Origin of the sequence: Luteirhabdus pelagi (assembly GCF_016827595.1) — a bacterium.
Classification (GTDB): Bacteria; Bacteroidota; Bacteroidia; order Flavobacteriales; family Flavobacteriaceae; genus Luteirhabdus; species Luteirhabdus pelagi.
In genome coordinates this window covers 299,634-345,671 of sequence record NZ_JAECMS010000005.1, presented here as the reverse complement: position 1 = coordinate 345,671, position 46,038 = coordinate 299,634, and the positions used below count along the sequence as shown (strand labels likewise).

The following is a 46,038-nucleotide window of genomic DNA, read 5'->3' as shown; positions in this document are numbered from 1 at the left end:
TTGAAATTAATATTCCAATTATTAAAATTCCAGATAAAATCTTGATTCCGTATTTCATTTTTCAGCTTGTTGCCAACTAGTTATATCAGTATAAATATATGGGTTTATCCGCTATTTGAATATAAGAAGCGGAATTATCAATATACTTTATCAGTTTTTGATATAATATATGTGCAATTCCCACCGAATAATATTTATATTTGAAGAAATAGATTTGGAAGTTACCTATTCGGTTACCCCTAATTTAAAATTAAATATAAATAATTATATATCAGAAAGTTATAAATTGTTTCAAAGTACTGTCATCCCGACCATAAAAGCTGAACAAAATTTGTTCAGCTTTTTTATTTCCGCAAGGCTGGAACTTGTTCCTTTGCCGTAGCGGAAATAAAAAAAGAAAAACCGGAGGTTTCAGCTTTTATGAGCAACGTTCCCCCATTCAGGATCACCGGAGGTAATCCTGCTTGCCATGGTAGCAAGGCTGGAACTTGTTCCCTTGCCGTAGCGGGAATAAAAAAGTAGAGACCAGAGGTTTCAGCTTTTATGAGCAACGTTCCCCCCTCTCAGGATCACCGGAGGTAATCCTGTCTTGCTAACTGATTAAGAGTCTTGATTTATTTGCTAAAAGGTATTTCGCAGGATTTTCTAAATACATTGTGAGGGAAATACTACTAAAACCTTCCTTAATACTTCACAAATTTTTTAGAGAATACTTCAATTTTGTTTTCATCAAAGAGGGAAAGAACATATAGGCCATTGCTTAATACAGTGGCGTCGATTTCAGATGAAATCCTATTCTTTACTACGACAATTCGTCCTAGCATATCGCGTACGGTAATCCGTGAAATCAGGTTTCTATTTATACCAGAAAGAAATAGGGTTTCGGAAACGGGATTCGGGAATATTTTGATTTCGGATACTTCTTGATAGGGTAGCGATAATAGTTCACAATTTTCATCAACCCCATTATTGATGGTTTGAATAGGGCAGGCTGCAGCCAGATGCTCTGTAAACGATGCAGCACCATAAATAATACCTTGGTTGGAAAGGTTGGCTACTTCGGTAACCTCATTCATTTCAAAATTGTATTCATACACAAGTCCAGTGTCAGTAATGCCATAAAGGATATTTTCATTGCAAGAGGAAAACAAGTTTATAAATGAAAAAACGTTGAAGGGCGAACAACCGATTGATATAATGTTTTCGCCATCGTATGCCTTCACAAAATTATTGGGATATACTAATTGACCCTTGAGAAAGGAATAATCGCCAAATGTTGCAAAGCCCTCGTATTCAACTTGGGTAAGTATCCCTTCAGAGATGTCATAGGTTAATAATTCACCTGTAGTGCGTTTAGCGGTATATAAAACATCGTTTTCATCGCATACCAAGCCAGAATATGTATTTAAACCAAACAAAGGAGGGGGAAGCGTTGTTAACTCCGTTAGTGTCTCGGTTTCCAAATCAACTTCATTTAAGGTCGCATTAGCACTGGAATCGGAATCGATTACCGCATATAATGCGCCAGAAGGCGATAGCGCAATATCCAATACAATGCCATCGGTTGGGATCGTAAATAATGTCGTGCTATTGAAATCGCTATCGATAGATTTCAAAACATTATCCGAAGTTACAATCAAAAATTCCTGTTGTCCGTAACCCACAAACGCTAAAATGAAGCATAGAAATAGTAAGAAACCTTTTTTCATCGGTAATTTTTTATAAATATAATGGCTATACGACTATTTTAAAATTCTTTTTAGTGATGTAACGATTTGAAAATTAGTAATTAATATAAGTGTGATAATGTTTTGTAGCGAACTATGCAGCTATTCAAACGCGCAGAGATTTCATGGTATTAAATTCTAGCGCTTCGGCATGGATTTTGTCCATTCTTTACTATTGAAATGTGAAGCGATACATTTTAAAAGAATAGTAAATAATAGTATCTTCGCCTCACCCCAAAAGTGCCCCTTTGAAACGAGAGATTACATTTTTGCTGATCCAATTTTTCCTTTTCGCCATCTTTTTTATTGATATTGAAGGAAACTATCTTCCTATTCCCAATTGGCTATATTTTGGATTACTTGCATTTATTCTTATTGGGTTTATGATTTTGTTTTTTGGAGTGGTGAATCTTTTAGGCGAATCGAAGAAAGCCAATGTTATGAACGGCAATCGCTATGTCTATCACGGCATTTATAAATATATCCGTCATCCAATCTATGCGGGAATCCTCGTGGCAATGTTTGGATATGCAATTATGGAGGTTTCCATCCTCAAATTATGCGTCACCCTTATCATGGCTACCGTATTCTATTTCAAATCTGAACAAGAAGAGCGTTGGATGATCCGAAAGTATTCCGCATATCGAAAATATCGCAGGACTACCGGTCGCTTTTTTCCTAAGTTTCATTCATAGTATACGTTGATTTTTGCATTGGCTTTGTTAATAAGTCAGTCCCTTCCTTTCCCTTAAAAGTTACTACATTTACAAATTCAAAAACCGAAGAAATTATATCATGGCAGAACAAGTAGAGCGTATAAAATGTTTGATTATTGGTTCAGGGCCTGCGGGATATACAGCAGCGATTTATGCTTCCCGCGCCGACTTGAAACCAGTTATGTATACAGGTATGGAACCTGGAGGACAGTTAACCACCACTACTGAAGTAGATAACTTTCCTGGGTATCCAGACGGAATAGATGGTCCGAAAATGATGATGGACCTTCAAAAGCAAGCCGAACGCTTTGGTACGGAAGTTCGTATGGGAATGGTAACAGAGGTAGACTTCAGTGATGAGGTAGGTGGAATCCATAAAATTACGGTCGATAATGAGAAACAAATAGAGGCCGAAACCGTCATTATTTCAACCGGAGCTACCGCAAAATATCTTGGGTTGCCAAGTGAACAACGGTTGCGTGGCGGCGGGGTTTCTGCTTGTGCAGTATGCGACGGCTTTTTTTACAAAGGACAGGATGTGGCAATCGTTGGTGGCGGCGATACTGCTGCGGAAGAAGCCACCTATCTTGCCAATATTTGTAATAAAGTAACCATGTTGGTTCGTAAAGACTATATGAAAGCTTCCAAAGCGATGCAGCATCGTGTTACCAATACCAAAAATATTGATTTGCGCTACAATACTGAAGTAGAAGAGGTGTTGGGCGAGCAAGTTGTGGAAGGCCTTAGAATGGTGAATAACGAAACGGGTGAAAAAGAGGATATCGAAATAACGGGATTATTTATCGCCATCGGACATAAACCCAATACCGATATTTTCAAAGGACAATTGGATATGGACGACACCGGATATGTGGTCACAAAAGGAAAGACTACCAAAACAAATAAGCCGGGTGTTTTTGCAAGTGGTGACGTTCAAGATAAAGTATATCGTCAGGCAGTTACAGCTGCCGGTACAGGCTGTATGGCGGCCTTGGATGCGGAGCGCTATTTGCAGACAATTGAAGCTGAAGTAACAGTATAGCCTATTTTAGGAGGAATTAAAAAAAAAGCCGCTTTAGTAAGCGGCTTTTATTGTTTCTGGAATCTTATATTCTCGTAAACGTCAAAAAGTCTGTTTCATCGTTTCCATCCTCATCTTCATCAAAAAGCTCAATGGTGTTATCATTGGCCATTTGAATGTGCCAGTCATCCGTTAGCTCATCAAACGGATTATCTTGTGAGAATTGAAGGATTAGTTCTTCATCGTCATCAACGCCATCATCATCGTTGGAATCGTTGCTGGATCCTTCATATGACCAAGTTCCTGTTTCCGAAAATACATCTGTAGTGGCAATGACATTTCCCTCGGCATCAAAATCGAATTCGAACCCTAAAAAATTCTCTGTTTTATCCTCACCGTCATCAAAAAAATAAGTGACTTGCCATGTATCCTGAGGTAGGGTCTGTACAATATCTGCAAATTGGTTTTCTTCATCTTGGTTCGTATCTCCATCATCATCGCTGCTACACGAGATAAATAATAATGTCGCTAAAAGTAAACTTTGTATCTTCATAATAATTTTTTCAAAATTAGTTTGAAAAGAAGATAGCAAAACGGAGTAGGAGGCTATACCAAAGTTATGTTATTTCACTTTTTTTTAATAGTCCATTCAAAAGCAAAAGATGAAACGATAACTCCCGACTCATCGGTGCCATCGGCTTGAAGCCAAATTGTATTGCCTTCTCCCGTTTGTAGTGCTGTTTCGATCGCCTGTGCTACTTTAGTTCCTTCCTCGCATTGAAAAGTAATACGCCCTTTGGCTTTTTTATGAAATTCAGCCTTGTTCTGGGCAACCAACATCGAAATAGGGGCCTCGGTTTCCTGAATAGCCTGCATCACCAAAGCACCGGTTGCGAGTTCCGCCGCCATACCCTGCACTGCCCAGAACATAGATTTAAAAGGATTTTGATTGATCCACCGCAATCGAACAGCGGTTGTACATTTTTCCTTTGAGATATATTTAACCCGAACGCCCGTTACCCAAGCTGAAGGAAGTTTGAACAATAAAAATGTGTTGATTTTACCTGGAGTGAGTGGCATAGGGAATGGTATTTACCACAAAATTACAGTATTTCCATCACATCCTTGAGTCTTAATAAAATGTTAAATTTTAGTACTATGTTTTGCATAATACCTTTTTTTAGATATATATTTGTATAGGAGATTATTAAGTTATGGAAACAACGCTATCAAAAAACGAACGAAACGTTGGTGCAGCAATGCATCTTACAACCTTTCTAAAGTACTTTTTTCCCTTTGGAAATTTTATCGGTCCATTAGTATTGTGGACGCTCCATCGGGAACATGCCTTTACCGACAATCACGGAAAAGAGGCGTTGAATTTTCAATTAAGTATTTTGGTGTATGCATTGGGAATAGGACTAATCTGCCTGCCCTTTGCGTTCATCTTTGCGGTCGACTTCATTTCCCTTGTGGAAAGTTTAGAGCACCAAGTAACCGTGGGGATAAGTGATATTCGAAACCTGTCAGGTTATATTTTGTTGGCAGGATGTGTAGGCCTATTGCTTTTCGGCCTATTTATTTTTGAACTCTTTGCCGTTATCAATGCTACCCTGCATGCTTCACAAGGAAAACAGTATCATTATCCGCTTAGTATCCCTTTTTTAAAAACCACTTCTGAAGCCAATTCAGAACAAAATCAATCAAAAAATGAACACCATCATTAATCTAGTTATGACCGCCGCAGTTTGCTTCCTTGGGTGTGAAGTCCAAAGTGAATGGACCGAAGCCCAGGCGCAACAGGCGACGTGCATAATGCAACACGATAGTACCATCATCGCTGTTGAAAAATCAAACGAACTATTATTAGAAACGCCCTCAGATGAAAATTGAAAACACAAAAGCGCAGATGCGCAAAGGAGTGCTGGAATATTGCATCCTCTCTATTTTGAAGGATGGCGAGGCGTATACCTCCGATATTTTGGACACCCTGAAGGAAGCAAAAATGCTTGTCGTGGAAGGGACCATTTATCCGTTGCTAACACGTCTTAAAAATGCTGGACTCTTGGCCTATCGATGGGAAGAATCAAGCAGTGGTCCGCCACGCAAGTATTACAGCCTTACGGAAACAGGAAAACTGTTTCTTGACGAACTAAACACGACATGGGATGAACTTCACCGTGCTGTGAACAAAGTAACCGCTTCAACCGAAAAACAATGAAAAAGACAGTAAATATAAACTTAGCCGGCACCTTTTTCCATATCGACGAAGATGCCTACGCCAAACTATCACGATATCTCGACGCGATACGTAAATCGCTTACCGATCCAAAAGGAAGCGATGAAATCATGCGCGATATCGAAGCTCGAATCGCCGAATTGTTCAACGAAAAAATCCAATCGCAATCGCAGGTAATCTCTATTAAGGAACTCGATGAGGTGATCGCAGTGATGGGTCAGCCAGAAGACTATATGGTCGACGAGGAGATGTTCGAGGATGAACCTGTTAAAGAACAACGCGCCCGACGACAAAGCGGTCACAAGCAATTGTTCCGTGATATCGACAACAAATTTATTGCGGGAGTATCCTCAGGACTGTCACATTATCTTGGGATTGATGCCATTTGGGTACGGTTGCTATGGATTTTACTGACATTCCTTTCCTCCGGATTTTTCATAATCATCTACATTCTATTTTGGATTTTGGTTCCGGCGGCGGTTACCACTTCCGATAAGTTGAAGATGACCGGCGAACCTGTCAATATCTCTAACATAGAGCGCAAGTTCAAGGAAGGGTACGATTCGGTTGCCGATTCGGTGAAGAATGCCGACTACGATAAATATGGAAATAAAATCAAAAAAGGTACTGCGGGTTTTTTTGAGACCCTTGGGAAAGTAATACTTGCGATTCTGACCATTTTCGTCAAGTTCCTGGGGGTGCTGTTAATCCTAACGTCACTTTCAGTGCTTATCGGTCTTATCATTAGTTTATTCACCTTAGGAACCGTAGGGCTCTGGGGAACAGGAGAAATAATGGATTATATTTCCTTAGCCGATATTAGTGGAGCGCCAATCTGGTTGGTTTCGCTGGTAGTGTTCTTCGCTGTCGGAATACCGTTCTTCGCCTTGTTTATCTTAGGGTTGAAGTTGTTGATCAACAACCTCAAATCCTTAGGGCGCACCGTAAAGATTTCATTGGTTATCGTTTGGGTGTTATCCTTAATCGGACTTGGAATTCTTGGAATTCAACAAGCTACACAGCGAGCCTACGAAGGAGAAGTGATTTCAGAAAATACCTTTGCCATCGATGCGAATGATACGGTTTATCTAAGTATGCGCGCCGATCATCGATATGAATATGAAGTGTACCGACAAGGAAATCTTCAAATAGAATATGATGAAAACGATGAGAAGGTTATCTATAGTAACGATGTCCGACTTATCGTGAAATCAACACGAGACAGCGTTGCCAAGATCCGAATCATGAAGGAAGCGGAAGGTGAAGGCCGTCTGGCTGCTGAAAAATATGCTGAAGCTATTAACTATAGCTATAGTCTGGAGAATAATACGTTATACTTGGATGGCTTTTTCACTACCGATACGAAGAATAAGTTTAGGGATCAAGAAGTAACCGTAACGGTGTTCCTACCAGAAGGAAGTGTGTTGGTAGCCGATAAGAATACACGATCGTTCCACAGCAATTATAGCAATATGGGTGATATTTTAGATTATGGGAAAGAAGGACATTACCTCCGAATAATAGAAGGGGACGTCCAATGTCTCGATTGCCCTGTGGAGACCTATAATGATGATGAAAATGAAGTTGATAAAAATAGCTACGAAGACGATGTCATGAATACTTCACCCGATGCGAATACCAATGTAATTGACGCCGAAGGAAACTTACATGAAGGTGGTTCCGATCCTAATTGGGAAAATGAGGTGTATGAAGATTTTCAGCCTTCTTCAGCAGAAATACAGGAGCAAACTCAAGATACTATCAATCAAAATCAATAAACTATGAAAACACTACAGCTATTATTTTTAGGACTGTCGACCGTACTGCTTAGCAGTTGCGAGTTCGATCTTCGATTGGGACAGACCAATGGGAACGGAAACGTAGTAACCGAGGAACGTTCGGTAGATGCCGACTTCAACATTATACGAGGAAGTGCCGGTTTAGATGTTTTTGTGAAGCAGGGCGATGCGGTTTCAATCACAGTTGAAGCCGATGAAAACCTTCATGATCTCATCGAGACGGAAGTCATTAACGGAACCTTAAAAATAGGAACGACCGAAAACATCGGACGTGCTAAGGCAAAGAAGATATATGTAACCTTTACCGAGCTATCTGGCTTGGAAGCCTCGAGTGGCGCTGATGTTATCGCGGAATCCGTTCTAAAGGCCGAGACCGTCACGTTGGATGCGAGTAGTGGAGCCGATCTTGAAGCAGAAGTCTTCACCAAACGTCTCATCGCTGAAACCAGCAGTGGTGCCGATCTTAAGGTTTGGGGACAGGCAAGCAACCTGGAAGCTAGTGCTTCTAGCGGTAGCGACCTAGACGCCGAAGCCTTAGAGGTAATCAGTTGTATTGCCGATGCTTCCAGTGGAGCCGATATTAAAGTAAATGTGCGCGATCGTTTGGAGGCGGATACGAGCAGTGGCGGCGATGTACATTATCGAGGTAATCCGAAACAGATTTCAAAAAATGACAGTCATTCCGGTGGCGTTCATAAAATGTAGCAACTCCCACTTTCAATAGAGTGAAGCCCGTAGTCAATTCAGCTACGGGTTTCTTCATTTCAGTCAGAATGTCTTGCAGCTAATCTGAAATCCCACTATTTTCGTTACCAAATCGTATTTTTATGGAGGTTCTAATTATTGAAGATGAAAAACCATCGGCACGACGCCTAAAACGAATGTTGGAAAAGCAAGGGGTTACTGTAATTCATACCTTACACAGTGTAGCAGAGTCGGTGGAATGGTTTCAAAATAACGTACATCCAAAACTGATTTTTTTGGATATTCAACTAAGTGATGGCTTGTCGTTTGAAATCTTCGACGCCGTATCCATAAAAAGCTCTATCATCTTTACCACTGCATACGACGAATATGCGTTACAAGCCTTCAAATTGAACAGTATCGACTATTTGTTGAAGCCTATCGATGAAGAGGAACTCGTTCAGGCGGTAAACAAGTACCGAGAATTGCAACCTTCGGTAAAGGAACTTCAAATGAGCTTTGATGATATCAGAAAGATGTTGACCAACCCGGTGGAACGCGAATATAAAAAACGCTTCACCACGAAAATCGGTCAGCACCTAAAAATGATAGCTGTCGATGAAATTGAATGTTTCTATTCTGAAAACAAAGGAACGTATGCCTTCACCGAAGAGGGACGCAACTATTTACTCGATACCACCCTAGAACAATTGGAAGATGAACTTTCACCTGAAAAATTCTTCCGTATTAATAGAAAGTTTATCATTTGCATTGACGCTATTGCCGATATTATTTCCTACACCAATTCACGATTGCAGTTAAAACTGAAAAACTACGATGAAGATGAGGTAATCGTAGCCCGGGAACGTGTAAAGGATTTTAAACTTTGGTTGGAATAGCCGTATATAAAATACTTCCTACAATTCTTGCATAGTAGCAGCACGAACCCCATCTTTGCCACCGTATTGAAAACGGATATGACAAAAGTGGTATTTATTACGGGAGCGTCTTCGGGCATTGGGAAAGCCATAGGCGATTATCTTTCCGAAAAAGGCTATTCGGTATACGGTACCAGTCGTAATCCTTCAAAATATCTCAACAGCAGCTTTCCGCTTATCGCCATGGAAGTAACTGATAAGGAAAGTATCGAGCGCGCCGTTTCCGAAGTACTTCAAAAGGAGAAAACCCTGGACATCGTTATCAATAACGCTGGCGTTGGAATTACAGGTCCGATTGAAGAAACACCTCACGATGAAATCGACTATGCCTTTTCAGTAAATTATAAAGGACCACTTCACGTTATTAATGCCTGTCTTCCGCAGATGCGAAAACAGCACAGCGGAAAGATTATCAATATTACATCCATCGCAGGATATATGGGCTTGCCGTACCGAGGGATTTATTCTGCTACCAAGGCAGCTCTGGAAGTCACTATCGAAGCCATGCGAATGGAAGTCTTACAGTTTGGTATTGAAATGGTGAATGTGGCTCCTGGCGATTTTGCAACCAATATTGCTGCTGGACGTTATCATACGCCAGTTCGAGACGATTCGCCTTATCGCGATCAGTATGGAAAAACTCTTGAATTGATGAATAAGGATGTGGATAGCGGTGAAGATCCTGTTCAAATGGCGAAAGTAATTTATGCTATCATTACTTCTTCAAAACCTCGGGTTCATTATAAAGTTGGCTCTTTCCTTCAAAAATTCTCTATCGCGCTTAAAAGAGTATTGCCCGATCGCATGTACGAGCGTATGTTGATGAACCACTATAAGTTGAAATAAATTTTATGCTTTCGGTTTCGAAAAGGAAGTGAACTTGTGTACTTTTGTGGCCAATAACCTCCTAAACTAATTTGCATGAAATTTTTCATCGATACCGCTAATTTGGATCAAATTCGTGAAGCGCAGGATCTGGGTGTCCTAGACGGCGTTACTACCAACCCTTCATTAATGGCCAAAGAGGGCATCACGGGTCGCGATAATATATTAAAACACTACGTAGATATCTGTAATATCGTGGAAGGCGATGTTTCTGCTGAAGTAATCGCTACCGATTTCGATGGTATCGTAAAGGAGGGAGAGCAATTAGCAGAACTTCATGACCAAATCGTGGTAAAAGTGCCAATGATCAAAGAAGGAATAAAGGCTATAAAATATTTCAGCGATAAGGACATTAGAACGAATTGTACGTTGGTATTTTCTGCAGGTCAAGCGTTGTTAGCTGCCAAGGCGGGTGCAACCTATGTTTCGCCTTTTATCGGTCGATTGGACGATATTTCAACAGATGGCCTAAACCTGATTGCTGAAATCCGATTGATTTATGATAACTACGGTTTCGAGACGGAAATTCTTGCGGCTTCTGTTCGTCACACCATGCATGTTTTGGAATGCGCTAAGATTGGTGCCGATGTGATGACAGGACCGTTGTCTTCAATTGAAGGATTGTTGAACCATCCATTAACCGATATTGGATTGGAAAAATTCTTGGCCGATTATAAAAAAGGAAATTAAGCTAGTTCCTTCAACAATAATAAAAAATAAAAGGCCTTTTACAGAAATGTGAAAGGCTTTATTGATTTAGGTAGCCTAGTAGTTGTTCTTCCATTTGTGGTTCAAAAACGGAAGAGTTGCTTTCCAGAATGATATTTTCGCTATCCACTAAAAATGCCTTGTTTAAGGAATTCAGGACCAATTCCTTTTCAGCGGTGTCTAAATCTTCTAATTGAAATTCATGGGCTGGATTAAAATCTAAGTTAGAAGTCATATCCCGCCATTTCCTAAAATGTGTATCGGTATTGATGCCCATATAATCATATTCCGGAAACTTAGAGCGCAATTCGGCCACTTTCGCATGGATATTTCTATTGTGTTGCATGGAGTACATCGACCAAAAGTATAGCACTGTGGGACGACGAATAATTTCGTGTAGGTTTTTTACGATGTTATCGGTCGTAACCAATTGCACGTTAGGAATGGTATGCCCAGGTGTAATATTTATGGCTGCAGAAGCCAACTCTTCGATCTCCGTGATATGATTTGGATGTGAAGAAAGGTCTTTGAATAGTGTAACCATCTTCCGCTCATTTTCTTCACTTCTAGCCTGTACCAAATATTGTCGTACGGAACTGAGAAGTAAGCGATTCTTCAATGAATCATTTTTTATCATGCTGTCGATCAGTACAAGTTTTGTTTTGTTAAAATCGTAATCTCTCGTATCGATGTCGTTATCCTGTAATTTTTCGAACGCTAGATTTGCAAAATGACTACCAAGGAAGCGATAATAAGGATAGTAATACTCCGCGATATTATTGTTATAATTAATGCAATCACGAAACTCGAAGAATCCTTTTGGATATTCCGATTTTTTCAGCCTTCTTTTATTGGCCGCTATGTAGTGTTCCTTTCTACTGAAATGGTCGTAGGCAATATTTAGTTTCGCAATTTTTTTGAAGCCTTCGGACGGCTCATATTTCCTAAGAAATTCTTTGTAGCGTTGTTCACGAACAGCGCGCATCGAGTCAATTTTACTTTCAAAATTGGAAGGGGAAAGGTGGTAAAACTGTTTAAGGTTATTGTTCTCCGTTTCATTTTGAAGAAAGAACTCAATCAACAAATTGTTCTTTTCCGCGCCTCTACCCGAAAATGAAAGCGATTCGTCGAATTCCAATGTATTAAGGCGTACCATGATACTATCACCCGGTTCTAAATAGAAAACCTGGTATTCATTATGTCGAAAGGAGTAGAGTCCTTCTTCAGGATTTTCGAACTGATATAGAAAGGTGTTATCGTTTTTCAATGGAATGGTATCCATAGGAATGCGATCCTGGGAAATAATGATATAATCTCCTTCGGGATTGACTATTTCACCCCCAATCCAGGTCTGTTGCGCATCATCTTTATCCGAAAAAGCACAGGAGGCGGAAAGAATGCCGGCTATGAAAAGGAGTAATAATCTATTCAAAAAAATGCGTTTGGGATTGTAGCAAATGTAACTGTAGCAAGGGCTGCGAGTTGTTAATTCGAAGTTAAAACTTTATAAAAACTTAAATCTTTCCGCAATCGCTTATATTTAGCTACTTTTGCGCAAAATTTTAAAATTACGAAATGCTTTCAGTTTCAAACCTATCGGTACAATTTGGAAAACGGGTGTTGTTCGATGAAGTGAATACCCAATTCGTGCAAGGCAACTGCTACGGAATAATCGGTGCCAATGGTGCCGGGAAATCTACATTTCTAAAAATTCTAGCGGGAAAACAGGAGCCTACATCCGGTCATGTTCATCTCGAGCCAGAAAAAAGAATGTCCGTACTTGAGCAGAACCACAACGCATATGATGATTTTCCCGTGTTGGAAACTGTAATGCGGGGGAATAAGGAGCTTTTCGATGTGAAAACACAAATCGATAAGCTGTATGAGGATTATACCGATGAGAACGCAGAGAAAATCGGCGAACTTCAAGTTATTTTTGAAGAGATGAATGGCTGGAATGCAGAAAGCGATGCTGCTGCCATGCTCTCCAACTTGGGTATAGACGAAAGCCTTCACTATAGTACCATGGCCGATCTTGATGGTAAGCAAAAGGTACGGGTATTGTTGGCCCAGGCGCTTTTTGGAAGTCCGGATGTATTGATCATGGATGAGCCAACCAACGATTTGGACTATGAAACCATCAATTGGCTTGAAAACTTTTTGGCGAATTACGACAATTGCGTCATCGTAGTATCGCACGACCGTCACTTTTTGGATGCCGTGTGTACACACATTAGCGATATCGACTTCGGTAAGATTACCCACTACAGCGGAAACTATACGTTCTGGTACGAAAGTAGTCAGTTGGCCGCGCGACAACGTGCCCAACAAAACAAAAAAGCGGAGGAAAAGCGAAAGGAACTTCAGGAGTTTATCCAGCGATTTAGCGCAAACGTGGCAAAATCGAAACAGGCTACTTCCCGTAAGAAGATGTTGGAAAAACTGAATGTCGAAAACATCAAGCCTTCTAGCCGTCGTTACCCAGCTATCATTTTTGAGCGCGAACGTGAAGCGGGCGATCAAATTCTAAATGTCGAAAACCTTTCTGCTTCCCTAGATGGTGAAACACTTTTTAGCAATGTGAACATCAATTTGGCGAAAGGCGACAAGGTTGTTTTGTTTTCACGCGATTCAAGAGCAACTACTGCATTCTATGAAATTGTGAATGGAAACGCAAAACCCGATACAGGCGAATATCAATGGGGTGTAACAACGCTTCAGAGTTATTTGCCGTTGGACAATAGCGAATTCTTTAAGAATGATATGACATTGGTCGATTGGCTTCGCCAATATGCCAAGACAGAAGAAGAACGAGAAGAAGTCTATATCCGTGGTTTTCTTGGGAAGATGTTGTTTAGTGGTGAAGAGGCGTTGAAGAAATCGAACGTGCTTTCAGGAGGTGAAAAAGTGCGCTGTATGCTCAGTCGGATGATGATGCAACGTGCGAATGTGGTGATGTTGGACGAACCTACCAACCACTTGGACCTAGAATCGATTACAGCGTTCAACAACTCACTTAAAAACTTCAAAGGAACAGTATTGCTAACCACACACGACCATGCCTTTGCACAAACGGTTGGAAATCGAATCATCGAATTAACGCCGAAAGGAGCGATCGATCGCTATCTAAACTTCGACGACTACATGAACGATAAAAGCATTCGCGAGCAACGCGACCAAATGTATGAGGTAGAAGCGTAGTCTTAACAATATAAAAAATTAAAGCCCTCGTAGTGAGGGCTTTTTTTATGATGAAAAAGCGTGTTTAGGCTTCGTCTATTTCGTTTAAAAACTCATCGATTGTTGGTTGTGCTTTTTTCATTTGGTCTTTTCTGATGAAGAGACGCACCTGACCGGGAACCCCAATGGCAAATCCTGCGCGGATGCCACTTTCATGGTCATCTTTTTCGATAGGGCTAATCCCGATATCGTTTAATCGGCTAACCAAAGCTTTTGCTACCATGGCAGGACCTGTAAAGATGCGTACCGATTCTTCTGAAGGATTACTCATATAAATTTTGTTTAGGCGTTATAATATTTGCTGTTCCAGATAGCACCGTTAAAGTTTTTACCTTTTGCAAAACCGATAAAAAGTACAATGCCACCCACAGCCTTAAACATAAATAAAAACATCAGAAAATATTCCTGAAGCGTTACGTTACCATGTGTAAATAACTGCATAGGAGTGATAGCGGTGAAGGCAATACTGATAAAGAGAATTGCAATCACCAGGTTTTCAAAGCTACGGTATGGCCACATGAGCAATTTTCGAAAGGGGTGAAGGTCATTTCCCCATTTATGGATAAGATAGAAATAGTCGTTTCCCATCGGGGTAAAGAGCAGTGGATCATCAGCATTTTCAAGTTTCATGCGCTTGGCGGGTGCCACGATTTTAAATTCGTTCAAACTGGTATCGTGTTCCTTTTCCATCCTAGCGATTTTAGTAATCGCTTCTTCGGGATAGGTGCCTTTAAAAAAGGAACTATCTAAAAATCGTAAGCGATAGATATAGCACAAGCGTTCGATATCCTTTATATGAAAAATCCGGTCACTTTCCAATAAATCAAAATTCAAGGGAGTACCTGGGCCATTGGAATCTTCCGAAAGATCTTTCTTGATACGTTCGCGCTGTTCGTTTTGATCTTTAAAAATAGCATGGACCTCTTGAAGAATATCCGAATCGGTAACACGCCGGTTTCGGATATGGGCAAGTCTATCTTTTAAATTCGTTTTAGGAAGCATAGCATGTTTTTTCATAAAAATAATTGATAAAAAGAAGCATTACAAGAATTTAACATCCATCGCGTTCAATATAGTGGGGGCTATTTCGTTTCTAAGGTACAAACCCGTACATTTACCTATTCTGAAATATAGCAAAATGAAGTATCTACTATTAGCTTTTCTTTCCCTGGCATGTTTACAGACCGGTTTTGGTCAAAAATATACGAATACGAATGGGGCAGAAGTTACGACCGAATACAAGGAAGCAACCTTTTCTTCAAAGAAATCATTGACTGAGAATTTAGAGAATGTCCAATCGTTTTCATTTTTCATGCAAGTATTGGCGCAACCTTCGGTAACGGACTTGCTATCTAATGAAGAAATGGTCACGGTTTTTGTACCAACGAATGCCGCTTTTGCTTCTTTTTCAGAAGAAGAAAAAGAAGCCTTGTTGAAGGATACACAGAAACTTCAGGAATTGGTAAAGCAACACACCATACCTGGACGAGTTGATGCTTATTCAATCACATATCAAATGGAAAAAACTGGAGGAGCCGTTCAACTGAAAACGCTTTCCAATGAAACGCTGAATGTTCGCCAAGATGGAGACAACCTTATTATTTCCACTAAGGATAAAGGTTCAGCCAGGGTCCTGGATACTGATTTCTATCATAAGAATGGTTTTTTTCATATTGTTGATGGGACGTTATTTCCTTCTGACAGCGATAAATAGCCGCTCTATTTCTCGTTAAATAAAACTTAAAGTAACCGAATTTTCAAACCGACTGCGGTCTGCTTTCGTTTATGTTAGTGTAACCAAAACATACACTATTATGAAACGAATGAACTTTATTGCCACACTTTCTCTGACCTTTATGTTGTTTGCTGGAATAGCAAACACGCATGCTCAGGATAGCATGAAGAAGAAAGAAAAAACAGTGATGGTAGGAGGCGCTGCCATGTATCCAAGTAAGAATATTGTTGAAAACGCCGTAAACTCTAAAGACCACACTACTTTGGTCGCCGCTGTGAAAGCAGCCGATTTGGTAACTACTTTACAATCCAAAGGGCCTTTTACTGTTTTTGCACCAACAAATGCCGCTTTCGATAAGCTTCCTGATGGAACGGTTGCAACATTGTTGAAACCTGAAAACAAGGAAAAATTACAAACCATCCTAAAGTACCATGTGGTAGCAGGCGATTTCTCTGCAGCCGACCTTATGGAAAAAATTAAAATGGGGAAGGGTTCTGTAGAATTGAATATGGTGAATGGTGGAACGTTAACTGCGATGTTGAAAGGAAAAAATATCATCCTTAAAGATGAGAATGGAAATACATCGATGGTGACCATCGCAAATGTAAATCAATCGAATGGTGTCATCCACGTTGTTGATAGCGTATTGCTGCCAAACTAAACGATGCTAAATTAGAATAGAAAACGGGACATTTCGTCCCGTTTTTTTTTATCTCAAACTGGCTTCAAATTCTTTTTCGAATTGCTGTTGAAGCTTGTTCATAATCTTATCGATCTGCTTGTCGGTCAGCGTCTTTTTATCGTCTCTTAAGGTGAAACGCAACGCGTACGACTTCTTTCCTTTAGGTAATCCTTTTCCGGTATACACGTCAAACAACTGCACTGCCCGTAAAAGTTTTTTCTCGGTTTGCTCGGCTGTTTTCTGAAGGTCTCCAAAGCGAACATCATCATTTAATAACAGTGCCAAGTCGCGCGTAACTTCCGGATATTTAGGAATGGGTTGTAGTTGAAATGTGTCTGGCGAAAGAATGCTTAATACAGCATCCCAGTCGAAATCGGCATAGAGTGTTTCCTCTTCAACATCGAACTTTTTGGCAAGCTTCTTTTTTACAACGCCCATTTCAACCAAGGCTGTTTTTTTAGAGGAAAGCACGATTCCTTCGGAAAAGATATCATTCTTGGTTTCTTTTTCCGAAACTTCATCAATGCCGAGTTTTTCCAATATAGATGAAACGATTCCCTTTATATAAAAGAAATTCGTCTTCACCTCGGGCACATTCCATGATTCTTCCGTTTTCTGACCGCTAATCGCAATGCTTAAATGTTTTTTCTCTTCTCTACTGCCTGGAAAATTGTGATAGGTTTTGCCAAATTCGAAAAGCTTCACATTATCAATTCTACGGTTTTTATTATACGCAACAGCCTCTAATACACCGAACAACATACTCTGACGTAAGGCAGCCAATTCGTTGCTCAACGGATTCAACATGGTTACCGTATACGACTCGTTTATTTTTTCAGAAACCTCAGAATACTTCGGATTCGTAAGTGAATTCGCCATCATTTCATGAAAGCCCAGCGCTGTTAACTGATTGGCCGCCGCATTCTGAACCTTATAATCCTCAATGGGTTGGTTAACCGCAATCGAGGCGTTCAGCTTTTCCGTAAATGCAATATTGTTGTAGCCGTACACCCTAAGAATTTCCTCTATCACATCGGCCTCACGTGTAACATCGTTTCGATAGGCAGGAATGGTCATCCCGATGCCGCTTTCGGTAACGCTATTGATCTTTATTTCAAGGGAAGTAAGAATTTCCTTGATGGTTTCTGGCGCAAGTTCTTCACCGATCAGTCGCGTCGCATTGCTGAAGTTTAAATACACTTGATGATCTTCCACCTTTTTCGGATAGAAATCGTCCATATCACTGGCTACCTGTCCGCCCGCAATTTCTTCAATCAAAATAGCAGTACGAAGTAAGGCGTAATCGCAGGCGTTCGGATCGATACCTCTTTCAAATCGGAAGGAAGCATCAGTATTCAGACCGTGACGTTTAGCTGTTTTTCGAACACTAACCGGATCGAAATAGGCACTTTCCAAGAAAATACTCTTTGTTTTTTCGTTTACACCACTATCGATACCTCCGAAAACTCCGGCAATACACATTGGCTTATCCGCATCGCAAATCATAAGGTCCTCTTCGTGTAATTCGCGTTCAATCCCATCTAGGGTGGTAAACTTGGTACCCGAAGACAATGTCTTCACCCTAATTTTATTGTCGGTTATGGCATCTGCGTCGAAGGCATGTAATGGTTGACCCAATTCGTGACAAACATAATTAGTGGCGTCTACCACATTATTGGTAGGTGTAATTCCGATAGCCTTCAATCGATTTTGCAACCAATCGGGAGACGGTTTCACTGAAAGGCCTGTCATCGTTAGCCCACAATAGCGAGGCGCCCGTTTCGGATCTTCCACCTGAACATCCATACGAAGTGTTCGACTGTCTACGTGAAAACTACTGGTGGAAGGCGTAATAAGTTCTACCGAAATATCCTGCTGTAGCAAACCAGCTTTCAAGTCGCGTGCAACACCCCAATGGCTCATAGCGTCGGCGCGGTTTGGAGTAAGGCCTATTTCAAAAACATGGTCTTCTTCCACTTCAAAAATTTCGGAAAGCGGCGTACCAGGTGTCAGCTTTTCTTCCAGTACCATAATGCCATCGTGACTTTCACCCAAGCCCAATTCATCTTCGGCACAGATCATCCCATGACTACTTTCGCCTCGAATTTTACCTTTTTTAATGGTCCAAGGTTCGCCTTTATCATCATACAAGGTTGTGCCAATAGTTGCGACGGGTACTTTCTGTCCCTGCGCAACGTTGGGAGCACCACAAACAATCTGAACTGGAGCACCGTTTCCAAGATCAACCTTGGTTAACTTCAGTCGATCGGCATTTGGGTGTGGAAAACATTCCAATACTTCACCCACCACGATGCCTTTTAGTCCACCAGGAACGGAAACAAAAGACTCGATGCCTTCAACTTCCAGTCCGAGATCGGTTAAAAGCTCGGCGGTTTCTTCCGGTGATTTCTTCAGTTTTACAAATTGTTGCAACCAATTGTACGATATCTTCATTCCAAAAAATTCTTAACAGAACGCAAAGATAGTATTTATGCCATTTTTTGTGGTTATTTTTGAGTATTTCCCGTGCCTTTTAAACTGTATTTATGAGACATTTCATCGCGATACTATTATTGCTGCTTCTTTTTTCCTGCGGAAAGGATACCGAAGTCATTAAAGCCGGTCCGTGGCGAGCCACCTTGTTGTTGGATGATGAAAAGGAAATTCCATTTTTATTGGAGTTGAATTCGGATACTACTATGACTTTTATCAATGCTGAAGAACGTATCGACATTACAGATGTGAAGCTAAAAAACGACTCTATCATCATTCAGCATCCCGTTTTTGAAGGCGTCATCAAGGGAACATTTACCAAGGACTCCATAGGAGGCGTGTTTCTTCAACCGAACCGAAATCGCTCCATTCCCATAACCATGCAATTTGGTAGAAAACCTCGGTTTCACATCGATGAGGCGCCTTCCACTATAGTAACGGGTACTTGGGAAACTGTTTTTAGTCCTAACAATCCCTCTGAAAAATATTTGGCAAAAGGCGTGTTTAAGCAAAGGGGGAATCGCGTTACGGGAACCTTTCAAACCACTACTGGCGATTATCGTTATTTGGACGGGATTATTGAAAACGATTCGCTAAAACTTTCAACCTTCGATGGCGCGCACGCCTTTTTATTTGAAGGACAGGTGAAGGAAAATGATAGTGTGATAGAAGGGATGTTCTACAGCGGGAATCATTGGAAGGAACGTTTTGAAGCAAAGCGAAACGAAGCCTACGAACTTCCGGAAGCAGATACTCTTGTAGCCCTAAAGAAAGAATACGATAGCATTCATTTTGCATTTCCAACGTTGAAAGGCGACACGCTGCGATTTGATGACCCTTATTTTAAGGATAAGGTTACACTCGTTCAGTTAATGGGCAGTTGGTGCCCAAATTGCTTGGATGAAACCAGATATTTAGTGGATTTTTACGATACCCAAGATGAGGATAAACTTGCCATTGTGGCATTGGCTTTCGAGTATGCACCCACTGAAGAAAAAGCAATCGCTTCTCTTGAGAAATTGAAAAAGGCTGTAGGCATTCCATATCCGATATTGTTGGCACAGGTGGGAAGCGACAGCAAGCAACGAGCACATGAAAAACTTCCTATGCTTACCGATGTGAAATCGTATCCCACCCTTATTTTTGTCGATAAGCAGGGAAAGGTTCGAAAGATTCATTCCGGCTTCAACGGTCCAGCAACTGGCGAAAAATACCAAGCGTTTCAAAAAGAATTCGAAGCGAATGTAGAGGCGCTGTTATCTGAATAAAGCTACTTACATTTCACCTCCAAAAAAGATGGTATTCATCAATAATTTGTTGGTGCCGTACCAAAACGCCCTGAAATTGGTGTTATCGGTAAAGTAAATAACGCGACCACGACCTTTTCTGCCAATTCGTACCGCAGCGGTATTTTTCAATTCCTCTAGATTGGCATCATCTATATAACCACTCATTAAAGGAGAATCGGTATACAAAATCGGGTTGTCAAAGCTGTTGGGTTCTGGTTTTAGGAACAAGGTTGAATTTCTGAATACGGGCAAGGTTTCACTTGTATACCCAAAAGCAATTGGATGGGTTCTATCCAGCTTGGTCTCAAAAATAGCGCCGCCAATTCCCTTAGCACCATAATAATCCTGGCGCTGTTCGAAGGAAATGTTTTGTGCAGTATCCTTTCGAGTTTTGAAATCGAGGGAGGCCAACTTCAATTTATCCATCCAACGTCCCGAATTCTTATATCCAATCAAGGTTCCGCCATCTTCAACCCAACGGGACAATTTTTCACCCATCATCGTATCGAAGGTACTTCCGTAACTATTAGGAACGATAATATCGGTATAGCGACTTAAATCGGTTCTGCCTAGATTTCGAGTATCGAGCTTCGTGATGGGAATGTTATAGCGGGTATCGAATAAATGCCAGATTTCACCTGCATCATAGGAAGAAACACCATCACCCACCAATACCGCAACCTTAGGTGCTGAAAGGGCTGCAAAATTTCGACTTCCCAAATTGATGCCTTCCGAAAGTCCCGTAGAAACTCCTACGATCGGTTGATGCGAGCTTTTGCTGAGATCGCTTACAAAACGATGCAATTCCTGAGGCGACATTGACTGTCCCACCACCGGAATAAGGATGGTACCATAATCGTATTCCTTGTTTTCCAAGCTGAATTGCTTCAAAGCCACTTTCGCTCGGATACCTTTTTCCAATACTGCATGTAGTGCTTTTGGAGCGTAATAATCGGACCATGGCATGAGATAGGCATAGTTGGAGCGACTGGGAGGTGTGGGAATCGGATTTTTTAAGTCCGTTACTTCCGAGCCTTTAGAACTGCCAGCAACATTCTCGGCATAGGGAAGGTTGAAGGCTAAGGGTAATTTCCATGCACTTACATCGTAAAACAGACTGTCCTGAAATTCGGTTCGCTTTTCGAACATGGCTTCAATCAAGCGATATTGGCGTTGGTCTTTGGGAACTACATAAGCGTTTCCTTTAGTGAAGGTTTTTCCATTGAGCGTAATATCCTTTTCAAGGGAATAAAGTTTTATTTTATGTCGATTCAGGATTTCAGCTAAATGAAACGTTTTTGAAGGATCCTTTTCATCCCCAAAAACAATAGCCGGTTTTCCATTGGCTTCACTACGAGCCTCGTTGAAGAATTTTTGTTGATACGAAAGCAATTCCTGTCGCATCTTTTGTGCTGCTTCCAAGGTTGAAAAAGCAGCAGTAAGTTGATTTCTTATGGTGAAGGGAAATGTTAGCAGCCCATTTTCACTTTCCTGAACATGGCCGCGAGAAGAAGCTTGTTCAAACAGAATTCCGATACCACCATTGATGTCGGGAAAAGTAGAGCCTTTTCCATAGTAAAAATCATCGAAGCTTTCTTTGGTATAGTACAAACTCCCAATTTCATCGAATGCCTTTGCGTGAAAGTTCCCAATATCGGCCGTTAAATCTTGGTTCTGCTGAGGTGTTAGCGGATGGGTTCGCGACGGAATACCGGGTTGAAAGAAAAAGGAAGCATTTGTCCCCATTTCGTGATGGTCGGTTAAAATGTTAGGGTACCATTTATGAAAGGTTTCAATTCGGGCGCGACTTTCCGGCAACTGAACAGGCAACCAATCGCGGTTCATGTCGAACCAATAGTGGTTGGTGCGGCCGCCCGGCCAAATTTCATCATACTCTCGATCGTTCGGATCTGGATTCAAATGCAGGCTCTTATGGGTATTCACCCACTGCGAAAAACGCTGCAACCCATCCGGATTGAAGGATGGGTCTAGTAAAATTACCGTATTCTGAAGCAAGTTTTCGATTTCCGATCCCTGCGCTGCCGCTAAGTGATAGGCTAACAACAGTGCCGCATTCGAGCCACTAGCTTCATTTCCATGAATGGAAAACCCTTGGTACACCACGATGGGCATATTGGTAACATCGGCATCGCCACTTTCCACAATTTGTTGGTGCTGTTGTTGTATGGATGAAAGATTTTGGTGGTTTTCAGGACTTGTTACTGTTAGAAGAAGTAGCGGTCTGCCTTCAAAAGTGGTACCTCGGTTTTCGATTGTAATGCGATCGCTAACGTCTGCAAGCTCCTTCATGTACATCACCAGCTTATCATGGCTTACATGCCATTCGCCTACTTGATGGCCGATGACCGATTCAGGGGTAGGAATGGTTTCGTCGTAGGAGACGGTATCTGGAAGATAATATGCTAGTGATACGGATGTTTCCTGTGAAAAGGATGCAATGCTAAACAGGAAAAGGAGGGTAGCGAATAGCTTTTTCATGAATTCAATTTTGTATAAAAATAAAAAACCGCCCAAAGATTTGGACGGTTTTCAAAATTTTATTGGATAAAGACCTTATATATCATCGAAATCGATATCGGTAAATTCGTTGGCAGAACCGCTGCTTTCACCGTTGCTTTGTTCGTCCGAATAGTTGTTTTCAGGTTGATAGTCCTTTTGGTGACGTTCGCTGATAACCTCTTCACCTTTTTCATTTACGATGTAATCGGTCATTTCTTCTAAGTTATCACGGAAATCTGCGAAGTCTTCTTTGTATAAATAAATCTTATGCTTTTTGTAGTGGTAAGATCCATCGTCGTTCGTAAACTTTTTACTTTCCGTAATCGTTAGGTAATAATCGCCCGCTCGTGTTTCGCGTACATCAAAAAAATAAGTGCGTCGTCCCGCACGCATCACTTTTGAGAAAATTTCGTCTCTCTCCATCGTATTCTGATCGCTCATTGTGTTAGTTTAGGTTACAGTTGTGCCAAAAATCTAAAAAAAATGCTAATAAGGCAAATAAAGTTACATTTCTTTTTCCGACAGCTGCTTTTCATACAGTTCCTTGTAATAGCCTTGCTGTTGGATCAATTCAGAATGGGTGCCACGCTGAATGATAGTTCCTTCATCCAAAACGATGATGTGGTCTGCGTTTTTTGCTGAAGAAACACGGTGACTTACAATAATAGTGGTTTTGTCCTGTGAAATCTCATGCAGGTTTTGAAGGATTTCCTCCTCTGTTTCGGTATCCACTGCTGAAAGGCAATCGTCGAACAACAAAATAGAGGGATCCTTTATGATTGCTCTAGCAATAGAAACCCGTTGTTTTTGTCCGCCGCTTAAGGTGATGCCCCGTTCGCCCAGAACTGTATCGTACCCTTTACTGAAACCGACGATATTGTCGTGAACGGCCGCACGCTTGGCTGCTTCGATTACTTCTTGTTCGGAAGCTGTTTCTTTCCCGAAGCGAATGTTGTCTTTAATAGATTCAGAGAACAAAAACGCATCCTGGGGCACATAACCAATACTGCTGCGGAGACTTTCTAAATTCATTTCGGTGATCGGTTTGCCATCGATTAAAATCTGCCCTTCTTCAATATCGTACAAGCGTCCTATTAATTCCAGAATCGTCGATTTTCCAGCACCGGTATGTCCAATAATCGATAAGGTTTCACCAGGATTGATGCTAAAGGAAAGTCCTTTTAAGGCGGTAATATTGGTATCAGGATAGGTGAAAGTAACGTTTTCAAAACGTATCTGACCGCTGATTTCAGTAGGTGCTTCCACTTTATTCTGAACGGTAGGCACATGATTCAAAAACTCATTAATTCGTTTTTGGGAAGCTTCAGCCTGCTGTACCATACTACTAACCCATCCGACGATTGCGACGGGCCAAGTGAGCATATTCACATAAATCAAAAATTCTACGATAGTACCAAAATCGATAGTACCATTAATATATTGCAAGCCGCCTATGTAGATCACCAAAATATTACTAACGCCGATCAATAAAATCATTAAGGGGAAGAATAATGCCTGAACCTTGGCCAAATCAATGTTCTTTTCACGACTTTGCTCGGCAAGGTCTTCAAACCCTCTATTGGTTCTTGGTTCGATACCATACGCCTTAATGACTGCCACTCCGCTAAAACTTTCCTGGGTATAAGACGTAAGCTTCGATAGATACTGCTGCACAATCGTACTTCGCTTATTAATGGCTACACTTAGCCTATAAATCGCTATCGATAAAATTGGTAAGGGAGCTACCGCGTAAAGCGTAAGCGTAGGAGCGATATAGAACATATACGAAATGGCTACGATAAATAAAGTAATCGTCGTGGTACTGTACATAACCGCTGGTCCTACATATAGACGAACCTTTGAAACATCCTCGCTAATACGGTTCATCAAGTCGCCCGTTCTGTTTTGCTTGTAGAATGCTAAGGAAAGTCGCTCATACTGCTGAAAAACCTCATTCTTCAAATCGTATTCGATATAACGAGAAACCACAATAATTGTTTGTCGCATAATGAAGGTGAAGAAAGCAGCCAACAGCGCCGCGCCGAGAATCCAGAGAATATCCTCTAAAAGCTCCGATTTCACCACCTCAAGGTCAGTGATGGTACCGTCCAAATATTGTCGCACGACATCTACCGAATCACCAATAACCTTCGGAACGACTATTTTGAAAATAGAGGCTGCGATGGTAATGAGAAGGCCTAATAGCAAGCGTCCCCAGTATTTTCTGAAATATTTGTTGAGGTACTTTAGTTCTTTCATGAAGGCGGACAGGAAATTATTAACAAATTGATACTTTAACTTGAAATTCTTTGTACGAATGTCACCAAACCGCTATTTTTGCACCTCCATTTTATGGAATGCATAATTTGTAACGTATGATGACAGAAGTAGTTAACGCGAAAGAACTTCAGAAACAAGATCCGGTTTTTGGTCAACTTTCATTCGATGACCATGAGCAGATCGTTTTCTGCAACGACAAAGATACAGGATTAAAAGCAATAATCGGGATTCACAATACGGTTTTGGGACCTGCCTTGGGCGGTACTCGTATGTGGCAATATACCAGTGAATGGGAAGCTTTAAACGATGTGTTGCGATTAAGCCGGGGAATGACATATAAGTCTGCAATCACAGGCTTAAACTTGGGTGGCGGGAAAGCCGTTATAATCGGCGATGCTAGAACCCAAAAGACCCCAGAGCTGATGAAGCGTTTTGGGGAGTTTGTGCACTCACTAAACGGAAAATATATCACTGCAGAGGATGTTGGGATGGAAACGTCCGATATGGACCTTGTGCGAACGGTAACACCTTATGTTACGGGAATCTCGGAAGAAAAAGGGGGTGCCGGCAATCCTTCTCCAATCACTGCTTATGGTGTGTTTATGGGAATGAAGGCTGCTGCCAAGCATGCTTTTGGAAGTGATGTCTTGGAAGACCGTACCGTATATGTTCAGGGTATTGGAAATGTAGGTGAAGCATTGGTCGAACACCTTTCCAACGAAGGCGCAAGAGTATTTATTGCAGATATCAATCAAGACCGTTTGGCCGAAGTACGCGATAAGTATAGCGTAGAAATTTACGGTGGGAATAATCTTTATGGTGAAGAAATGGATATTTACGCACCTTGTGCGTTAGGAGCTACCGTGAATGATATTACGATCGATCAATTGAAAGCAAAGGTAATTGCTGGCGCGGCGAACAATCAGTTGGCGGAAGAGCAGAAGCATGGTAAATTGCTTCAGGAAAAAGGGATTGTTTACGCTCCTGATTTCTTGATCAATGCTGGTGGAATTATTAATGTGTATGCGGAATTGGAAGATTACGGTAAGAAGGAAATCATTCGCAAGACCGAAAATATCTATAATACTACCTTAGAGATTTTGAAGCATGCTGATAGCAATGATATTACAACACATCAGGCAGCTTTCAATATTGCGCAGTCAAGAATCGATGCCAGAAAAAACGAAAAGTAAGGTTTCAATAACGATTCTGAAATAGTATATTTGCAGCGCACAGGGTCACTCCTTGTGCGTTGTTTTTTAACGGTTCTTTTCAATAGTCTATGCTTACAAGAAGACATATCAGGGTAAAGGTTTTACAATCTATCTACGCCTTTTTTCAAAGTGAACACCTCGACCTGGATAAGCAGGAAAAATTTTTACGTTACAGCTTGGAACAATTACAGGATTTATATGCCTTACAATTGCAATTGCTCGTAGAGGTTCGTAACCATGCCGAAAACTTTTTAAACAAATCGAAACAAAAGCATCTGGCTACCCAAGAAGATAAAAATCCGAGCCGGAATTTCATCGATAACAAAGCCATTCAGTTGCTGGCCGATCATCAGGATCTTCAGGAATTTCTTAAAAACAAGAAGTTGAATAACTGGGAACGCGACGATGAATACGTGAGCTTATTGTTTAAGGAGTTACGCGAAAAGGAGTGGTATAAGGAATATTTAGAATTGTCCAACCCTACCTTGCAAGAAGATCGTAATATCGTTGCAAAGTTTTATAAGAATGTCGTTGCACCGAATGACAAGCTCTACGACTATATTGAAGATACACGACTTACCTGGGCCGATGACTTTCCGATGGTGAATACCGCTATCATGAAGTTGCTCGGGAAGATTTCTCCAAAGAATGCACACAGCCTTGTGCTTCCCGATGTGTATAAAAATGATGATGACCGCGAATTTGCCCTTACGCTATTACGAAAGGTTATTCTGAACAACGAAAAACTGACTGAGGAAATCGATGGAAAAACACCTAATTGGGATAAGGAGCGTATCGCTGAAATCGATATGATTATCCTTAAAATGGGGATATCTGAGTTCCTATATTTTCCTTCTATTCCTGTTCGTGCCAGTATTAACGAATACCTTGAGGTTGCGAAAGAATACTCTACCCCTAAGAGTAGTATCTTTATCAACGGTATTCTTGATAAATTGGTGAAGGAGTATACCAAGGATGGGAAACTAAACAAAATGGGTAGGGGTCTTCGATAAGAGCAAAAAAATCCTTACATTAGCGCCGCTTAATCGTAAAATAAATACTATGAAAAAATCAATTTTGATGGTAGCCGTTTTTTCAGCCTTAGCATTTGTATCGTGCAAGGAAAACGCTGCCGATAAGGTGAATGAAGAAAATGTAGCCGCTGCTGCCGAACGCGATGCCGATGCTACTAAAATGCCAGTAATGGAATTCGATAAGAAGGTTCATGACTTCGGAACTATCGAACAAGGAACTGCTGTTGAAACAGTATTCAAGTTTACAAATACTGGAGATGCTCCTCTTATGATCGTAAACGCGAAAAGTAGCTGTGGATGTACTGTACCTGAGTACACGAAAGAGCCTGTTGCTCCAGGTGAAGAAGGTGAATTGTTGGTGAAGTTCAACGGAAGTGGTAAAAACCAGGTTAGCAAAACCGTAACCATAACTACAAACACCAAGAACGGTAAGGAAACCGTAAATATTAAAGCGTTTGTAAATCCTAAGGATGGTGCCCAAGGCGGTAACATGCTTCAAACAAATTCAAAATAAGACACTCCTAAATGGAACAGATTCAAGGCTTTTTACCTATAATTTTATTGTTTGTGGTAATGTATCTTTTTCTGATACGTCCACAAATGAAACGTCAAAAACAGGAAAAAAAGTTCTCTCAGGAAATCAAGGTAGGCGATCGGGTGGTGACCAAAAGTGGTCTTCACGGAAAGATTGTCCAACTTCATGACAACGACGATACGTGTATGTTGGAAACCAACGCAGGTAAAATGAAGTTCGAGCGCTCCTCGCTTTCTATGGAACTTACGGAAAAACTGAACAAGCCTGTAAAATCTGAGAAGAAGTAAAGGTTGTTCCTATACAAACAAAAAAGCCCGACGAATTCGTCGGGCTTTTTTTATGATAGTATTTCAAAGTTAGAAAATGCGATATCCCACTAAGATACCTCCTCGGAAAAATGCTTCTGGTGCATCGTCATCATTAATTAAATAGCGACCACCACCGAGGCTTATTTCGAATACAAAGCCGTTATTGCTTACCCATTTTTGCCCCACAGCAAATCCAATTCCGAAATTAAACCAATCATTAGTATCGGATTCCTCTATATACTCGCCTTCAATAGTATAATAAAAGTCATCGTTGTACGTATTTCCTACAGTAGCTTGCAACAATCCCTCTGCAAAAAGACCACGCGCACCGTATTCTTTTTTATTCAAAAAGTATTGCCGGTAATACGGGGTAAATGCAAATTTTTGATTGTGATAATAATCGTCTGAAAAACCTACACTTATCGCAGCTCCAAAACCAGAATATCGGCTAATGATGTATTCATAATTTATTTCGATATTCGGAATGGCTATGGCTTCAGTTGCATCAATTCGTACTTCATGTTTACGATTGGAAGCATCTGGCGCCGTTTCGGCATCCTGTGCCTGGCAAAATAGCGAACCCAAAATGGAAAACGCCAAAAAGAGTTGTTTCATGTTATAAGGAGCTTTTTAAAGGTTCCAAAGAAACATCTTTTTTCAGTTGGTTGTATCAGGAAAGTTCAAGTTTCACCAATTATTTTTCGGCGGTGATTTGCGCGATGTTTACGATTACTTCAATCGCTTTCAACATACTTTCCACAGGTACATATTCATAGCGACCGTGAAAGTTATGGCCACCCGCAAAAATGTTTGGGCACGGCAAGCCCATATAACTTAACTGCGAACCATCGGTACCACCGCGAATCGGTTTTATGAGGGGTGTGATTTCTGCCTTTTTCATGGCCTCTTCAGCAATATCGACGATGTGCATAACAGGTTCAATTTTTTCCCGCATATTGAAATATTGGTCCTTGATTTCAACTGTTATCGCCTCTTTTTCATATTGCGCATTCAATTCATCTGCCAATTCCTGCATCATCTTCTTTCTTGCTTCAAAATGATCCTTGTCATGATCGCGAATAATATATTGAAGCTTTGTGCCGTCCACTTCACCTTCAATACTATATAAATGGAAAAAACCTTCGCGACCTTCCGTGTGTTCAGGTGTTTCCAATCGCGGCAACGAATTGATAAAATCGGTGGCCATATACATGCTATTCACCATTTTTCCTTTCGCATAACCGGGATGTACTATTTTCCCTTGTACCTTAACCACCGCACCAGCAGCATTAAAGTTTTCGTATTCCAATTCACCAATCTGACTTCCGTCCATGGTATATGCCCATTCGGCACCGAATTTCGCAACGTCAAACTTATGCGCGCCACGGCCTATTTCTTCATCGGGCGTAAAGCCAACGCGAATTTTCCCATGTTTTATTTCGGGATGCTTCACCAAATATTCCATGGCGGAAACAATCTCTGCGATACCGGCCTTATCGTCTGCACCCAACAAGGTGGTTCCGTCGGTTGTAATGAGCGTCTGACCTTTATACTGCAACATTTCATCAAAATCCTTAGGCGACAACACGATATTTTCGGCTTCATTCAAAACAATATCACCACCATCATAGTTTTCGATAACCTGTGGATTCACATTTTTGCCCGTAAAGTCCGGCGTGGTATCGAAATGCGATACAAAACCAATTACAGGAACTTCCTTGTCGATATTCGAGGGAAGCGTCGCCATGATATAGGCATTTTCGTCTATGGTAACATCCTCCAAGCCTATCTCTTTAAGTTCCGCTACCAATTGATGGGCCAAATCCCATTGCTTTTCGGTACTCGGGGTGCTATCGCTTTCAGGATCGCTCTCGGTATCTACTTTTACGTAACGGGTAAAGCGATCTATAAGGTGTTGTTTGTCTATCATATATCTTAGTTTGTACTACAAAATAACTAATAATCGAAAGAACTATGTAGCGCATTAATACTATTTTTGCAGCAGATTTTTATTTCGCATGTACAAGCAACTTATTAGACCGTTTCTATTCAACTTCGACCCAGAAAAAGTGCATTATTTCACCTTTTCCTTGGTACGTTTTGCCCATTCGTTGGGGCTTGGAGGTTTCTTCAGAAGTAAATTTCAGGTGAAGGATAAGCGTCTAGAGCGGGAGGTGTTCGGTCTTACCTTTCCAAATCCGGTCGGATTGGCAGCTGGCTTCGATAAGGATGCGAAACTTTACAAGGAGCTTTCAAATTTTGGTTTTGGCTTTATTGAAATAGGTACCGTTACTCCAAAACCACAATCGGGAAATCCTAAAAAACGGCTGTTTCGTCTTCCAAAAGATACGGCCATCATAAACAGAATGGGGTTCAATAATGAAGGTGTTGAAGCAGCAGTAGCACGTTTGAAGAAAAACAAAAATGTACTAATTGGTGGGAATATTGGAAAGAATAAGGTGACTCCAAATGAAGAGGCCGTAAATGATTATATAATCTGCTTTGAGGCATTGTTTGATTATGTCGATTATTTTGTGGTGAATGTAAGTTCACCCAATACACCAAATCTACGGGCACTTCAGGATAAGGAACCGTTAACCAAACTGCTTCAAACCCTAAAAAAGAAAAATAGCGAAAAACCGTCACCAAAATCTATTCTACTGAAAATTGCACCCGATCTTACCGAAGGTCAGTTGCGCGATATCATCTCAATCGTTACGGATACCAAAATAGATGGCGTTATCGCCACGAACACGACCATTTCACGGGAAGGTTTACAATCGGAGCATAAAGGTGAAACCGGAGGTTTAAGTGGAAAACCCCTGACCAACCGTTCAACGGAAGTTATTCGTTTTCTTCATACCGAAAGCAAGGGCGCCTTTCCGATTATCGGGGTAGGAGGTATCCATAGTGCGGACGATGCGCTTGAAAAACTGGAAGCAGGAGCAAGCCTTGTGCAACTATATACAGGTTTTATTTATGAAGGGCCAGCCTTGGTACGCGACATCAATAAAGCCATTCTAAAAACTGAAGGTTAGATGTGGGAGAATCTACTGTCCTTTTCTCTTGCAACCTTAGTTTTGGCTATTTCGCCAGGTCCTGATAATATTTATGTATTAACGCAATCGCTTACCAATGGGGTAAAAAGCGGAATAGCCACTACCGCAGGCCTTATTAGCGGTTGTATTGTGCATACGACCCTTTTGGCATTTGGAATTTCAGCTATAATTACTGCCTCACCTAATATTTTTTATGCTATCAAAGTTTTCGGAGCCATTTACTTATTGTTTTTGGCATATCGCGTTTTTCGGTCTGATGCTAGTATTTCTATTACCGAAAAAAGGGAGACCCCCCAAACATCAGTTTCGTATGCGAGGCTTTTTCGGATTGGGGTAACCATGAATCTAGTCAACCCCAAGGTCATGCTTTTCTTTTTAGCCTTTTTTCCTGCTTTTCTTTGGAATAAAGAGGGCGACACGGTACTTCAATTCTATGTGTTGGGACTTACATTTATGGCGGTGTCGTTTTTTGTCTTTGGCGGAATTGCGCTGCTAGCTGGTTATATTTCCAGTTTTTTGAAGCGAAGCAAATCGATTGGTCTTTTTTTGAAATGGCTTCAGATTATTGTCTTCGTAGGAATTGCCATATATATTTTAGTTCCATAAATGAAGCCTATGGCACATCCTAAAATAGGTATTTAAACCCCCTAGCGAAATCATTCGATTCCGTTATCTTTGGCGACATGGAAGAGGTGAAACTTATCGAATGTCCGCGCGATGCCATGCAAGGTATTCGCACCTGGATTCCTACGGAGGATAAAGTCAAGTATCTACAATCGCTACTGCGATGTGGTTTCGACACGCTGGATTTTGGAAGTTTCGTTTCACCTAAGGCCATTCCGCAAATGAAGGATACGGCAGCGGTATTGGGAAAGTTGGATCTTTCAAAAACTAGAAGTAAGCTTTTGGCGATTGTAGCCAATGTTCGTGGGGCTCAAGATGCATGTCAATATAGCGAAATCGAGTATTTAGGATATCCTTTTTCAATTTCCGAGAACTTTCAAATGCGAAATACACATAAAACGATAGATGAGTCCATTGTGGTTTTACAGGAAATTCTTAATTTGGCGAATGCCAATGGAAAACAGGTAGTTGCCTATCTTTCGATGGGCTTCGGAAATCCCTACGGCGATCCATGGAATGTGGATATCGTTGGCGAGTGGACCGAAAAATTATCGGACATGGGTGTTACCATCTTATCGCTAAGCGACACGGTGGGAACTTCTACTCCCGATATCATCGATTACTTGTTTTCAAACCTTATTCCCCGCTATCCCCACATTGAATTTGGCGCTCATTTACATACCACGCCCATGAAATGGCATGAGAAAGTTTCCGCAGCCTATAAAGCAGGTTGTCGAAGATTTGATGGTGCAATACAAGGGTTTGGTGGCTGCCCCATGGCCAAGGATGAACTGACGGGCAATATGCCTACCGAAAAAATGCTCAGCTTTTTTACGGCTGAAAAGGTTACGACCAATATCAATACAATGGCGTTTGAAAGCGCCCATAACGAAGCAACTAAATTATTTGGCAAATATCAGTAATATGAAGCGGATTTCATCCTTTTTCGCCTTATTCGCACTCCTCCTCCTTACCGTTCAATGTACCCTGTTGGAACCACCAGCAGAAGAGCCTTATTATGGCAATGGTATCATGACGGTGAAGTTTATTCAGATCAATGACGTCTATGAAATAGCACCCTTGGGAGGCGGTAAATATGGCGGTATGGCACGGGTTGCTTATGTTGTGGATTCCATTCGCGATCGCTATCCAAACACCTATCTTTTTATGGCAGGCGATTTTCTGAATCCATCGCTATTAGGATCTATGAAACTGGATGGCGAACCCATTAAAGGGAAGCAAATGGTGGAAGTTATGAATGCGATGGATTTCGATTTGGTCACTTTCGGAAATCATGAATTCGACCTATCGGAAGAGGAACTGCAACAACGGTTAAATGAATCTACCTTCCCTTGGATCTCTTCCAATGTTCGTCATGTCGTAGGCGATGAGGTGAAGCCTTTCGAAACGAAGCTTTCGTACGGAACGGAACCTATTTCAGATTATAAAATATTGACGGCAAAAGATAAACTTGGAAACGAAATTAGACTTGGGTTCTTTGCACTTACCTTAGATGATAATCAAAAGGAATACGTCGATTACGGAATTGTCTATAAGGAAGCACAGCGCGTATATGATGTTTTACAACCCCAAACCGATTTTATAATTGGCCTTACCCATTTGTCCATAGACCAAGACAGGAGGGTAGCACAGGTATTGCCGGATGTTCCTTTAATTATGGGTGGACATGAACATTATAGCATGCTCGAGCGTGAAAATAATACTGTTATTGCAAAGGCAGATGCAAATGCAAAGTCACTTTACATACACTCCCTAAATTATAACCTTCGAACACAGGTTTTGCACGTAAACTCCAAGATTATGTATTTGGATGAAAAGGTGCCGTTGGAACCGAGCGTGACAAGAATTGTAAATCGTTGGAATACGGTCTTGGAAACCAAAATGAATGAAATCGGAGCAAATCCCGATGATGTTATTTATACTCCACCAACCCCCTTGGACGGTACCGATAATGCCAATAGAAGTATACAGACTAATTTGGGGGGAATTATTACCGCATCCATGTCGTATGCTTGGGATCACGATGTGGATGCCGCAATTGTGAATGGAGGATCCTTCCGTGTAGATGATATGCTGCAGGGGCCGTTGACTCCGACCGATGTGTATCGGGTACTTCCATTTGGGGGCGATATTAAGAAAGTAGCGATTAGAGGTGAACTTTTGAAACGTGTGCTCGACTATGGCAAAAGTCAGAGAGGAAATGGAGCCTATTTACAGCGACACAATATCGGACAGGATGAAACGGGTGCTTGGACTATCTCTGGTAAACGCATTAGCGATCGAAGAACCTATCAAATTGCGATGAGCGACTTTTTGCTGAAGGGATACGATATACCGTTCCTAACCAATACAGCCGATGGAGTCAAAAACGTTACAGATCCAAAAGAAGAAAGTGAGGCTAGCGATATTCGGAAAGCCGTTATTGCCTATTTAAGTTTATTGGCAAAGGAATAAATTACCATCGTAGTTTTCTGAAATACACTATTTTTGTTCAACCTTAGTTTTCCGCCCTATGAAGTTTATAAAAATTGTCCTAGTCATTCTACTTATCGCATTAGTGGTCATTCAGTTCATACGACCTGATAAAAATGTTAGTTCTTATGAAAGTGTTACCGCTTTTGAGGCAGAGACGCAACCTTCCTCCGAAGTGGCGGGCATTCTAAAGCAGAATTGCTATGATTGTCATAGCAACCATACAACCTATCCTTGGTATGCTGAAATAGCGCCAGTTTCGTTTTGGTTGGATGAACATATCGAGCATGGAAAAGGCCATTTCAATGCTTCGGCATGGGAGGAATATTCCGTGAAGAAAAAAGACCATAAACTAGAGGAACTGATCGAAATGGTAGAAGAGGGTGAAATGCCATTAGATTCCTACACTTGGGTACATGGTGACCTAACAGATGCACAACAGAAGTTGGTTATACAATGGGCAACAATGGCACGACTTCAATATAAGGAAGCCCTAGAAGTATCCACTTCTTATTAGTCTACCATAGCACTTAATCAGTTTCTGATATTTCCTGTCTTGTAAAATCTATTTTCTTTTAGGTGAAGCATGAGATACTTTTATTGATTTATGATGATGACTAACGATTCACATTTGAATGATTTATTCTCGACTTTAAATCGTATCTTTGCACGCAATTAAATAGTAACCACTTCCGCTATCTTCGGAAAAAATTTAATTGCTATGACCGCACACGAAAATAAAGTTTTAGGCGAAGGGCTCACTTACGATGATGTACTTTTGGTGCCTGCCTATTCTGAAGTACTTCCTCGAACCGTCGATATTTCAACACGTTTTACCAGAAACATTTCATTGAATGTCCCAATCGTTTCCGCCGCTATGGATACTGTTACCGAAAGTGCTATGGCGATCGCTATTGCACGTGAAGGAGGAATCGGCGTGCTTCATAAAAATATGACAATAGAGCAACAAGCTGCTGAGGTTCGTAAAGTGAAGCGTGCGGAAAGTGGTATGATAATAGATCCCGTAACCTTGCCTAGAACGGCTACTGTTGGTGATGCACAGGCAACCATGAAGGAATACAGGATTGGTGGAATTCCAATTATCGACGACAATGAAACCCTGATTGGTATTGTTACGAATCGGGATCTTCGTTTTGAGAAAAATTATGAGCGGGCGCTTTCAGAAGTGATGACCTCAGAAAATTTGGTTACCGTAGGAAAGGGAACTTCCCTAAAGGATGCCGAAATCATTCTTCAAAAAAACAAAATCGAAAAACTTCCAGTAGTAGATGATAACGGAAAACTTTTAGGTCTTATCACATTTAGGGATATAACTAAAATGACTAAAAAGCCGATGGCCAATAAGGATAGCTATGGTCGCTTGCGTGTTGCAGCTGCCTTAGGGGTTACGGCAGACGCGGTAGACCGGGCAGAAGCATTGGTGAATGCTCAGGTAGATGCGGTCATAATTGATACGGCTCATGGTCATACGAAAGGCGTGGTGTCAGTATTAAAGGAGGTGAAGATGAAATTTCCGGAATTGGAGGTTGTCGTTGGAAATATTGCTACTCCAGAAGCGGCCAAATACCTTGTAGAAGCAGGAGCTGATGCCGTTAAAGTGGGTATCGGCCCAGGTTCCATCTGTACCACCCGAGTGGTGGCTGGAGTTGGATTTCCGCAGTTCTCAGCGGTATTAGAGGTTGCCGATGCGATTAAGGACACTGGAGTGCCGGTTATTGCCGATGGCGGGATTCGCTATACAGGCGATATTCCTAAAGCGATTGCTGCGGGAGCGGACTGCGTGATGTTGGGCTCGCTATTGGCTGGTACAAAGGAATCACCTGGTGAAACCATTATCTACGACGGACGTAAATTTAAATCGTACCGCGGTATGGGTTCTGTTGAAGCCATGGAAAAGGGATCGAAGGATCGTTATTTTCAGGATGTTGAAGACGATATTAAGAAACTAGTACCGGAAGGTATCGTAGGGCGTGTTGCCTACAAAGGTGAATTGGTTGAAAGCATGACACAGTTTATCGGTGGCTTGCGAGCTGGTATGGGATATTGCGGAGCGAAAGATATTGAGAGCTTAAAGAAAAACGGAAAATTTGTGAAGATCACTTCTTCAGGTATACATGAAAGTCACCCACATGATGTAACCATTACAAAGGAAGCTCCAAATTATAGTAGATAAAAAAGGGCGGGTATAGCATTTAAAAAGCCGCAATATATAGCGGCTTTTTTCTTTACAGTATGTATGGAAAATATTATTGTTGTGTCGGTGTAATACCGAGTTCTTTCAGTACAGCTAGGGATATATCATGGTTCTCATCGAAATATACCACATCACCTTCATTTAAGGATAGCACTTGTGTATAGCCTTGTGCTTTGGCTACCTTTTCGAGGGCACCCGCAATTTTCTGATATAAAGGTCGCATTGCCTCGTCTCTTTTAATAGCAATTAGTTGTGCGCCGTTCTGACGAAATTTTGTGATATCATTTTCTAGGGCAATGATTTCGGATTGCTTTTCCTTTTTCTCAGCATCAGAAAAGCTTGCCTCTTTTTCTTGATACGTTGCAATTAATGCTTTGTATTCGTCGGTTTTCTGCTTCAAATCGGCATCTAAACCAGCTCCGTAGGCGTTTATGCTATCCTGTACCTGTGCAAGCCCTGGCATTTGCGAAATAATATAATCGATATCTACCGTACCTGTCTTTGTTTGTGAAAAGGCAGTTATACTTACAAATAGAATGAGAATGCTAGCTATTTTTTTCATGTCAAAAAATTTTATGCCCGCAATATTACGGTTTTTCACTACAGGAGACAAAGACCATTCCATTATAATGCCGTATTGCTCTATTCTTTAGAAACAGAAGCGCCATCCTCTACGAACGCTTTAAAATCTCGCATATACTGACGCGATTGTTTTTTGAAAGCTCCTGGCATGAGAAATCCCATCATTTTCATTCCAAAACTTCCGAATTGAAATTCACTTTCGGAAATCCACTCAGTAGTTGATTCATCCACCTCTTTAAAATAATTCTTTTGAATATTGTGAACTCCTTTCGTATCATATGTCGCATGCAATTCTGAGGGTAGGTTATTGACTAGAATGGTTTCGGTAAGGACCATTTCCCGCTTTCCCATTTTGTAATGAAGTTGCATTTTGGCACCTGCATTGTTCATGTCCTTGTTATGTAAGTGCTTATAGCTAATTAGTCCCCGCTGCCAATGTTTCAGGTTTTCAGGTTCTTCTAGTTTCTGTACAACCTCTTTTCTTGGTGCATTGATGATGATTTCTACGGAATATTTCATAATAATGCGAGTTGATAATTGGGAAAGATACAATTTTTCTACTTCGACTAAGTTTTCAATACGAAAAATAGAGACGATTCGTTATAGCACAGCCTTGCGTAACCATGCCTTTTTTATATTTTTGCGGGGCTTCAACAATAATAAATACGTTCACCTATGCTTAAGAGTAAAATAGCTTTTCTATTTGTTTTAGCCGTTAGTGCTACGGCTTTTGGCCAAATAAAGAAAAAAGATGTGTTGCTGTCTATTGATGGCGAACCGGTTTCTGTACAAGAATTCAAACGTGTATATAAAAAGAATCTGGATCTAGTACAAGACGAAAGTCAGAAAACCGTTGAAGGTTATTTGGAACTTTTTATCGACTATAAATTGAAAACCACCGAAGCGAGGGCGCAAGGTTTGGATGAAACACAGAATTACAGTCGTGAGTTCCGAAAATATCAGGAGCAACTTTCTCGGAACTATATTTATGAAGACAAAGTAACGTCCGACTTGGCTCGAGAAGCATATGAGAGAGGTCAAGAGGAAATTAATGCCAATCATATTCTTGTGCGCACAGCTTTTGACGATCTTCCACAGGATACCTTGAAAGCCTATAAAAAAATTACGGAAGTACGTGAAAAGGCATTGGCGGGAGAGCCGTTCGATGAACTGGCCAAACAATATTCTGAAGAGCCAAATGCTTCCGAAACTGCTGGACATTTAGGCTGGTTTGGCGTTTTTACTATGGTATACCCATTTGAAACGGCCGCTTATGAAACTCCAGTAGGGGGAGTGTCGGATATTATTAGAACCGAATTTGGATACCATATCCTAAAGGTTAATGACCGAAGAGAGAAAGTTTCGCAAATTATGGTATCGCATATCATGATTTCTGATAAGAACGGCGATGCCTCTTTCGATCCCAAGGAGAGGGCAGAGGAAATTTATACCATGTTGAAACAAGGTGAATCTTTCGAGAATTTGGCCAAACAATTTTCCGATGATAAAAATTCTGCAATTAAAGGCGGAAAACTTCGTCCTTTTGGTAGAGGAGATCTTAGAAGTGAAGAATTTGAAAACGCAGCTTACGGTTTAAATGAGCCTGGAGAGATTTCAAAGCCTGTTAAGAGTGAGTTCGGATGGCATATTATTCGTTTCGAGCAAGAAATTCCAGAACCTACGTTTGAAGAGGAACTTGCTAAGCTAGAACGACAAGTTCGCGATGGAAATCGGCACAAAGTGGTTACCCAAGCAGTAAACCAAAAAATAAAGGATAAATACGGATTCAAGTTGCACAATGGATATCTTGATTTTTTCAATGAGTTTGTGACCGATTCAGTCCTGCGTAGAAAATGGAAGTATAATGACCAAGAACCTAAATTGGAAACGAAACTTTTTACCATTGGAGACAAAACACTAAAGTATCGCGACTTGGCAGAGTACATGAGCGTGCGCCAAAAACGTATGAGGGGTGTGAATAAGAAAACAGCGGCACTGACTTCTATGTACGATGAGTTTGAAACCATGGAATTGAAGAATTATTTCAGAAATCGACTGGAAGAGGAAAATGAAGAGTATGCAGCGGTGATTAGCGAATATCGAGATGGCTTATTGATATTCGATCTTATGGAGGAAAATATTTGGAACAAAGCCAAAAAAGATTCCGTTGGATTGGAAGATTTTTATGAACGAAATAAGGACAACTATCGTCATGGAAAACAATTGGTAGCCACAATCGCAACAGCAACAGATAAACAATCTGCCTCAAGAATTGCTAAAATGCTACAAAGTGGCAATACCGTCGGACAGATTAAGGAAACAATAAATAGCAATGGAACTATAAATGCTGTGTTTTCTGAAGGTGTTTTTGAGAAAGGTGATCGGGAACTTCCAAGCGCTACCATATTTGAAGAGGGGGTTTCTGAAATATATGAACAGAATGGGAGCTTTATCGTTGTTAATGTGAAGAAGATCTTACCTGCAGGATTCAACCCATTGGATAAGGTTCGAGGTAAAGTTATGAGCGATTATCAAATGGAACTTGAGCAAAAATTCATGGAAGATTTACGAAGCAAACATACCGTAGAAATTAATAATAAAGCTCTAAAGCGTGTGAAAAAGGAATTGGATTCTTAAGAATATATGAATAAGTTTCTTGTACTGATTTGGGTAGCCGTTACCGTTGCTTCTTGCGAATATTTTACACAGGAGCCGGAAGGAGAACCTGTGGCCAGGGTAAACGAAACCTTTTTATACAGGGAAGATCTTTCAGGACTTGTACCTGCCGGCACCTCCGAAACAGATAGTACAATTATCGTTAACAATTACATAAATCGCTGGGCAACGCAACGCTTGCTAATGGACAAGGCGCTGATTAACCTTCCCGATGAACAACTTGAGAATTATCATAGATTATTAAAGGATTATAAAACGGAACTTTACACGGAGGGCTATAAGAATGCAATTGTGGCACAAGAATTGGACAGTTCCGTAAGCGAAAATGAATTGCAGTCATTTTACGAGGAAAACAAACAAAATTTCCGTCTTAACGATGAGCTGTTGAAGGTACGTTATTTACAAGTGCCCCCTTCCTTTTCAAATTTGGGAAAAACAGTCGAAAAATTTAGGCGATTTAATGAAAGCGATCAAGAAGATTTGAATGCCATTAGTATTCAGTTTACACGCTATAATTTCAACGACTCTACATGGGTTCGGAAAAATGCATTGGAAGAATTATTGCCGGTGTTAAAAGATGAAAATGCCAAAATGCTAAATATTTCGAATTTTCAACAACTGCAAGATTCATTAGGGGTATATTTGATTTATGTTAAAGATCGTTTGAATACCAACGATATTGCCCCACTATCATATGTAAAACCCACCATCGAACAGGTTTTATTGAATAAGCGAAAACTGGAATTGATAAAAAAACTTGAAAAAGATTTAACGAGAGATGCAAGGAATGATAAATCATTTGAAATTTATAAGTAAAGCAATAGTGTTTACGGCCCTGATAGTCGGTAGCAGTCTGACAGCTCAAAATGTCGTTACAGTAGACAGTACTGGAGTTGTTCAGGAGTCTGAAACTGAAATGAAAACTGTATCGGCCAAAAAAGACTCTGTTAAGGCGTTCAAACGTTTTAAGGCAGAAGGCGTTAGCGCAGTGGTTGGCGAATATGTAATTTTAGATAGCGATATCGATAAAAGCTATTTAGAATTGAAACAGCAAGGGTTTCCTGTCGACGAAATTTCCCGCTGTCAGTTAATAGGAAAGTTAATGGAGGATAAATTGTATGCCCATCACGCCAAAATCGATAGTGTTTTTGTCGCCGATGCTGAAATTAATCAGATGATCGACCAGCAGATGGAATATATGGTCAGCGAACTGGGAAGCGAAGAAAAAGTTGTAGCGTATTATAAAAAAGAAAATATGGCTCAACTTCGAAGTGAGCTATTTGAAGTGAATAAAACCACACGTTTGGCTAGTGAAATGCAGCGAACTATTGTAGAGGAAGTGGAAGTGACACCTGAAGAGGTTCGAGAGTTTTTCTATTCTATTCCTGAAGATGAAAGACCTGTCTTCGGTTCTGAAGTCGAAGTTGCACAGATTGTCATTAAACCTGAAATTACAGAAGAAGCACGGCAAGAAACAATAGATCGCCTTCGTCAAATGCGTATTGATGTAGTCGAAAATGGAGCTAGTTTTGCAACTAAGGCAGTACTATATTCTAAAGATCCCGGGTCTGCAGGTAAAGGCGGATTGTATAAAGGAATAAAGAAAAATGCACCGCTCGCCAAAGAGTTTATTGAAACTGCCTTCACCCTGCAGGAAGGCGAGGTTAGCGAACCTTTCGAAACAGAATTCGGCTTCCACATCTTGATGGTAGATAAAATCCGTGGACAGGAATTGGATGTTCGTCACGTGCTTCTAATCCCAGATGTTTCACAGACTACCATTGATGCTGCGCGATCTGAAATTGAAGATATTCGTAAGAAAATAGAAAGTGGTGAGCTCTCCTTTGCAGAAGCGGCACGGCAGTATTCCGATGAAGATGAAACGAGAAACAACGGTGGGCAATTGGTTAATCCAACTACGGGCGATACGCGTTTTGAACTTACCAAAATGGATCCAGCACTAAGTGCGCAGATTTACAACTTAAAGGCGAACGAAGTGTCTAAAGTCTATACCGACGAGGGACGTACAGGCCGCAAAATGTTTAAATTATTGACGGTAACCCGAAAGTATAAAGAGCATACCGCAGATTACTCTGAAGACTACGAGCGTATTAAGGAATTAGCCCTAAAGGAAAAGCAAGTCCGCGCTATCGAAAAATGGCAAAATAAGAAGATTGGCGATACTTATGTAAACGTCAATGAAGACTACCAAACTTGCGAATTTTCAAGCAATTGGCTTAAAAATAATTAAGATCGTATCTTTCCCTAATTCAGAAATTTTAAATTTATGTCCGACGTCGCAGCAGTAGAACAACTGGTCCAAAAATATAAAGCGCTTAGAACCGAAATCAGTAAAGTGATCGTCGGTCAAGATGATGTGGTGGAACAGGTATTGCTGTCTATTTTCTCTGGTGGCCATGCGCTCTTAATCGGCGTGCCGGGATTGGCAAAAACCTTATTGGTGAATACGGTTGCACAGACACTCGGATTGCAATTTAAAAGAATTCAATTTACGCCCGATTTGATGCCAAGCGATATCCTTGGCTCTGAGATTCTGGATAAGAATCGTGAGTTTAAATTTATCAAGGGACCTATCTTTGCGAATATTATTTTGGCCGATGAGATTAACCGAACACCGCCTAAAACACAGGCAGCACTGTTGGAAGCTATGCAAGAACGAGCGGTGACAGTAGCAGGGCATCATTATAAATTAGATCAGCCATATTTCGTACTGGCAACGCAAAACCCAATTGAGCAAGAAGGAACGTATCCATTACCAGAGGCGCAGTTAGACCGTTTCATGTTTGCTATTACGCTAGACTACCCATCTTTTACCGAAGAGGTAGATGTGGTAAAAAGCACGACTTCCGGAGAACAGGCAACGGTTAATTCACTGTTTTCAGCAGAAGAGATTCTCGAATATCAAAACCTTATTCGAAAAATCCCAGTAGCCGATAATGTTATCGAATATGCGGTGACATTAGTGGGAAAAACACGTCCAAAAAGTCAAGCTGCTCCAGAAATCGTTCAGAAATATATCGATTGGGGCGCAGGGCCCAGAGCTTCACAGAATCTAATCTTAGGTGCTAAAGCCCATGCAGCATTACATGGAAAATTTTCACCCGATATAGAAGATGTTCAGAAAGTTGCAGTAGGAATTCTACGGCATCGTATGATCAAAAATTATAAGGCCGAGGCAGAAGGACTTACCCTTGAAGCAATTATTGCGAAACTTCTGTAATACTTCACCTTCAATTTAGAATCTTTCCAATCAAAGTTGAACTTCCTAAAATTTTTAATTCGATAATTTTCTTTATTTAAAATTGGATATTTGACAAAATAATTCATTAAATATTAGGTTTTTATGAATTATTTCTACTCTTTTAGCCAATACGTTGTGTATTTTTAAATCATGTCGAATTTTTGTAGTTTTGCAAGACTTCAAAAAATTAAAATTAGACAACTATGGCATTCGATATTGATATGATCAAGAAGGTGTATTCCCAAATGGCGGAAAGGGTAGATAAAGCCCGTGAAATCGCTGGGAAACCACTAACTCTTTCAGAAAAAATTCTTTACAGTCACCTTTGGGATGGAGCCCCTTCCCAGAAATTTGAAAGAGGTAAGGATTATGTCGATTTTGCCCCAGATAGAATTGCATGTCAAGATGCTACCGCACAAATGGCTTTGCTACAATTCATGCAAGCCGGAAAAGATAAAGTCGCGGTACCAACTACGGTTCATTGCGACCACCTTATTCAAGCAAAACAAGGTGCAAAACAAGATTTGCAGCGGGCGAATGAAACCAGTCATGAAGTATTTGATTTTCTAGAATCTGTTTCCAATAAATATGGTATCGGTTTTTGGAAGCCTGGAGCTGGGATTATCCACCAGGTTGTTCTTGAAAATTATGCCTTCCCTGGTGGGATGATGATCGGTACCGATAGTCATACCGTTAATGCGGGCGGACTAGGAATGGTGGCTATTGGAGTTGGAGGAGCCGATGCTGTAGATGTAATGGCAGGAATGCCTTGGGAATTGAAGTTTCCGAAGTTAATCGGTGTGAAATTGACAGGGAATATTAATGGATGGACGGCCTCTAAGGATGTTATCTTGAAGGTGGCCGATATACTTACCGTAAAGGGAGGTACCGGTTGTATCGTTGAATATTTCGGACCTGGAGCGAAGAACCTATCCTGTACTGGAAAAGGGACAATCTGTAATATGGGAGCTGAAATAGGTGCGACGACTTCAACCTTTGGTTATGACGAAGCCATGGAGCGTTTCCTTAGAGCTACCGAACGCGCTGAAGTAGCCGATGAAGCAAACAAAATTAAGGAACACCTTACAGGCGATCCTGAAGTATATAAAAACCCAGAACAGTATTTCGATCAAGTAATCGAAATTAATCTCGATGAATTGCGTCCTCACCTAAACGGACCCTTCACTCCAGATCTTGCTACACCTGTTGGCGAGTTGGGTAAAAAAGCAAAAGAAAACGATTGGCCAATTAAAGTTGAGTGGGGACTTATCGGTTCTTGTACGAACTCGTCATACGAGGATTTAACAAGAGCGGCTTCCATTGCGCAACAGGCTATCGATAAAAAATTAAAACCGAAATCCGATTTCGGAATCAATCCTGGTTCGGAACAGATTCGCTATACCGCGGAACGTGACGGATTATTAAAGGTTTTTGAAGATTTGGGTGCAACGGTATTTACAAATGCTTGTGGACCCTGTATTGGACAGTGGGATAGAAGCGATATGATGGGCGATGAAAAGAATACCATCGTGCATTCCTTTAATCGTAACTTCTCCAAACGTGCCGATGGAAACCCGAATACACACGCTTTTGTAGGATCTCCTGAAATGGTAGCAGCTATTGCCATTTCTGGTCGATTGGATTTCGATCCGCTTCACGATACCTTGATTAATGAAGATGGTGAAGAAGTGAAACTGGACATCCCAAGAGGAATTGAATTGCCTCCTAAAGGATTCGAAGTAGAAGACAATGGATATTTAGAGCCTCGTGAAGACGGAAGTGGTGTTGAGGTTAAAGTGGCAAGCGATAGCGAGCGACTTCAATTGTTAACGCCCTTTAAACCTATCCAGGATGAAGAGCTTCAAGGTGTAAAATTGTTGATCAAGGCGTTTGGAAAGTGTACTACAGACCATATTTCAATGGCAGGTCCATGGTTGCGTTACCGAGGTCATTTGGATAATATTTCGAACAACACCTTAATCGGTGCCGTAAATGCCTTCAACAAGAAAACCAATTTTGTGAAAAATCAATTGGATGGTGAATATGGAGGAGTTCCCGATGTACAGCGTGAGTACAAGAAGAAAGGAATAAAAACCATTGTTGTGGGCGATCATAACTACGGGGAAGGATCCTCACGTGAGCATGCGGCCATGCAGCCACGTCATTTAGGTGTAGCTGCCGTATTGGTGAAGTCTTTTGCCAGAATTCACGAAACAAACTTGAAGAAGCAAGGTATGCTGGCATTGACATTTGCCAACGAAGCCGATTATGATAAAATTCAGGAGGATGATACCTTTAACTTTGTGGATATAGCTGACTTTTCGGAAGGAAAGCCACTAACCCTTGAAGTAGTGCATTCCGATGGAAGCAAGGATATCATCAAAGCAAATCATACGTACAATGATGCGCAAATTAAGTGGTACCGAGAAGGGTCTGCCCTTAACTTGATTAAGAAGCAAAACCAGTAATTCATTATAGTATCTACAGAAAAAGGCTAGCATTGTCGCTAGCCTTTTTTAATAGCTATGGAGATTAGCGTATTTGGTGAATTGAAAACTGACTGCTGCTAGCATCGCCAAGAATGTTCACTGTCCCTAATGCTATACTACCTAAAATCTGAAATCGAATGGTATCACCTGCATTTAGTTGAAGAAGAGTGCTGGCATCTCGTACGGGAGGCGTAGCATTAATACCCAGGATCCCAACATTAGCGAAACTGTTCTGCACGGCAATTGATCCATTATGAAGGATGGCCACTCCAAAATTGGTGGCAACACCGATGGAACCGTTTGTTTTGATTTGAACAGCAATAGAATAAATACCCTCATTTTTTGCTGTAAATGTATAGGTGCTGGTATTGAATTCATTGTTTGTGTCGAATACTTCATTGTTAAAGGGAAGCGTTGCGTTTCCCGAGAGAAGTGAAAGCGATATGGACGACGAGGCTCCAAATGTTCCTTTGACAACGGAGGGTAATGCTTTGTCAATAATTTCGGTGGCCTTTATTTTTTGCACGGTTCCGTCACGTCCGATAACCAAAATCGAATCCTTGGCAATTTCCGGGTGGGGTGTTTCATTTA

The 46,038-nt window shown here is 41.0% G+C and carries 44 protein-coding genes (1 of these 44 cut by a window edge); 29 read left to right on the top strand and 15 right to left on the bottom strand.

Annotation, left to right across the window (positions count from 1 at the left end; genetic code table 11):
- Window positions 1-683 precede the first annotated feature (683 nt).
- Window positions 684-1,709 carry a T9SS type A sorting domain-containing protein gene (locus I4Q58_RS13970; protein WP_203296513.1) on the bottom strand — a complete coding sequence of 342 codons (1,026 nt, stop codon included), beginning with the start codon at window positions 1,707-1,709 and terminating at the stop codon, window positions 684-686.
- Window positions 1,710-1,975: 266 nt separating this feature from the next.
- Here I4Q58_RS13970 and I4Q58_RS13965 point away from each other — a divergent pair, with 266 nt between their 5' ends.
- Both I4Q58_RS13965 and trxB read left to right on the top strand, forming a co-directional pair.
- Window positions 1,976-2,422: a methyltransferase family protein gene (locus I4Q58_RS13965; RefSeq protein WP_203296512.1), complete on the top strand. Its 447-nt coding sequence runs from the start codon at window positions 1,976-1,978 to the stop codon at window positions 2,420-2,422.
- 100 nt (window positions 2,423-2,522) lie between these two features.
- Window positions 2,523-3,485, top strand: coding sequence for a thioredoxin-disulfide reductase (trxB, locus tag I4Q58_RS13960; protein ID WP_203296511.1), 963 nt, complete (start codon window positions 2,523-2,525; stop codon window positions 3,483-3,485).
- A gap of 64 nt (window positions 3,486-3,549) precedes the next feature.
- Here trxB and I4Q58_RS13955 read toward each other — a convergent pair whose 3' ends face one another.
- Window positions 3,550-4,017: a hypothetical protein gene (locus I4Q58_RS13955; protein ID WP_203296510.1), complete on the bottom strand. Its 468-nt coding sequence runs from the start codon at window positions 4,015-4,017 to the stop codon at window positions 3,550-3,552.
- A gap of 74 nt (window positions 4,018-4,091) precedes the next feature.
- Window positions 4,092-4,544, bottom strand: coding sequence for a DUF4442 domain-containing protein (locus I4Q58_RS13950; RefSeq protein ID WP_203296509.1), 453 nt, complete (start codon window positions 4,542-4,544; stop codon window positions 4,092-4,094).
- Between the two features lie 134 nt (window positions 4,545-4,678).
- On the opposite strand from I4Q58_RS13950, the gene I4Q58_RS13945 reads away from it, so the two are divergent.
- The 8 genes from I4Q58_RS13945 (at window position 4,679) to fsa (ending at window position 10,699) form a co-directional block, all read left to right on the top strand.
- Window positions 4,679-5,191, top strand: a complete 513-nt coding sequence (locus tag I4Q58_RS13945; RefSeq protein ID WP_203296508.1) for a DUF4870 domain-containing protein — start codon at window positions 4,679-4,681, stop codon at window positions 5,189-5,191.
- Window positions 5,175-5,357 (top strand): hypothetical protein, encoded by a 183-nt coding sequence (locus I4Q58_RS13940; protein WP_203296507.1) that lies wholly within the window; start codon window positions 5,175-5,177, stop codon window positions 5,355-5,357. Before I4Q58_RS13945 ends, I4Q58_RS13940 begins: the two co-directional genes overlap by 17 nt.
- The gene (locus I4Q58_RS13935; RefSeq protein WP_203296506.1) at window positions 5,347-5,685 is read left to right on the top strand and encodes a PadR family transcriptional regulator; all 339 of its coding nucleotides are present in this window, start codon (window positions 5,347-5,349) and stop codon (window positions 5,683-5,685) included. The genes I4Q58_RS13940 and I4Q58_RS13935 overlap by 11 nt, the downstream gene beginning before the upstream one ends.
- Window positions 5,682-7,481 carry a PspC domain-containing protein gene (locus tag I4Q58_RS13930; RefSeq protein ID WP_203296505.1) on the top strand — a complete coding sequence of 600 codons (1,800 nt, stop codon included), beginning with the start codon at window positions 5,682-5,684 and terminating at the stop codon, window positions 7,479-7,481. Before I4Q58_RS13935 ends, I4Q58_RS13930 begins: the two co-directional genes overlap by 4 nt.
- 3 nt (window positions 7,482-7,484) lie before the next feature.
- Entirely contained in the window at window positions 7,485-8,207 is a 723-nt protein-coding gene (locus tag I4Q58_RS13925) for a head GIN domain-containing protein (RefSeq protein WP_203296504.1), read from the top strand.
- A gap of 122 nt (window positions 8,208-8,329) precedes the next feature.
- Window positions 8,330-9,085: a LytR/AlgR family response regulator transcription factor gene (locus tag I4Q58_RS13920; RefSeq protein WP_203296503.1), complete on the top strand. Its 756-nt coding sequence runs from the start codon at window positions 8,330-8,332 to the stop codon at window positions 9,083-9,085.
- A gap of 78 nt (window positions 9,086-9,163) precedes the next feature.
- Window positions 9,164-9,970: an SDR family oxidoreductase gene (locus I4Q58_RS13915; RefSeq protein WP_203296502.1), complete on the top strand. Its 807-nt coding sequence runs from the start codon at window positions 9,164-9,166 to the stop codon at window positions 9,968-9,970.
- Window positions 9,971-10,045: 75 nt separating this feature from the next.
- Window positions 10,046-10,699: a fructose-6-phosphate aldolase gene (fsa, locus tag I4Q58_RS13910; protein WP_203296501.1), complete on the top strand. Its 654-nt coding sequence runs from the start codon at window positions 10,046-10,048 to the stop codon at window positions 10,697-10,699.
- Between the two features lie 58 nt (window positions 10,700-10,757).
- Here the strand turns inward: fsa and I4Q58_RS13905 are convergent, their stop codons facing one another.
- Window positions 10,758-12,149, bottom strand: a complete 1,392-nt coding sequence (locus tag I4Q58_RS13905) for a hypothetical protein (protein ID WP_203296500.1) — start codon at window positions 12,147-12,149, stop codon at window positions 10,758-10,760.
- Window positions 12,150-12,292: 143 nt separating this feature from the next.
- Between I4Q58_RS13905 and I4Q58_RS13900 the strand changes: the two genes are divergently transcribed.
- The gene (locus tag I4Q58_RS13900) at window positions 12,293-13,918 is read left to right on the top strand and encodes an ABC-F family ATP-binding cassette domain-containing protein (protein ID WP_203296499.1); all 1,626 of its coding nucleotides are present in this window, start codon (window positions 12,293-12,295) and stop codon (window positions 13,916-13,918) included.
- Window positions 13,919-13,982: 64 nt separating this feature from the next.
- Here I4Q58_RS13900 and I4Q58_RS13895 read toward each other — a convergent pair whose 3' ends face one another.
- Together I4Q58_RS13895 and I4Q58_RS13890 are read right to left on the bottom strand one after the other, a co-directional pair.
- The gene (locus I4Q58_RS13895) at window positions 13,983-14,228 is read right to left on the bottom strand and encodes a DUF2007 domain-containing protein (RefSeq protein ID WP_203296498.1); all 246 of its coding nucleotides are present in this window, start codon (window positions 14,226-14,228) and stop codon (window positions 13,983-13,985) included.
- 11 nt (window positions 14,229-14,239) lie between these two features.
- On the bottom strand, window positions 14,240-14,974 hold the full coding sequence (locus I4Q58_RS13890; RefSeq protein WP_236002937.1) for a hypothetical protein: 735 nt from the start codon (window positions 14,972-14,974) through the stop codon (window positions 14,240-14,242).
- 121 nt (window positions 14,975-15,095) lie between these two features.
- Between I4Q58_RS13890 and I4Q58_RS13885 the strand changes: the two genes are divergently transcribed.
- Entirely contained in the window at window positions 15,096-15,671 is a 576-nt protein-coding gene (locus I4Q58_RS13885) for a fasciclin domain-containing protein (RefSeq protein WP_203296497.1), read from the top strand.
- A 100-nt stretch (window positions 15,672-15,771) separates the two neighbouring features.
- Window positions 15,772-16,353: a fasciclin domain-containing protein gene (locus I4Q58_RS13880; RefSeq protein WP_203296496.1), complete on the top strand. Its 582-nt coding sequence runs from the start codon at window positions 15,772-15,774 to the stop codon at window positions 16,351-16,353.
- A 48-nt stretch (window positions 16,354-16,401) separates the two neighbouring features.
- Here I4Q58_RS13880 and pheT read toward each other — a convergent pair whose 3' ends face one another.
- Window positions 16,402-18,828 carry a phenylalanine--tRNA ligase subunit beta gene (gene pheT / locus I4Q58_RS13875; protein ID WP_203296495.1) on the bottom strand — a complete coding sequence of 809 codons (2,427 nt, stop codon included), beginning with the start codon at window positions 18,826-18,828 and terminating at the stop codon, window positions 16,402-16,404.
- A 92-nt stretch (window positions 18,829-18,920) separates the two neighbouring features.
- Between pheT and I4Q58_RS13870 the strand changes: the two genes are divergently transcribed.
- Window positions 18,921-20,135, top strand: coding sequence for a TlpA disulfide reductase family protein (locus I4Q58_RS13870; RefSeq protein WP_203296494.1), 1,215 nt, complete (start codon window positions 18,921-18,923; stop codon window positions 20,133-20,135).
- A gap of 6 nt (window positions 20,136-20,141) precedes the next feature.
- Here the strand turns inward: I4Q58_RS13870 and I4Q58_RS13865 are convergent, their stop codons facing one another.
- From I4Q58_RS13865 to I4Q58_RS13855, 3 genes are all read right to left on the bottom strand, one after another.
- Window positions 20,142-22,655: a M14 family metallopeptidase gene (locus I4Q58_RS13865; RefSeq protein WP_203296493.1), complete on the bottom strand. Its 2,514-nt coding sequence runs from the start codon at window positions 22,653-22,655 to the stop codon at window positions 20,142-20,144.
- Between the two features lie 75 nt (window positions 22,656-22,730).
- Window positions 22,731-23,117 (bottom strand): PUR family DNA/RNA-binding protein, encoded by a 387-nt coding sequence (locus I4Q58_RS13860; protein ID WP_203296492.1) that lies wholly within the window; start codon window positions 23,115-23,117, stop codon window positions 22,731-22,733.
- A 63-nt stretch (window positions 23,118-23,180) separates the two neighbouring features.
- Window positions 23,181-24,935, bottom strand: coding sequence for an ABC transporter ATP-binding protein (locus tag I4Q58_RS13855; RefSeq protein ID WP_203296491.1), 1,755 nt, complete (start codon window positions 24,933-24,935; stop codon window positions 23,181-23,183).
- 116 nt (window positions 24,936-25,051) lie between these two features.
- Between I4Q58_RS13855 and I4Q58_RS13850 the strand changes: the two genes are divergently transcribed.
- The 4 genes from I4Q58_RS13850 to yajC all read left to right on the top strand — a co-directional run bounded on the left by I4Q58_RS13850 (window position 25,052) and on the right by yajC (window position 28,026).
- On the top strand, window positions 25,052-26,149 hold the full coding sequence (locus I4Q58_RS13850) for a Glu/Leu/Phe/Val family dehydrogenase (RefSeq protein WP_203296490.1): 1,098 nt from the start codon (window positions 25,052-25,054) through the stop codon (window positions 26,147-26,149).
- Between the two features lie 197 nt (window positions 26,150-26,346).
- Window positions 26,347-27,183 (top strand): transcription antitermination factor NusB, encoded by an 837-nt coding sequence (gene nusB / locus I4Q58_RS13845; protein ID WP_317194069.1) that lies wholly within the window; start codon window positions 26,347-26,349, stop codon window positions 27,181-27,183.
- A gap of 49 nt (window positions 27,184-27,232) precedes the next feature.
- On the top strand, window positions 27,233-27,718 hold the full coding sequence (locus I4Q58_RS13840) for a DUF1573 domain-containing protein (protein WP_203296488.1): 486 nt from the start codon (window positions 27,233-27,235) through the stop codon (window positions 27,716-27,718).
- Window positions 27,719-27,729: 11 nt separating this feature from the next.
- A complete protein-coding gene (gene yajC, locus I4Q58_RS13835) occupies window positions 27,730-28,026 on the top strand; it encodes a preprotein translocase subunit YajC (protein WP_203296487.1) in 297 nt (98 codons plus the stop codon).
- A gap of 69 nt (window positions 28,027-28,095) precedes the next feature.
- Here yajC and I4Q58_RS13830 read toward each other — a convergent pair whose 3' ends face one another.
- Together I4Q58_RS13830 and pepT are read right to left on the bottom strand one after the other, a co-directional pair.
- Window positions 28,096-28,662: a DUF3575 domain-containing protein gene (locus I4Q58_RS13830; RefSeq protein ID WP_203296486.1), complete on the bottom strand. Its 567-nt coding sequence runs from the start codon at window positions 28,660-28,662 to the stop codon at window positions 28,096-28,098.
- A 79-nt stretch (window positions 28,663-28,741) separates the two neighbouring features.
- The gene (pepT, locus tag I4Q58_RS13825) at window positions 28,742-29,977 is read right to left on the bottom strand and encodes a peptidase T (protein ID WP_203296485.1); all 1,236 of its coding nucleotides are present in this window, start codon (window positions 29,975-29,977) and stop codon (window positions 28,742-28,744) included.
- An 88-nt stretch (window positions 29,978-30,065) separates the two neighbouring features.
- Between pepT and I4Q58_RS13820 the strand changes: the two genes are divergently transcribed.
- The 6 genes from I4Q58_RS13820 to guaB all read left to right on the top strand — a co-directional run bounded on the left by I4Q58_RS13820 (window position 30,066) and on the right by guaB (window position 36,417).
- Entirely contained in the window at window positions 30,066-31,085 is a 1,020-nt protein-coding gene (locus tag I4Q58_RS13820; protein ID WP_203296484.1) for a quinone-dependent dihydroorotate dehydrogenase, read from the top strand.
- Window positions 31,086-31,712 carry a LysE family translocator gene (locus tag I4Q58_RS13815; protein WP_203296483.1) on the top strand — a complete coding sequence of 209 codons (627 nt, stop codon included), beginning with the start codon at window positions 31,086-31,088 and terminating at the stop codon, window positions 31,710-31,712.
- A gap of 77 nt (window positions 31,713-31,789) precedes the next feature.
- Complete coding sequence (locus tag I4Q58_RS13810; RefSeq protein WP_203296482.1) at window positions 31,790-32,653, top strand: hydroxymethylglutaryl-CoA lyase; 864 nt, start codon at window positions 31,790-31,792, stop codon at window positions 32,651-32,653.
- Between the two features lies 1 nt (window position 32,654).
- Complete coding sequence (locus tag I4Q58_RS13805; protein WP_203296481.1) at window positions 32,655-34,205, top strand: bifunctional metallophosphatase/5'-nucleotidase; 1,551 nt, start codon at window positions 32,655-32,657, stop codon at window positions 34,203-34,205.
- A gap of 58 nt (window positions 34,206-34,263) precedes the next feature.
- Complete coding sequence (locus I4Q58_RS13800) at window positions 34,264-34,740, top strand: heme-binding domain-containing protein (protein WP_203296480.1); 477 nt, start codon at window positions 34,264-34,266, stop codon at window positions 34,738-34,740.
- A 204-nt stretch (window positions 34,741-34,944) separates the two neighbouring features.
- Window positions 34,945-36,417, top strand: coding sequence for an IMP dehydrogenase (guaB, locus tag I4Q58_RS13795; RefSeq protein WP_203296479.1), 1,473 nt, complete (start codon window positions 34,945-34,947; stop codon window positions 36,415-36,417).
- Window positions 36,418-36,490: 73 nt separating this feature from the next.
- Here the strand turns inward: guaB and I4Q58_RS13790 are convergent, their stop codons facing one another.
- Window positions 36,491-37,000 carry an OmpH family outer membrane protein gene (locus I4Q58_RS13790; protein WP_203296478.1) on the bottom strand — a complete coding sequence of 170 codons (510 nt, stop codon included), beginning with the start codon at window positions 36,998-37,000 and terminating at the stop codon, window positions 36,491-36,493.
- A gap of 80 nt (window positions 37,001-37,080) precedes the next feature.
- Window positions 37,081-37,539 (bottom strand): SRPBCC family protein, encoded by a 459-nt coding sequence (locus I4Q58_RS13785; protein WP_203296477.1) that lies wholly within the window; start codon window positions 37,537-37,539, stop codon window positions 37,081-37,083.
- Between the two features lie 156 nt (window positions 37,540-37,695).
- Between I4Q58_RS13785 and I4Q58_RS13780 the strand changes: the two genes are divergently transcribed.
- The 5 genes from I4Q58_RS13780 (at window position 37,696) to I4Q58_RS13760 (ending at window position 45,426) form a co-directional block, all read left to right on the top strand.
- A complete protein-coding gene (locus I4Q58_RS13780; protein ID WP_203296476.1) occupies window positions 37,696-39,657 on the top strand; it encodes a peptidylprolyl isomerase in 1,962 nt (653 codons plus the stop codon).
- 6 nt (window positions 39,658-39,663) lie between these two features.
- On the top strand, window positions 39,664-40,512 hold the full coding sequence (locus I4Q58_RS13775) for a peptidyl-prolyl cis-trans isomerase (RefSeq protein WP_203296475.1): 849 nt from the start codon (window positions 39,664-39,666) through the stop codon (window positions 40,510-40,512).
- The gene (locus tag I4Q58_RS13770) at window positions 40,496-41,947 is read left to right on the top strand and encodes a peptidylprolyl isomerase (protein WP_236002936.1); all 1,452 of its coding nucleotides are present in this window, start codon (window positions 40,496-40,498) and stop codon (window positions 41,945-41,947) included. The genes I4Q58_RS13775 and I4Q58_RS13770 overlap by 17 nt, the downstream gene beginning before the upstream one ends.
- Window positions 41,948-41,983: 36 nt before the next feature.
- Window positions 41,984-42,937: an AAA family ATPase gene (locus I4Q58_RS13765; RefSeq protein ID WP_203296473.1), complete on the top strand. Its 954-nt coding sequence runs from the start codon at window positions 41,984-41,986 to the stop codon at window positions 42,935-42,937.
- Window positions 42,938-43,161: 224 nt separating this feature from the next.
- Entirely contained in the window at window positions 43,162-45,426 is a 2,265-nt protein-coding gene (locus I4Q58_RS13760; RefSeq protein WP_203296472.1) for an aconitate hydratase, read from the top strand.
- A gap of 64 nt (window positions 45,427-45,490) precedes the next feature.
- Here I4Q58_RS13760 and I4Q58_RS13755 read toward each other — a convergent pair whose 3' ends face one another.
- Window positions 45,491-46,038, bottom strand: the 3' portion of a protein-coding gene (locus I4Q58_RS13755) for a C1q-like domain-containing protein (protein ID WP_203296471.1). It continues 121 nt past the right edge of the window; the window shows 548 of its 669 coding nt (coding positions 122-669); its start codon lies off the right edge, out of view — the gene reads right to left on this strand; the stop codon is at window positions 45,491-45,493.

Coding starts and splice junctions, on each gene's coding strand:
- I4Q58_RS13970 (WP_203296513.1), bottom strand. CDS start 1,709: ATGAAAAAAGGTTTCTTACTATTTCTATGCTTCATTTTAGCGTTTGTG.
- pheT (WP_203296495.1), bottom strand. CDS start 18,828: ATGAAGATATCGTACAATTGGTTGCAACAATTTGTAAAACTGAAGAAA.
- I4Q58_RS13830 (WP_203296486.1), bottom strand. CDS start 28,662: ATGAAACAACTCTTTTTGGCGTTTTCCATTTTGGGTTCGCTATTTTGC.
- fsa (WP_203296501.1), top strand. CDS start 10,046: ATGAAATTTTTCATCGATACCGCTAATTTGGATCAAATTCGTGAAGCG.
- I4Q58_RS13920 (WP_203296503.1), top strand. CDS start 8,330: ATGGAGGTTCTAATTATTGAAGATGAAAAACCATCGGCACGACGCCTA.
- I4Q58_RS13890 (WP_236002937.1), bottom strand. CDS start 14,974: ATGAAAAAACATGCTATGCTTCCTAAAACGAATTTAAAAGATAGACTT.
- I4Q58_RS13780 (WP_203296476.1), top strand. CDS start 37,696: ATGCTTAAGAGTAAAATAGCTTTTCTATTTGTTTTAGCCGTTAGTGCT.
- I4Q58_RS13925 (WP_203296504.1), top strand. CDS start 7,485: ATGAAAACACTACAGCTATTATTTTTAGGACTGTCGACCGTACTGCTT.
- I4Q58_RS13775 (WP_203296475.1), top strand. CDS start 39,664: ATGAATAAGTTTCTTGTACTGATTTGGGTAGCCGTTACCGTTGCTTCT.
- I4Q58_RS13870 (WP_203296494.1), top strand. CDS start 18,921: ATGAGACATTTCATCGCGATACTATTATTGCTGCTTCTTTTTTCCTGC.
- I4Q58_RS13805 (WP_203296481.1), top strand. CDS start 32,655: ATGAAGCGGATTTCATCCTTTTTCGCCTTATTCGCACTCCTCCTCCTT.
- I4Q58_RS13840 (WP_203296488.1), top strand. CDS start 27,233: ATGAAAAAATCAATTTTGATGGTAGCCGTTTTTTCAGCCTTAGCATTT.
- yajC (WP_203296487.1), top strand. CDS start 27,730: ATGGAACAGATTCAAGGCTTTTTACCTATAATTTTATTGTTTGTGGTA.
- I4Q58_RS13895 (WP_203296498.1), bottom strand. CDS start 14,228: ATGAGTAATCCTTCAGAAGAATCGGTACGCATCTTTACAGGTCCTGCC.
- I4Q58_RS13915 (WP_203296502.1), top strand. CDS start 9,164: ATGACAAAAGTGGTATTTATTACGGGAGCGTCTTCGGGCATTGGGAAA.
- I4Q58_RS13860 (WP_203296492.1), bottom strand. CDS start 23,117: ATGAGCGATCAGAATACGATGGAGAGAGACGAAATTTTCTCAAAAGTG.
- guaB (WP_203296479.1), top strand. CDS start 34,945: ATGACCGCACACGAAAATAAAGTTTTAGGCGAAGGGCTCACTTACGAT.
- I4Q58_RS13880 (WP_203296496.1), top strand. CDS start 15,772: ATGAAACGAATGAACTTTATTGCCACACTTTCTCTGACCTTTATGTTG.
- pepT (WP_203296485.1), bottom strand. CDS start 29,977: ATGATAGACAAACAACACCTTATAGATCGCTTTACCCGTTACGTAAAA.
- I4Q58_RS13760 (WP_203296472.1), top strand. CDS start 43,162: ATGGCATTCGATATTGATATGATCAAGAAGGTGTATTCCCAAATGGCG.
- I4Q58_RS13800 (WP_203296480.1), top strand. CDS start 34,264: ATGAAGTTTATAAAAATTGTCCTAGTCATTCTACTTATCGCATTAGTG.
- I4Q58_RS13900 (WP_203296499.1), top strand. CDS start 12,293: ATGCTTTCAGTTTCAAACCTATCGGTACAATTTGGAAAACGGGTGTTG.
- trxB (WP_203296511.1), top strand. CDS start 2,523: ATGGCAGAACAAGTAGAGCGTATAAAATGTTTGATTATTGGTTCAGGG.
- I4Q58_RS13935 (WP_203296506.1), top strand. CDS start 5,347: ATGAAAATTGAAAACACAAAAGCGCAGATGCGCAAAGGAGTGCTGGAA.
- I4Q58_RS13850 (WP_203296490.1), top strand. CDS start 25,052: ATGATGACAGAAGTAGTTAACGCGAAAGAACTTCAGAAACAAGATCCG.
- I4Q58_RS13865 (WP_203296493.1), bottom strand. CDS start 22,655: ATGAAAAAGCTATTCGCTACCCTCCTTTTCCTGTTTAGCATTGCATCC.
- I4Q58_RS13855 (WP_203296491.1), bottom strand. CDS start 24,935: ATGAAAGAACTAAAGTACCTCAACAAATATTTCAGAAAATACTGGGGA.
- I4Q58_RS13955 (WP_203296510.1), bottom strand. CDS start 4,017: ATGAAGATACAAAGTTTACTTTTAGCGACATTATTATTTATCTCGTGT.
- I4Q58_RS13945 (WP_203296508.1), top strand. CDS start 4,679: ATGGAAACAACGCTATCAAAAAACGAACGAAACGTTGGTGCAGCAATG.
- I4Q58_RS13820 (WP_203296484.1), top strand. CDS start 30,066: ATGTACAAGCAACTTATTAGACCGTTTCTATTCAACTTCGACCCAGAA.
- I4Q58_RS13765 (WP_203296473.1), top strand. CDS start 41,984: ATGTCCGACGTCGCAGCAGTAGAACAACTGGTCCAAAAATATAAAGCG.
- I4Q58_RS13810 (WP_203296482.1), top strand. CDS start 31,790: ATGGAAGAGGTGAAACTTATCGAATGTCCGCGCGATGCCATGCAAGGT.
- I4Q58_RS13930 (WP_203296505.1), top strand. CDS start 5,682: ATGAAAAAGACAGTAAATATAAACTTAGCCGGCACCTTTTTCCATATC.
- I4Q58_RS13885 (WP_203296497.1), top strand. CDS start 15,096: ATGAAGTATCTACTATTAGCTTTTCTTTCCCTGGCATGTTTACAGACC.
- I4Q58_RS13790 (WP_203296478.1), bottom strand. CDS start 37,000: ATGAAAAAAATAGCTAGCATTCTCATTCTATTTGTAAGTATAACTGCC.
- I4Q58_RS13785 (WP_203296477.1), bottom strand. CDS start 37,539: ATGAAATATTCCGTAGAAATCATCATCAATGCACCAAGAAAAGAGGTT.
- I4Q58_RS13815 (WP_203296483.1), top strand. CDS start 31,086: ATGTGGGAGAATCTACTGTCCTTTTCTCTTGCAACCTTAGTTTTGGCT.
- I4Q58_RS13950 (WP_203296509.1), bottom strand. CDS start 4,544: ATGCCACTCACTCCAGGTAAAATCAACACATTTTTATTGTTCAAACTT.
- I4Q58_RS13940 (WP_203296507.1), top strand. CDS start 5,175: ATGAACACCATCATTAATCTAGTTATGACCGCCGCAGTTTGCTTCCTT.